This window comes from Arthrobacter sp. 01N444, assembly GCF_056399305.1.
The window spans coordinates 56,279-113,038 of record NZ_JBFTRB010000010.1; the positions used below are offsets into that span (position 1 = coordinate 56,279).

52 protein-coding genes (2 of these 52 only partly in view) are annotated in these 56,760 nt (G+C 69.2%); 34 read left to right on the top strand and 18 right to left on the bottom strand.

The annotated features are described in order from the left end of the window. From AC1DKN_RS12945 to AC1DKN_RS13005, 13 genes are all read left to right on the top strand, one after another. On the top strand, positions 1-892 hold the 3' portion of the coding sequence (locus AC1DKN_RS12945; RefSeq protein ID WP_476858662.1) for an ABC transporter permease. It extends 62 nt beyond the left edge of the window; 892 of the gene's 954 nt are visible here — the last part of the coding sequence; its start codon lies beyond the left edge, outside the window; its stop codon occupies positions 890-892. Further along, positions 889-3,030, top strand: coding sequence for a dipeptide/oligopeptide/nickel ABC transporter permease/ATP-binding protein (locus tag AC1DKN_RS12950; protein WP_476871488.1), 2,142 nt, complete (start codon positions 889-891; stop codon positions 3,028-3,030). Before AC1DKN_RS12945 ends, AC1DKN_RS12950 begins: the two co-directional genes overlap by 4 nt. Next, the gene (locus AC1DKN_RS12955) at positions 3,027-4,034 is read left to right on the top strand and encodes an oligopeptide/dipeptide ABC transporter ATP-binding protein (RefSeq protein WP_476871489.1); all 1,008 of its coding nucleotides are present in this window, start codon (positions 3,027-3,029) and stop codon (positions 4,032-4,034) included. Before AC1DKN_RS12950 ends, AC1DKN_RS12955 begins: the two co-directional genes overlap by 4 nt. A gap of 92 nt (positions 4,035-4,126) precedes the next feature. Further along, positions 4,127-6,454 carry an alpha-L-rhamnosidase gene (locus AC1DKN_RS12960; RefSeq protein WP_476871490.1) on the top strand — a complete coding sequence of 776 codons (2,328 nt, stop codon included), beginning with the start codon at positions 4,127-4,129 and terminating at the stop codon, positions 6,452-6,454. Positions 6,455-6,558: 104 nt separating this feature from the next. Beyond that, positions 6,559-9,057 (top strand): beta-glucosidase, encoded by a 2,499-nt coding sequence (locus AC1DKN_RS12965; protein WP_476871491.1) that lies wholly within the window; start codon positions 6,559-6,561, stop codon positions 9,055-9,057. Positions 9,058-9,063: 6 nt separating this feature from the next. Continuing rightward, positions 9,064-11,751, top strand: coding sequence for a family 78 glycoside hydrolase catalytic domain (locus AC1DKN_RS12970; RefSeq protein WP_476871492.1), 2,688 nt, complete (start codon positions 9,064-9,066; stop codon positions 11,749-11,751). Then, entirely contained in the window at positions 11,748-12,767 is a 1,020-nt protein-coding gene (locus AC1DKN_RS12975) for an alpha/beta hydrolase fold domain-containing protein (protein WP_476871493.1), read from the top strand. Before AC1DKN_RS12970 ends, AC1DKN_RS12975 begins: the two co-directional genes overlap by 4 nt. Beyond that, positions 12,764-14,662 (top strand): glycoside hydrolase family 3 protein, encoded by a 1,899-nt coding sequence (locus tag AC1DKN_RS12980; protein ID WP_476871494.1) that lies wholly within the window; start codon positions 12,764-12,766, stop codon positions 14,660-14,662. The genes AC1DKN_RS12975 and AC1DKN_RS12980 overlap by 4 nt, the downstream gene beginning before the upstream one ends. Continuing rightward, positions 14,659-15,696: an alpha/beta hydrolase fold domain-containing protein gene (locus tag AC1DKN_RS12985; RefSeq protein ID WP_476871495.1), complete on the top strand. Its 1,038-nt coding sequence runs from the start codon at positions 14,659-14,661 to the stop codon at positions 15,694-15,696. The genes AC1DKN_RS12980 and AC1DKN_RS12985 overlap by 4 nt, the downstream gene beginning before the upstream one ends. Before the next feature lie 97 nt (positions 15,697-15,793). Next, the gene (locus AC1DKN_RS12990) at positions 15,794-16,657 is read left to right on the top strand and encodes an alpha/beta hydrolase fold domain-containing protein (protein WP_476871496.1); all 864 of its coding nucleotides are present in this window, start codon (positions 15,794-15,796) and stop codon (positions 16,655-16,657) included. 125 nt (positions 16,658-16,782) lie between these two features. After that, the gene (locus AC1DKN_RS12995) at positions 16,783-17,628 is read left to right on the top strand and encodes a fumarylacetoacetate hydrolase family protein (RefSeq protein WP_476871497.1); all 846 of its coding nucleotides are present in this window, start codon (positions 16,783-16,785) and stop codon (positions 17,626-17,628) included. Continuing rightward, positions 17,628-19,376 carry an FAD-dependent monooxygenase gene (locus tag AC1DKN_RS13000; protein WP_476858652.1) on the top strand — a complete coding sequence of 583 codons (1,749 nt, stop codon included), beginning with the start codon at positions 17,628-17,630 and terminating at the stop codon, positions 19,374-19,376. The genes AC1DKN_RS12995 and AC1DKN_RS13000 overlap by 1 nt, the downstream gene beginning before the upstream one ends. Continuing rightward, positions 19,354-20,595 (top strand): DUF3500 domain-containing protein, encoded by a 1,242-nt coding sequence (locus AC1DKN_RS13005; protein WP_476849553.1) that lies wholly within the window; start codon positions 19,354-19,356, stop codon positions 20,593-20,595. The genes AC1DKN_RS13000 and AC1DKN_RS13005 overlap by 23 nt, the downstream gene beginning before the upstream one ends. Before the next feature lie 117 nt (positions 20,596-20,712). Here the strand turns inward: AC1DKN_RS13005 and AC1DKN_RS13010 are convergent, their stop codons facing one another. Continuing rightward, the gene (locus tag AC1DKN_RS13010) at positions 20,713-21,780 is read right to left on the bottom strand and encodes a quercetin 2,3-dioxygenase (protein ID WP_476871498.1); all 1,068 of its coding nucleotides are present in this window, start codon (positions 21,778-21,780) and stop codon (positions 20,713-20,715) included. Positions 21,781-22,099: 319 nt separating this feature from the next. Between AC1DKN_RS13010 and AC1DKN_RS13015 the strand changes: the two genes are divergently transcribed. Beyond that, on the top strand, positions 22,100-22,255 hold the full coding sequence (locus AC1DKN_RS13015; protein WP_476871499.1) for a hypothetical protein: 156 nt from the start codon (positions 22,100-22,102) through the stop codon (positions 22,253-22,255). 263 nt (positions 22,256-22,518) lie between these two features. Then, a complete protein-coding gene (locus tag AC1DKN_RS13020) occupies positions 22,519-22,851 on the top strand; it encodes a YegP family protein (RefSeq protein ID WP_028276773.1) in 333 nt (110 codons plus the stop codon). Positions 22,852-22,907: 56 nt separating this feature from the next. On the opposite strand, the gene AC1DKN_RS13025 is transcribed toward AC1DKN_RS13020, so the two are convergent. The 3 genes from AC1DKN_RS13025 to AC1DKN_RS13035 all read right to left on the bottom strand — a co-directional run bounded on the left by AC1DKN_RS13025 (position 22,908) and on the right by AC1DKN_RS13035 (position 24,355). Then, positions 22,908-23,174, bottom strand: a complete 267-nt coding sequence (locus AC1DKN_RS13025) for a hypothetical protein (RefSeq protein WP_476871500.1) — start codon at positions 23,172-23,174, stop codon at positions 22,908-22,910. A 130-nt stretch (positions 23,175-23,304) separates the two neighbouring features. Beyond that, positions 23,305-23,976, bottom strand: coding sequence for a hypothetical protein (locus AC1DKN_RS13030; RefSeq protein WP_476871501.1), 672 nt, complete (start codon positions 23,974-23,976; stop codon positions 23,305-23,307). Continuing rightward, positions 23,927-24,355 (bottom strand): hypothetical protein, encoded by a 429-nt coding sequence (locus tag AC1DKN_RS13035; RefSeq protein WP_476871502.1) that lies wholly within the window; start codon positions 24,353-24,355, stop codon positions 23,927-23,929. The genes AC1DKN_RS13030 and AC1DKN_RS13035 overlap by 50 nt, the downstream gene beginning before the upstream one ends. Before the next feature lie 158 nt (positions 24,356-24,513). On the opposite strand from AC1DKN_RS13035, the gene AC1DKN_RS13040 reads away from it, so the two are divergent. The 4 genes from AC1DKN_RS13040 (at position 24,514) to AC1DKN_RS13055 (ending at position 29,914) form a co-directional block, all read left to right on the top strand. Beyond that, entirely contained in the window at positions 24,514-25,020 is a 507-nt protein-coding gene (locus AC1DKN_RS13040) for a sigma-70 family RNA polymerase sigma factor (RefSeq protein WP_230011359.1), read from the top strand. Continuing rightward, positions 25,017-25,733 carry an anti-sigma factor family protein gene (locus AC1DKN_RS13045; RefSeq protein ID WP_230011360.1) on the top strand — a complete coding sequence of 239 codons (717 nt, stop codon included), beginning with the start codon at positions 25,017-25,019 and terminating at the stop codon, positions 25,731-25,733. The genes AC1DKN_RS13040 and AC1DKN_RS13045 overlap by 4 nt, the downstream gene beginning before the upstream one ends. A gap of 63 nt (positions 25,734-25,796) precedes the next feature. Beyond that, positions 25,797-28,490 (top strand): ATP-dependent helicase HrpB, encoded by a 2,694-nt coding sequence (hrpB, locus tag AC1DKN_RS13050; protein WP_476871503.1) that lies wholly within the window; start codon positions 25,797-25,799, stop codon positions 28,488-28,490. A 200-nt stretch (positions 28,491-28,690) separates the two neighbouring features. Further along, the gene (locus AC1DKN_RS13055) at positions 28,691-29,914 is read left to right on the top strand and encodes a macrolide family glycosyltransferase (RefSeq protein WP_476871504.1); all 1,224 of its coding nucleotides are present in this window, start codon (positions 28,691-28,693) and stop codon (positions 29,912-29,914) included. A gap of 23 nt (positions 29,915-29,937) precedes the next feature. On the opposite strand, the gene AC1DKN_RS13060 is transcribed toward AC1DKN_RS13055, so the two are convergent. Continuing rightward, entirely contained in the window at positions 29,938-30,627 is a 690-nt protein-coding gene (locus tag AC1DKN_RS13060) for an alpha/beta hydrolase family protein (RefSeq protein WP_476871505.1), read from the bottom strand. A 70-nt stretch (positions 30,628-30,697) separates the two neighbouring features. On the opposite strand from AC1DKN_RS13060, the gene ligD reads away from it, so the two are divergent. After that, complete coding sequence (ligD, locus tag AC1DKN_RS13065; RefSeq protein WP_476871506.1) at positions 30,698-31,723, top strand: non-homologous end-joining DNA ligase; 1,026 nt, start codon at positions 30,698-30,700, stop codon at positions 31,721-31,723. Positions 31,724-31,790: 67 nt separating this feature from the next. Further along, positions 31,791-31,928: a hypothetical protein gene (locus AC1DKN_RS13070; RefSeq protein ID WP_164468558.1), complete on the top strand. Its 138-nt coding sequence runs from the start codon at positions 31,791-31,793 to the stop codon at positions 31,926-31,928. Here AC1DKN_RS13070 and AC1DKN_RS13075 read toward each other — a convergent pair. Both AC1DKN_RS13075 and AC1DKN_RS13080 read right to left on the bottom strand, forming a co-directional pair. After that, complete coding sequence (locus AC1DKN_RS13075) at positions 31,918-32,184, bottom strand: hypothetical protein (protein WP_476849564.1); 267 nt, start codon at positions 32,182-32,184, stop codon at positions 31,918-31,920. The two genes, AC1DKN_RS13070 and AC1DKN_RS13075, sit on opposite strands and share 11 nt — an antisense overlap. Before the next feature lie 210 nt (positions 32,185-32,394). Then, positions 32,395-32,742 (bottom strand): hypothetical protein, encoded by a 348-nt coding sequence (locus AC1DKN_RS13080; RefSeq protein WP_476871507.1) that lies wholly within the window; start codon positions 32,740-32,742, stop codon positions 32,395-32,397. 212 nt (positions 32,743-32,954) lie between these two features. Between AC1DKN_RS13080 and AC1DKN_RS13085 the strand changes: the two genes are divergently transcribed. The 3 genes from AC1DKN_RS13085 (at position 32,955) to AC1DKN_RS13095 (ending at position 35,792) form a co-directional block, all read left to right on the top strand. Further along, positions 32,955-34,238, top strand: coding sequence for a class I SAM-dependent methyltransferase (locus AC1DKN_RS13085; RefSeq protein WP_476871508.1), 1,284 nt, complete (start codon positions 32,955-32,957; stop codon positions 34,236-34,238). Positions 34,239-34,309: 71 nt separating this feature from the next. After that, a complete protein-coding gene (locus tag AC1DKN_RS13090; protein WP_476871509.1) occupies positions 34,310-35,347 on the top strand; it encodes a pirin family protein in 1,038 nt (345 codons plus the stop codon). A 97-nt stretch (positions 35,348-35,444) separates the two neighbouring features. Next, complete coding sequence (locus AC1DKN_RS13095; RefSeq protein ID WP_476871510.1) at positions 35,445-35,792, top strand: GNAT family N-acetyltransferase; 348 nt, start codon at positions 35,445-35,447, stop codon at positions 35,790-35,792. Positions 35,793-35,822: 30 nt separating this feature from the next. Here AC1DKN_RS13095 and AC1DKN_RS13100 read toward each other — a convergent pair whose 3' ends face one another. Both AC1DKN_RS13100 and AC1DKN_RS13105 read right to left on the bottom strand, forming a co-directional pair. Continuing rightward, positions 35,823-36,401: a TMEM175 family protein gene (locus tag AC1DKN_RS13100; protein ID WP_028276784.1), complete on the bottom strand. Its 579-nt coding sequence runs from the start codon at positions 36,399-36,401 to the stop codon at positions 35,823-35,825. 81 nt (positions 36,402-36,482) lie between these two features. Then, complete coding sequence (locus AC1DKN_RS13105) at positions 36,483-36,812, bottom strand: carboxymuconolactone decarboxylase (RefSeq protein ID WP_476849568.1); 330 nt, start codon at positions 36,810-36,812, stop codon at positions 36,483-36,485. A gap of 324 nt (positions 36,813-37,136) precedes the next feature. Between AC1DKN_RS13105 and AC1DKN_RS13110 the strand changes: the two genes are divergently transcribed. Together AC1DKN_RS13110 and AC1DKN_RS13115 are read left to right on the top strand one after the other, a co-directional pair. After that, positions 37,137-38,576 (top strand): DUF2252 domain-containing protein, encoded by a 1,440-nt coding sequence (locus AC1DKN_RS13110; RefSeq protein WP_476871511.1) that lies wholly within the window; start codon positions 37,137-37,139, stop codon positions 38,574-38,576. Between the two features lie 28 nt (positions 38,577-38,604). Further along, a complete protein-coding gene (locus AC1DKN_RS13115) occupies positions 38,605-40,107 on the top strand; it encodes an FAD-dependent oxidoreductase (RefSeq protein WP_476871512.1) in 1,503 nt (500 codons plus the stop codon). Here AC1DKN_RS13115 and AC1DKN_RS13120 read toward each other — a convergent pair. The 3 genes from AC1DKN_RS13120 to AC1DKN_RS13130 all read right to left on the bottom strand — a co-directional run bounded on the left by AC1DKN_RS13120 (position 40,104) and on the right by AC1DKN_RS13130 (position 41,875). Beyond that, positions 40,104-40,940 carry a CDP-alcohol phosphatidyltransferase family protein gene (locus AC1DKN_RS13120; RefSeq protein ID WP_476871513.1) on the bottom strand — a complete coding sequence of 279 codons (837 nt, stop codon included), beginning with the start codon at positions 40,938-40,940 and terminating at the stop codon, positions 40,104-40,106. The two genes, AC1DKN_RS13115 and AC1DKN_RS13120, sit on opposite strands and share 4 nt — an antisense overlap. A 114-nt stretch (positions 40,941-41,054) precedes the next feature. Then, a complete protein-coding gene (locus AC1DKN_RS13125) occupies positions 41,055-41,465 on the bottom strand; it encodes a hypothetical protein (RefSeq protein WP_476849572.1) in 411 nt (136 codons plus the stop codon). Positions 41,466-41,509: 44 nt separating this feature from the next. Next, positions 41,510-41,875 carry a cupredoxin domain-containing protein gene (locus tag AC1DKN_RS13130; RefSeq protein ID WP_476849573.1) on the bottom strand — a complete coding sequence of 122 codons (366 nt, stop codon included), beginning with the start codon at positions 41,873-41,875 and terminating at the stop codon, positions 41,510-41,512. 202 nt (positions 41,876-42,077) lie between these two features. Between AC1DKN_RS13130 and AC1DKN_RS13135 the strand changes: the two genes are divergently transcribed. Beyond that, a complete protein-coding gene (locus AC1DKN_RS13135; RefSeq protein WP_476871514.1) occupies positions 42,078-43,025 on the top strand; it encodes a cation diffusion facilitator family transporter in 948 nt (315 codons plus the stop codon). Between the two features lie 38 nt (positions 43,026-43,063). On the opposite strand, the gene AC1DKN_RS13140 is transcribed toward AC1DKN_RS13135, so the two are convergent. Together AC1DKN_RS13140 and AC1DKN_RS13145 are read right to left on the bottom strand one after the other, a co-directional pair. Further along, a complete protein-coding gene (locus AC1DKN_RS13140; RefSeq protein ID WP_476871515.1) occupies positions 43,064-45,355 on the bottom strand; it encodes a putative bifunctional diguanylate cyclase/phosphodiesterase in 2,292 nt (763 codons plus the stop codon). 219 nt (positions 45,356-45,574) lie between these two features. Further along, positions 45,575-45,877: a DUF4193 domain-containing protein gene (locus tag AC1DKN_RS13145; RefSeq protein ID WP_028276793.1), complete on the bottom strand. Its 303-nt coding sequence runs from the start codon at positions 45,875-45,877 to the stop codon at positions 45,575-45,577. A 307-nt stretch (positions 45,878-46,184) separates the two neighbouring features. On the opposite strand from AC1DKN_RS13145, the gene AC1DKN_RS13150 reads away from it, so the two are divergent. Beyond that, positions 46,185-46,430: a hypothetical protein gene (locus AC1DKN_RS13150; RefSeq protein ID WP_230008878.1), complete on the top strand. Its 246-nt coding sequence runs from the start codon at positions 46,185-46,187 to the stop codon at positions 46,428-46,430. Positions 46,431-46,525: 95 nt separating this feature from the next. Next, on the top strand, positions 46,526-47,236 hold the full coding sequence (locus AC1DKN_RS13155) for a response regulator transcription factor (protein ID WP_230008877.1): 711 nt from the start codon (positions 46,526-46,528) through the stop codon (positions 47,234-47,236). Here the strand turns inward: AC1DKN_RS13155 and AC1DKN_RS13160 are convergent. Both AC1DKN_RS13160 and AC1DKN_RS13165 read right to left on the bottom strand, forming a co-directional pair. Next, complete coding sequence (locus AC1DKN_RS13160) at positions 47,184-48,656, bottom strand: sensor histidine kinase (protein ID WP_476871516.1); 1,473 nt, start codon at positions 48,654-48,656, stop codon at positions 47,184-47,186. The genes AC1DKN_RS13155 and AC1DKN_RS13160 overlap by 53 nt on opposite strands. A 346-nt stretch (positions 48,657-49,002) precedes the next feature. Further along, entirely contained in the window at positions 49,003-50,928 is a 1,926-nt protein-coding gene (locus AC1DKN_RS13165) for an alpha-amylase family protein (RefSeq protein WP_476871517.1), read from the bottom strand. A 166-nt stretch (positions 50,929-51,094) separates the two neighbouring features. Between AC1DKN_RS13165 and AC1DKN_RS13170 the strand changes: the two genes are divergently transcribed. Continuing rightward, the gene (locus AC1DKN_RS13170) at positions 51,095-51,844 is read left to right on the top strand and encodes an ABC transporter permease (protein ID WP_459384844.1); all 750 of its coding nucleotides are present in this window, start codon (positions 51,095-51,097) and stop codon (positions 51,842-51,844) included. Positions 51,845-51,868: 24 nt separating this feature from the next. Here the strand turns inward: AC1DKN_RS13170 and AC1DKN_RS13175 are convergent, their stop codons facing one another. Then, positions 51,869-52,372, bottom strand: coding sequence for an HtaA domain-containing protein (locus AC1DKN_RS13175; protein ID WP_476871518.1), 504 nt, complete (start codon positions 52,370-52,372; stop codon positions 51,869-51,871). Between the two features lie 184 nt (positions 52,373-52,556). On the opposite strand from AC1DKN_RS13175, the gene AC1DKN_RS13180 reads away from it, so the two are divergent. The 3 genes from AC1DKN_RS13180 to AC1DKN_RS13190 all read left to right on the top strand — a co-directional run bounded on the left by AC1DKN_RS13180 (position 52,557) and on the right by AC1DKN_RS13190 (position 55,278). Further along, positions 52,557-53,540: a S1C family serine protease gene (locus tag AC1DKN_RS13180; protein WP_476871519.1), complete on the top strand. Its 984-nt coding sequence runs from the start codon at positions 52,557-52,559 to the stop codon at positions 53,538-53,540. A gap of 354 nt (positions 53,541-53,894) precedes the next feature. Further along, positions 53,895-54,833 (top strand): AfsR/SARP family transcriptional regulator, encoded by a 939-nt coding sequence (locus AC1DKN_RS13185; protein WP_476849580.1) that lies wholly within the window; start codon positions 53,895-53,897, stop codon positions 54,831-54,833. Positions 54,834-55,014: 181 nt separating this feature from the next. Next, the gene (locus tag AC1DKN_RS13190) at positions 55,015-55,278 is read left to right on the top strand and encodes a hypothetical protein (protein WP_476855967.1); all 264 of its coding nucleotides are present in this window, start codon (positions 55,015-55,017) and stop codon (positions 55,276-55,278) included. Between the two features lie 107 nt (positions 55,279-55,385). On the opposite strand, the gene AC1DKN_RS13195 is transcribed toward AC1DKN_RS13190, so the two are convergent. Then, complete coding sequence (locus AC1DKN_RS13195; protein ID WP_079549522.1) at positions 55,386-56,006, bottom strand: L-threonylcarbamoyladenylate synthase; 621 nt, start codon at positions 56,004-56,006, stop codon at positions 55,386-55,388. Between the two features lie 210 nt (positions 56,007-56,216). Here AC1DKN_RS13195 and AC1DKN_RS13200 point away from each other — a divergent pair, with 210 nt between their 5' ends. Further along, positions 56,217-56,760, top strand: the 5' portion of a protein-coding gene (locus AC1DKN_RS13200) for an SDR family NAD(P)-dependent oxidoreductase (protein WP_476871520.1). Its footprint extends 326 nt past the window's final position; 544 of the gene's 870 nt are visible here — the first part of the coding sequence; its start codon is at positions 56,217-56,219; the stop codon falls past the right edge of the window.

Here is a 56,760-nt window from a genome sequence, read left to right on the forward strand (position 1 = left end):
GGTGGTCGCGGTGCTGGCGTTCCTCTTGGTGCACGCAATGCCGGGCAGCCCCGGCGCCGTGTCCCTCGGCGCCGGCGCCACCCAGCAAGCCATTGACGAGGTCAACAGCCGGCTCGGCTGGTCCGATCCGCTCCCCGTCCAGTTCTTCCGCTGGCTCGGCAGCGCCGCGCAGGGAGACTTCGGGGTGTCCCTGATCGACGGCCGGTCCGTGAGCGCCGACCTGGCCAGCAGGCTGCCGGTGACGGCGGCCCTCGCGGCCGGGGCCACGGTCCTGAGCGCCGTACTAGGCATCGGTCTTGGCGTCACGGCAGCCGTCCGCGGCGGCCTGGTCGACCGGATCGTCGGAGCCGTCTGCGGCCTCGCCGTGGCGCTGCCGGCCTTCTGGATCGGCATCATCTTTGTGTACCTCTTCGCCGTCCAGTACTCGGTCTTTCCGGCCACCGGCTACGTCCCCTTCGAGGTCTCACCCCAGGACTGGGCCCTGTCCCTGGCCCTGCCGGTGATCACCCTCGCCGTCGGCGGTGCGGCGTTCATCGCCCGCCAGACCCGGGCATCCATGCTGGAGGCGCTGCAGCAGGAACATATCCGGACCCTGCGCGCAACGGCCACCCCCACCTGGAAGATCCTGTACGTCCACGCCCTGCGCTATGCCAGCCTGCCGATCGTGGCCGGGATCGCCCTGCAGTTCATCGGGCTGTTCGGCGGTTCGGTGATCGCGGAGCAGCTCTTCGCCATGCCGGGCCTTGGCCAGGCAGTCCAGACCTCCGTCAGCACCCACGACGCCCCGTCCGTGCAGGGCGTTGTGGTGGTCGCCACCGTTGTGGTGGTGGCCGTGAACCTCGTGCTGGAGCTCGCCACCAAGTTTCTCGACCCGAAGTTGCGTGCCTCATGATCCCTTCCGTTGCCCCCGCGCCCGTCCCCGCCACCGCGAATGCGGAAGATACAGGCACAGGCGGAGCCCCACCCGCGAACACCGCCACGGGCCGGCCCGGTCCCGGCCCCGGTCCCAAAACTGGCGTCGGCCGGAGGCCTGCCCACCGCCTGTTCGCGGCGCCCGGTGCCGTGGCCGGAGTGCTCTGGTTGGCGGTCCTGGTGGTTGCCTCCCTCACGGCGCCGTGGTGGCTGCCGTACAAGACCGAGGACCAGGACTTCGCCGCCATCCTGTCCGGCCCCACTGCCGCCCACTGGCTGGGCACCGACGAACTGGGGCGGGACCTGCTCAGCCGCATCTTCGCCGCGGCCGCCGGCACCCTGGGGACATCGCTCATCACGGTGATTGTCGGCGTCGGACTCGGCACCGTCCTGGCGATGGTCGCCGCCGCTGGACAACGGACCGAAGGGCCGATCAGCCGCGTCACCGAGGTCATGATGTCCTTGCCCGGTACGGTGATCATCCTGGCGGTCATCGGTGCCGTGGGCACGAACATTCCCGTCGTCATGGCGATTCTGGGCGTCCTCATCTCGGCCGGCATCTACCGCGTGATGCTGGGCCAGGCCACCGCGCTGCAGTCACAGCTCTATGTTGACGCCGCCAAGGTGGACGGCGTGAGCACGCTCGGCATCAGCCTGCGGCACGTGCTGCCCGGGTTGAACACCACGATCGTGGTGCAGTCCGCCCTCATCTTCGCGGTGGGCATGCTGATCCAGGCCGGTCTGGCGTTCATCGGATTTGGGCCGCCCATCCCGCAGCCCAGCTGGGGCGGCATGATCCAGGGCGCATCCCAGCACGTCTACGACGCCCCCTGGCTGATGGTCCCCACCGGTGCGGTCCTGGCGCTGACGGTCCTCGCGGCCAATGCCATCGGCAACGCCCTGGGGAAAAGCCCGAACGCGGCCGCCTCCCACCTGCCCTCCGCCGCTGACCGCCGACGCCGGGCCGCTGCGTCCGCGGCTGCGCCGTCCACCGATGCCGCCGCGCCGTCCACCGATGCCGCCGCGCCGGACGTCACGGCCGGCCGGCTGAGTGTCCGCGGGCTCTCGGTGGGCGTCGACGCCAGCACGCCGCTGGTCACGGAGGTCTCCTTCGACGTCGAACAGGGAACCGTGCTCGGGCTGGTGGGCGAATCCGGCTGCGGCAAAACCATGACGGCGTTGTCCCTGCTGGGCCTGTTGCCCTCTGGCGTATCCGTCACCGGAGGCCAGATCCTGTGGAACGGCCGGAACCTCGCGGCCGCCACGGAAAATGAGCTGGCAGGCGTCAGGGGACGGGAGATCGCGCTGATCTCGCAGGAACCCATGCGTGCCCTCGACCCCATGTTCACTGTCGGCTACCAGCTGGTCTCCGCCATCCGGCGCCTGCGGGGCATGGGCAAAGCCGAAGCACGCGCCGAAGCCCTGAGCCTGCTCGAAAAGGTGGGCATCGTGGACGCCGCGCGCATCCTCACCACCTACCCGCACCAGATCTCCGGCGGCATGGCCCAGCGCGTGGCCATCGCCCTGGCCCTGGCCGGCCGTCCCCGGCTGCTGGTCGCCGACGAACCCACCACGGCGCTGGACGTGACAGTACAGGCCGAAATCCTTTCGCTGCTGCGGGCACTGGTCAAGGACACCGGCATGTCCGTGGTGATGGTGACACACGACCTCGGCGTAGTGGCCGACATCTGCGACACCGTGGCCGTGATGTACGCCGGCCAGGTGGTGGAAAGCGGCCGGACCGCCAACATCCTGGACAACCCCCGCCACCCGTACACCCTGGCGTTGCTGGCCGCCGACCCGCACGCCAACACCGCCGAGGACATGCCCGAGCGGCTCGCCACCATCAACGGCCAGGTGCCGCAGCCCAAGGACTGGGCGGGCGGGTGCCGGTTCGTGGCGCGTTGCCAGTTCGCCGGCTCGGCCTGCGTGGCGCCGGTCCCGCTGGTTCCCTCGGGCTCGGACGACGGCGTGGTGCGCTGCGTCAAGGCCGACGAACTGGCCGTGGAAGGCCTGGCCTGGGTGGCCACCGAAGTACCCGCCCACCGTGTCCTCGACATTCTTGAGATGGACAGCACAGTTGAGATGAACAGCACAGTTGAAAAGGACAGGACATGAGCATCGAAACAGCGGTACGCCAGGGCGGAACAGCGCAGGCTCCCGAGCGGCCGCTCCTGGACGTGGTGGACCTCGTGGTCCGTTACGGCCGGGGCCGGAAGGCCGCCGCCAGGCCGGCCGCGGTGGACGGCGTGAGCTTCAGCATCCGGCCCGGGGAGACCGTGGGCCTGGTGGGGGAGTCCGGCTCCGGAAAGTCCACGATCGGCAAAGCCATCCTCGGCCTGGAAAAGAGCAGCGGGGGCTCGGTCAGCTACAACGGCACGGACATCACCCATGCCAGCCCCGCGCGGCGGCGTGAACTGGGCGGCGAACTCCGGGCCGTGTTCCAGGACCCGAACTCCTCACTCAACCCCCGGCAGAGCATCGGTACCTCACTGGCCGAACCGCTGCGGATCCGTGGCGTGGCCGGCCGGGAAGCCCGGCAGCGCGCCGAGGACATGCTGGCCAGGGTGGGACTCCCGCGCGAGGCCGTGGACCGCTTTCCCGGCCAGTTTTCCGGCGGCCAGCGGCAGCGGATCGCCGTCGCCCGGGCACTGATCTGCGAGCCGAAACTCGTGGTGTGCGACGAAGCGGTCAGCGCCCTTGACCTCTCAACGCAGGCCCAGGTCCTGAACCTCCTGGCCGACCTCCGGGACGAGCGGGGGCTGAGCTACCTGTTCATCGCCCACGATATCTCCGTGGTCCAGTTCCTCGCCCAGCGCGTCGTGGTGCTCTACCGCGGCCAGGTCATGGAAAGCGGCCCGGCGGCAGCCGTCACGGAGTCGCCCCAACACCCCTTCACCCAGGCGCTCGTGGCGGCCTCGCCCGTGCCCCGCCCGGCGGAGCAGGCCGAGCGGCGGCAAAAACGCGAAGCGCTGGGCGTGCGGACCGCGGCGGCCGCCGCTGCCGCTCCCGGCGGCTGCCCCTTCAGCCAGCGCTGCCCGCTGGCCACGGACTTGTGCCGGACCGAACGGCCGGCCCTGCGGAAGGTGGGCGCGTCCGACGTCGCCTGCCACTACGCCTGAACGGCACCGGTCCCGAACCTGATCCCGCGGCACCAGCGGTACCGACCAAATCCCACAGCATGGCAACTCCCCACAAGAATGGACGACACCACATGACCCCCGCACCCTGGTCCGCCACGATGATCGCGCCGGATCGAGACTTCGACGGCGCCCCGCTTCTGCGCAAGGAATTCCGGCTGGACGAAGGCCACGGACCCGTGAAGCGCGCGCTCCTGCGGGCCACGGCGTTCGGGATCTACGAGGCGCAGATCAACGGCGTCCCGGTCGGTGAGGACGTGCTGAGTCCGGGCTGGAGCTCGTACGAATGGCGCCTGCGCTACCGCAGTTACGATGTGACCGCGCTCGTGGGGCCGGCTACGGTGATCGGCGTCGCGCTCGGCAATGGCTGGTACCGCGGACGCCTGGCCTGGCACGGCAAGTCGGGCCTGTACGGCGATGAGCTCGGGTTCTTCGGGCAGCTGGACATCGAATTCGTCGACGGCCACGTCCAGTCGGTCGCCTCGGACATGTCCTGGCAGTCCGGGCCGTCGGGCACCACGGCCAACGATCTTTACGACGGACAGCGCATCGACGCGCGGCGGGAACCGGCAGGCTGGGCCCGGCCGGGCTTCGCCGCGGACGCAGCCGGTCCGGAGGCCTACGCTGCCGCTGTGGGGGCCGGCGCCTGGACTGGGGTCCATGCCCTGGAGTTCGACGCCGGCCGGCTGGCGGATCCCGTCGGGCCGCCGGTGGTGCGCAACGAGGTCATCAAACCGGTGGAGGTCTTCACCTCACCGGCCGGCAAGACGCTGGTGGATTTTGGCCAGAACCTGGTCGGCTGGCTGCGCTTCACCGTCCAGGGCGACGCCGGCGCCACCATCACCGTGCGCCACGCCGAAGTCCTCGAGGACGGTGAGCTGGGCACCCGGCCGCTGCGCTCGGCCGCCGCCACCGACACGTTCATCCTCTCCGGCGCCAAGGACTTCTTCGAACCCAGCAAGACCTTCCACGGGTTCCGCTACGCGGAAGTATCCGGCTGGCCCGGCGAGCTGACGGCGGAATCCCTCGAAGCCGTGGCGGTGCACTCCCGGCTTGAACGCACCGGCAGCTTCGAGTGCTCCAACCCGCTGGTGAACCAGCTGCACCGCAACATCGTCTGGGGCCTCAAGGGCAATTTCCTGGACCTCCCCACCGACTGCCCGCAGCGCGATGAGCGGCTCGGCTGGACCGGGGACATCGCCGTGTTCGCCCCCACGGCCGCCTTCCTCTACGACGTCAAGGGCTTCTTGCAGGACTGGCTCCTCGACCTCGCCGCGGAACAAAAGGCTGCCGGCGGACTCGTTCCCATCACCGTGCCGGACGCACTGAAGTACTGCCCCCAGCCGCCGGAATTCCCGGCACCGGAATCCTCTGCCATCTGGAGCGAGGCATCCGTGTGGGTTCCGTGGGCGCTGTGGGAGGCCTACGGCGACGACACCGTCTTGAAGGACCAGTACGACTCGATGGCCTCCCACACCCGCCGGGTAGAGGGACTGCTCTCGCCCGCCGGGCTCTGGGATGAAGGCTTCCAGTTCGGCGACTGGCTGGACCCGGACGCCGCGCCGGACCAGCCGTGGGCGGCCAAGGCGGACACCGGCGTCGTCGCCACAGCGTGCCTGTACCGCACGGCGTCCATCACCGCGCGGACGGCTGCGCTCCTGGGACACGACGCCGACGCCGACGCGTTCGGCCGCCTCGCCGAACGGGTCAAAGCGGCCTTCAACACCCACTACGTGGCCGCCGACGGAACCGTGCACAGCGACTGCACCACGGTCTACGCGCTGGCCATCGCCTTCGACATCCTGCAGACCGGCCGGCAGCGGGAGTTTGCCGGCAACCGCCTCGCCGAACTGGTACGGAACAACAACTACCGCGTCTCCACCGGGTTCGCCGGGACCCCCTTCATCACCGGCGCCCTGGCCGATACCGGTCACACTGACGCGGCGTACAGGCTCCTGCTCGAACAGGAATGCCCCTCATGGCTGTACCCGGTGACCATGGGGGCCACCACCGTCTGGGAACGGTGGGACTCCATGCTCCCGGACGGCACCATCAACCCCGGCGAAATGACCAGTTTCAACCACTACGCGCTCGGCGCCATTGCTGATTGGTTGCACAAGTACGTCGGTGGAATCCGGCCGCTCGCCCCGGGCTACTCCAGGGTGCTGATCGCGCCCCTGCCCGGCGAGGGCATCGATTGGGCCAAGACCAGCCTGCGCAGCCCGCACGGCACCATCGCCGTCGAGTGGCGGACCACCGGCGACGGGGTGCTGGAAGTCGAAGCAAAAATCCCCGACGGCGTGGAGGCGGAGATCAGGCTGCCGGGGCAGGACGGCCGAAGCGTGGGGGCGGGCACGCACCGCCTGACCGCCGCCGCCACCTCAGCAGCCGTCGCCTCCTAAATTCCACCCAGCGCCGTGTCAACCAATGAAACTGCGCTGTCCGGGCGCGCCGCCGCAAACCCATGCTGATAGCTGACGAAACCAACGATCAGGAGCACCAACGAATGACCTCCACGAGCTTTGACGCCGACGTCGAAGAAACGATCCGCACCCTGCCGGTGGCAGACAAAGTCCGGCTCCTGAGCGGCTCCGGCCTGTGGCACACCCAGGCCGAGCCGCGCCTGGGACTGCCGAAGATCACGGTTTCCGACGGGCCCGTCGGCGTCCGCGGCCACCGCGACACCGAGGCAGCCGGCTCGGTGAACCTGCCGTCCGCCACGTGCCTGGCCTCTTCCTGGGACCGGCGGCTGATGGCGCGGGTGGGGAAGCTGCTGGCGGCCGAGGCGCGCCGCCAGCAGGTGGACGTGGTGCTCGGCCCCACCATGAACCTGCACCGTTCACCGCTGGCGGGCCGGAACTTCGAGTGCCTGTCCGAGGACCCGCTCCTCACCGGTGAACTGGCGGCCGCGTACGTGGACGGCATCCAGGGCCAGGGCATCGGCGCCTGCCCCAAGCACTTCGTCGCCAACGAGGCCGAGACCGAGCGGACCACCGTCAACAACGTGCTCGACGAACGGACTTTGCATGAGGTGTACCTCGCACCGTTTGAACGCGTCGTCAGGCAGGCCCGGCCCTGGATGATCATGGCGGCCTACAACGGCGTGAACGGCAAGGCCATGACCGAAAATTCCCTCACGGCGAACCCGCTCAAGACCGAATGGGGATTCGAAGGCGCCGTGGTCTCGGACTGGCACGCGGTGTACTCCACCGTTGACTCCGCCCTTTCGGCCACGGACCTCGCCATGCCTGGACCGGAGAAGCTGTGGGGCGACGGGCTCGTCGAAGCCATCTCCGCCGGTCTGGTCCCCGAAGCCGTGATTGACGAGAAAGTGCGCCGGCTCGTCACCCTGGGCCGCCGGGTCGAGGAGGGCCGCCGGAACGAACCCGCGGCACCCGAAGCCGGCGCCGCCGTGGCCCGGGAGGCCGCGGCGGCAGGATTCGTGCTGCTGGAAAATCCGGCCGGCGTCCTTCCCCTCTCACCCGGGGACCTCAGCTCCATCGCCGTGGTGGGACCGGCGGCGCTGGATCCCCGGACCCAGGGCGGCGGCAGCGCCTCGGTGTTCCCGGCCTACACGGTTGCGCCCGCCGCGGGGCTGCGCGCACGGGCCGGCGACGGCGTCCGGCTCACCACCGTCCAGGGTGCCTGGCTCTCCGAGGGCCTTCGCGAACCCCGGAACGCGGAATGCCACGCCCCGGGCCAGGGGGAGGGAAGCGTCCGGCTGACCTGGCGGGGGCCCGCCGGCACAGTTGCGGAGGAATACGGTCCCCGGACCACGCTCACCCGGGGCCCGGGCTCCATCCCCGCCGGCGCCACCGCCGTCGACATCGAAACGATCTTCACGCCGGACGTCTCCGGCACCTGGAAGCTGGGATTCAAGGGCATCGGCCGCGCCAGCCTGGAGGTCGACGGCGACGCCGTGGCGGCCGCCGACTCGCGGGACCGCTACGCCGACGTTGAAGCCGTGCTGATCGGCGCGCCGGACGAATCAGCCGGCGTCGTCCTGTCCGCCGGAACCCCGGTGCGTCTGACCTTGCGCTACGCCTGGCATCCGGAGGCCACTCTGTTCCGCGTAGGGCTGGCCATCGACGAACCCCGGGAATCGGCGGACCGCGAGATCGCCAAGGCGGCTGCCGCGGCCGGCGCCGCCGACGTCGCCGTCGTCATGGTCGGGACCTCCGGTGCCGTCGAAAGCGAAGGCTTTGACCGGACCTCCCTGGCGCTGCCGGGCCGGCAGGACGACCTCGTCCGCGCCGTCACCGAAGCGAACCCACGCACCGTGGTGGTGGTCAACGCCGGCGCCCCGGTGGAAATGCCCTGGCGGAACGACGCCGCTGCGGTGCTCCTGGTCTGGTTCCCGGGCATGGAATTCGGAAACGCCCTGGCCGATGTGCTGTTCGGCGACGCCGAGCCCGGCGGCCACCTGCCAACCACCTGGCCGGCCGCCCTGGCCGATGCCCCCGTCCGCGACACGCACCCCCGGAACGGCCAGCTCGAGTACACGGAACGGCTGGATGTCGGCTACCGCGGCTGGGCAAGACAAGCCGCGCAAACCACGCAGGCTGCCGCTCCGGCGTATTGGCTCGGCCACGGACTGGGCTACACCACCTTCGCCGTGGAGGGGTTCGCGCAGCTGGAGGAAGCGGCACCCGGGGAGGACGTGCACACCGTCCTGACGGTCTGCAACACCGGGGCCCGGTCCGGAAAATACCTGGCGCAGATATACGCCGACGCCCCGGAAACGGACGTGGACCGGCCCGGGTTCTGGCTGGCAGGCTTCGAGACGGCCCTCATCCCCGCCGGGGAACGCCGCGACATCCGGGTCACACTGCCCGGGCGGTCTTTCCAGCACTGGGACGCCGGGCGCGGCTGGTGCGGGGAGGAGACAACCTTCAGGATCGCGCCCGCCGGGCACGCCGGCGACGCGCGCGACGCGCTCGCCGGACCCCTCGCGGCCTCCGTCCGGCCGGCGGCGTCAGTCCCCGCCCTCGACGGGACGAGGTAGGCAGCCGTGAACCAGCCCACACACCTGCGCGTTGAGCACCTCAGCGAGGCCTTCGGCATCACCACCACCCGTCCCCGGCTCAGCTGGATCCCGCCGGAGGGGACGGTGCGGCAGAGCGCCTACCAGATCACCGCCAGCAACGGCTGGGACACCGGCCGGGTGGAATCGGGAACCCACCGCCTGGTGCCCTACGGCGGCGCGGCGCTGGGCTCCCGGGACCACTTTGAATGGACCGTGCGGACCTGGGACCTTGCCGCGGACGGCAGCGAGTCAGCCTCAAGGTGGGCGGACCCGATGCCGGTCGAACTGGGCCTGCTGCACCCCGCCGACTGGGCCGCACAATGGATCGGCCCGCGCGAGGCCGCCATCCCCGCGGCCGGCGAGCGCCCGGGCTACGCACTGTCCACCACTTTCGAGCTGGACGCGGTCCCGGACTCGGCCCGGGCGTACGCCACCGCCCACGGGATCTACGAGCTCTTCATCAACGGCCACCGGGTAGGCGACCAGGAGCTCACCCCGGGCTCCACGAGCTACCACAGCACCCTGCAAGTCCAGACGTTCGACGTCGGAACGCTGCTGCAGACCGGCAGCAACACCGTCACGGGCGTCCTCACCGACGGCTGGTACCGCGGCACGTTCGGGTACACGCGCGACGCCGACATGTACGGAACCACGACGGCGCTGCTGGTACAGATCGAGCTGGCATCCGCGGCGGGTCGGACGGTGGTCGGGACCGATGACACCTGGCTGGTGGAGCCGTCCGAAATTGTCAGCGCGGACCTCATGGCCGGGCAGCGTGTCGACTTCCGTGCCGCAGGCGTTCGCTCCGGAAACCGTCGCGGGCACGCTGTGCTCCGTGACGGCAGCTTCGAAACCCTGACGGGTCCCGTCGCACCGCCCACCCGCGCCGTGGAGGACATCGCCCCGGTGTCCGTCACCGGGCTGGCCAGCGGCCACCAGGTGGTGGACCTGGGCCAGAACATCAACGGCTGGGTGCGCCTGACCCGGCTCGGCGCCCCGGGCCACGCCGTGACGCTGGTGTACGGCGAAGCCCTGGACGACGCGGGCGAGGTCACGCAGGAGCACCTGCGGCCGCACGATTTCCGCAACCCGGGCCAGTTCCTGTCCGCCGGGCAGATCGACTCCGTGGTGTCCTCCGGCGCGCCCGGCGAAATTTTCGAGCCGCGCCACACGACGCACGGCTTCCGGTACGTTTCGATCCGCGGGCTGGCGGACCCGCTGGAACCGGGGGATCTCGTGGGCCGGATGGTCCAGACCGACCTCGAACGCCTGGGCACGTTCAGCTGCAGCGATGACCGGCTCAACACGCTGCACGGGATCGTCGAGTGGAGCTTCCGAGGCAACGCCTGCGAGGTCCCCACGGACTGCCCGCAGCGGGAGAAAGCCGGCTGGACCGGGGACTGGCAGGTGTTCGTGCCCACCGCGGCCTACCTCTTCGACGTTGCCGGCTTCTCCCGGAAGTGGCTCAACGATGTCCGGGCTGATCAGTGGGACAACGGAGTGGTCGTCAACATTTCGCCGTCGCCGGGCCCGGACGCCACCGCGGCCGATCACATGGCCTTTGTCAACGGCTCGGCCGGCTGGGGAGACGCGATCGTCCTGGTGCCGTGGGAGATCTACCGGGCCACGGGTGACACGGCCATCCTGGAACAGAACTGGGAGGCCATGAACCGCTGGCTCGGGTTCATCCGCAGCACGGCCGTTCACGGCCGGCACCCGGCCCGGGCCGCCACCCGACCCACGCCGGAACCACACGAGCAGTTCCTCTGGGACACCGGCTTCCACTGGGGTGAATGGCTCGAACCCGACGGGCCGGAACCGGACCTGTTCGCGGCCAGGTCCGCCGACCACGGCATCGTGGCCACCGCCTACTACCGGCACTCCTCCGCCATCATGGCCGGGATCGCCGCCGTCCTGGGCAAGGACACGGAGGCCGCCGCCCTGGCAGAGCTGTCCGCCAATGTCCGCGACGCCTGGGCCCGCGAATACGTCAATGACACCGGGCAACTGTTCGACGCCAGCCAGGCAAACTGTGTCCGGGCACTCGCCTTCGGCCTTGTCGCCGACGAGCACCGGCCGGCGGTCGCGGCGCAACTGGCCGGCCTCATCCGGGACGCCGGCACCCACCTGGGCACCGGGTTCCTCGCCACCGCAGACCTGTTGCCGGTCCTTGCCGACAACGGCCACCTTGACCTGGCCTATGAGCTGCTCATGCAGGACACCGAACCGTCCTGGCTGGTGATGGTGGACCGCGGCGCGACCACCATGTGGGAAGCCTGGAACGGCATCGGCCCGGACGGCACAGCGCAGCAGTCCCTGAACCACTACAGCAAGGGCGCCGTGGTGTCCTTCCTGCACCGCTACACCGCCGGACTCCGGCAGGCGCCGGGGAGCGCGGCCTACGAACAAATCATCATCGAACCGCGCCCGGGCGCCGGCCTCTCATCCGCCAGCACATCCCACCGCGGCCCCCAGGGCCTGGTTGCGGCCAGCTGGCGGATCGACGACGGCGGGCTGACCCTGAACGCCGTCGTCCCGGCCGGCACCAGCGCCGAAGTCCGCCTGCCCGGCCGGGCGGGGGCCGTCGTCGGGCCCGGAACGCACACCTTCTCCGTCCCGTACGGCCCGGCCGTCCCGGCATCCCTGCCCCACCTCACCAGGAGCGCACCATGACCTTTATCGAATCCCCAACGACTGACACCGAGGCAAGCCCCGACGCCGCCGCAGGGAAGGACGGCCCGCCTTCTGGTCCAGCGTTACCGGCGTTCCCTGCCTTCGACGGCCCGGGCACGGCCGTGCAGGTATCTGAGGTCTCCGCGGTACACCGCGAAGTCAGCTACGCCCGGACCGTCGGGTTCCGGCCGCTGAGCATGGACATCTGGCTTCCGCGGACGGCCGGGGGTCCGGTGCCGCGGCCGGTTCCGCTGGTGCTGTGGGTCCACGGCGGCGCCTTCCAGCTGGGGGATCGCCGTGAGCTGCCGCCCACGTTCCCCGCGGACTCCGTCTTTTCCCGGCTCAACGCGGCGGGGATCGCCTGCGCCACCGTCGACTACCGGCTGGCCCTCGAAGCCGCCTTCCCGGCCCAGCTGCATGACCTGAAAGCGGCGGTCCGCTACCTCCGCGCGCACGCACAGGAGCTGCGGATCGATCCGGAACGCTTTGGCGCCTGGGGCGAATCGGCCGGCGGCCACCTGGCCGCGCTGCTGGGTCTGACCGGCAGCCGGGAAGACCTCGAGGGCGGACTCGGGGCGCAGGGACACTCCAGTGCCGTCAGCGCCGTCGTGGACTTCTACGGCGTGTCCTCGCTGCCCCTCATGCCCCCGATGCAGCTCCCGGCCGGCCTCCTCACCGGACCCATGGTGGCCGCCGTTCCGGCAGGCATGAGCATGGAACCGGGACCCATGCTCGTTGGCGGTTCCAGCGACCCGGACCGGCTGGCGGCCGCGAGTCCGCTCGGCCACGTCAGCGCCGGGGCGCCGCCGTTCCTGCTGATCCACGGCGACAGCGACGCCCTCGTGCCCCTGTCCCAGAGCGAGCTCCTCGCGCAGGCCCTCAGCGCCGCCGGCGTCCGCAACGACGTCGTCGTCATCGAGGGCGCCGACCACTGCTTCTTCGGCGCAGAAGACCGGATCGACAGCATCCTGGATACCGCCATCACCTTCCTCTCCAACGAATTGAGCCAGCCATGACCCCCGCCACCGCCCGGTACCCGTACCAGGACGCCACTTTGCCGGTCGGGCAACGCGTCCAGGACCTGCTCTCCCGGCTCTCGCTCGAGGACAAGGCGGGCCTGATGTTCCACGGCGCGCTGCCGTTCGCGCTCGGCACCGGCCCGGCCGTGGAGCTGATCGGCGGGCGCCGGATGAACCACTTCAACATCATCGGCGCCGCAACCCAGGCCAGGGAACTCGCCGAATGGCACAACAGCATCCAACGTCTCGCCCTGGACACCGGCTGGGGCATCCCCGTCACGCTCTCCACGGACCCGCGCCACGCCTACACGGACAACCCCGGCACCGGGGCCCTGGCCGGGCCGTTCTCGCAGTGGCCCGAGGCGCTCGGCTTCGCCGCCGTCGGAGACCCCGACGCCGTGGAAGAGTTCGCCGATATCGCCCGGCAGGAGTATCTCGCCGTCGGCATCCGGGCCGCCCTGCACCCGCAGGTGGACGTCTTCACCGAACCGCGCTGGTCCCGCGGCGCGGCCACGTTCGGTGAGAGCGCCGAGCTCGCGGCGGAGCTGGTGGGCGCCTACGTCCGCGGCTTCCAGGGCGACGCGTTCGGGACGGCGTCCGTGTCCACCATGACCAAGCATTTCCCCGGCGGCGGCCCCCAGCTCGACGGCGAGGACCCGCACTTCAGCTACGGCCGCGAACAGGTCTATCCCGGCGGCAACTTCGACTATCACCTGCTGCCCTTCCGGTCCGCCGTCGCCGCCGGCACACGGCAGGTCATGCCGTACTACGGCATGCCGGTCGGCACGGAATACGAGGAAGTGGGCTTCGCCTTCAACAAGCGCATCCTCACGGAACTCCTGCGCGAAGAACTCGGCTTCGGCGGGATCGTCTGCTCGGACTGGGGCATCCTCACCGACGGCGACATCTTTGGCAGGGTGTTCCCGGCCAGGGCCTGGGGAGTGGAACACCTGACACCGCAGGAACGGCTGCTCAAGGCGCTGGACGCCGGCGTGGACCAGATCGGCGGCGAAAGCTGCGTCGACCTCCTGACCGGCGCCGTCCGGGCGGGCAAGCTCAGCGAAGACCGGCTCGACGTCTCCGTCCGCAAACTGCTGGAGGAGAAGTTCCTCCTGGGGCTCTTCGAGAACCCCCTCGTGGACGCGGCCGCCTCCGACTCCGCAGTGGGGACTCCGCAGTTCCGCGCCGCGGGCCGGGCCATGCAGCGCCGCTCCTACACGCTCCTGGCCAACAAGGACGTCGACGGCGGCCCCGTCCTGCCGCTCGCCGCCGGCGCCAGGGTCTACCTCGAAGGCATCACGGCCGCGGACCTGGGGCCGGGCTTCATCCCGGTTCCGACGCCGGAGGCCGCGGACCTCGCCATCCTCCGGCTGCGGACCCCGTTCGAAGTCCGCGGCGAGGGCTTCGAATCCTTCTTCCACTGCGGCAACCTGGCCTTCGCGCCGGAGGAGATCGAACGCGTCACCGCCATCTGCCGGGCCGTCCCCACGGTCATCGACATCAACCTGGAACGGCCCGCCGTCCTGCCCGAACTCGCCGACCACGCCGCGGCCCTGCTGGCCAACTACGGATCCGACTCCGATGCCCTGGCGGACATCCTCACCGGGCGTGCCGTGCCGGAAGGCCGTCTGCCGTTCGACCTCCCGCGGTCCATGGCCGCCGTCGAAGCCTCCCGGGAAGACATGCCGTTCGACACCGAGGACCCCGTCTTCCGCTTTGGCCATGGACTGTCCCTGCCCCGGTCCGGACGCGCCGGCGCGGCCGGGGCCGCTGCCGGCACTGCCAACGCTGCCGGCACTGCCGACACTGCCGACTCTGCCGACACGGTTGACAGTGTCGACTTGGGGGCTCCGCTGGCCTGGGCACGGACCGCGACCGGGTCCCGGCCATGAGCCTGGACCCGGACCTGGCCGGCGCCCTGCACCACCTGGCCGGAGCGGGCTCGATCACTGACCTCCTGGGCCAGCCCGGCGGCCTGGACCGGCTCGAGGCCTTCAGCGGCGGTGCCGTGCCCTACCAGGCTCCAGCCGTCCGTTTCCGGGAAACCGGGGCGCGCGGTCCGAACGGGACCGTCCCTGTCAGGGTCTACGGCGGCGCCCCGGGCCATGACGGTCCCGCGCTCGTGTGGATGCACGGCGGGGGATTTGCCGGCGGCGGGCCGGAGATGCGCGAAGCGGACCAGCTCGCCCGGGAAGTCGCCGCCCGCAGCGGCGGCGTGGTGGTGTCCGTGGACTACCGGCTGGCCCGCGACGGCGTCCACTTCCCCGTCCCGCACGAGGACGTCCTGGCCGCCTGGCTCTGGACCGTGGAGCACGCCGCGGAGCTGGGCGCCGACCCCGACCGCGTGTGCCTGGGCGGCGCCAGCGCGGGCGGCAATCTCGCCGTCGGGGCCGCGCTCTTCCTCAAGGACGCCGGCCTGCCGCTGCCGGCCAAACTGCTGCTCGCGTACCCGTTCCTGCACGCCGACCTGCCAGCGCCCAGCACCGGATCCAACACCGGTTCCAGCACCGCTTCCAGTTCCGAATCCGGATCCGGCGCCGGGCCCGGTTCCGTCCCGGCGCCGGACGTAGCCGGCGTGCTCGAGGGGCTTCCGCGGCTGCTGCGCTTCACTGCCGATGACTGCCGCGCCCTTGTGGAGAACTACATCGGCGGTCCTGTCGCCATGGCGTCCTCCTATGCCATGCCCGGCAACGCGGACCCCTCCGGGCTGCCCCCCGCGGCGATCATCGCATGCGAATACGACGACCTGCGGCACTCGGCAGAGGCGTTCGCGGCAGAACTCCGGCGTGCCGGAACCGACGTCGACTTCCGCCTCGAAGCCGGTGCCGTCCACGGCTATCTCAACCATTCCGCGGGGCTTAGGATCGTGCAGGACGGCCTCGCCTTCCTGGCCCGGGCCCTGGTGGAGGCAAAGCCGTTCCAATGATTGAAATGCCCGGTGCCGGCACGGCCCGGTATCCGACACCCTTGATTCAGACGCCGGAACACCTCGAGAGGCCGGCCAGCAGCAGATGGAGCCGACGATGACAGCAGAACAGATCCTGGACGGGATCGAGTTCGCCTGCCCCGGGGGCGCCGAACCCCTGCTGCTGGACGTCTACCTCCCCGCCGCCGAAGAACACCCCGCCGAAGGGCCGTCCCCGAAACTGTTCCCCGCCATCGTGCACTTCCACGGCGGCGGCTGGCGGACGGGGGAGCGATCCTCCCTCGGCCCGGTCCTGGACGGCTTCGGCTTCAGCCCGTTCCGGCGGCTAACGGACGCAGGCTTCGTAGTGGTCTCCGCGGACTACCGGCTCAGTACGGCCGCCCAGTTCCCGGCGCAGCTGGAGGACGCGAAGGCCGCCGTGGACTGGCTTCGGAACCATGCGGCGGAGTTCCGCGTGGATCCTGACCGGATCTTCGCGTGGGGCGACTCCGCGGGCGGGCATCTCGCCAGCCTCGTGGGGCTCACCCCTGGCGACACCGGCGACGCCGCGGTCGCTGCCGTGGCAGCCTGGTACGCGCCCGCGGACCTGGCCACGATGGCCGAACAAAGCCTGCCCAACGCCGTCGCCCGTGCCGACGACCCCGCCTCACGCGAAGAACTGCTCATCGGAGCGGTGCTGGCTGAGGCCCCCGGCAAGGCCGCTGCCGCCAGCCCCATGGGCCATGTGACCCCGGCGGCGCCGCCCTTCCTCCTGGTCCACGGGACCGCCGACCGCTTCGTCCCGCCGGCCCAGTCGACGTCCCTCGCGGCGGCGCTGGAAGCCGTCGGTACCGACGTCGAACTGCTCCTGATCGAGGACGCGGACCACATGTGGGTACTGCCCGATCACAGCCAGGCGGCCGCGGAGAAGGCCATGGATGCCACCGTCGACTTCTTCCTCCGCCAGGCCCACCTCCCCTGACAGACCCGTCCCCGCGAAGCCAGTGCAGGCCTCGGCCTGACCAGGGCAGCTTTGCCGTGCCAATTTTCCACGATCACCACTTCCCTCACCGCGCCCGTCCGGGCGGAACCTGAAAGGCCCTTCACATGCAGTACATCGGCATCACCCACGACGGCGCGGCCTGGGTTGCGGCCCTGGCCGACAGCCGGGTCTACCCGCTGGCTCCGGTCCAGGATTTCTGGGCGGATGCCGCCGGCTGGCAGGAAAAGTCCCTGTCCCTGACGGCCGGCGGCGCGTCGCTGAACCGGGCGGACGTCACCGAAGTCCCGCTGGTCCCGCCCACCGCCCGCGTGATCTGCGTGGGATTGAACTACCGCGCCCACGCCGCTGAGGGTTCCTTCTCCGTGCCCGAATACCCCACGCTGTTCGGCCGGTGGACCGCGTCCCTTTCGGTCGGCAATGTCCCCGCGCCGGTGCCCGCGGGCGAGGCCGGGCTGGACTGGGAAGGCGAAGTCGCCGCCTACGTGGGCCGGCGGGTCGAATCCGCGGACGAGGCCACCGCCGCGGAAGCCGTCTTCGGCTACTCCGCCTTCAACGACCTCACCGCGCGGCGGGCCCAAAAGCTCACCGCCCAGTGGACCCTGGGAAAGAACGGCGACTTCAGCGGCCCCCTCGGCCCGCTGGTCAGCCGCGACGAGGCCGGGGACCTTCGCGAGGGATTGCAGGTCCGGACCCGTGTCAACGGCACCGAGGTCCAGAACGGCAACACCCGGGACATGATCTTCTCCGTCCCGGCCATCATCGCCCTGATCAGCCAGACGATGACCCTGCATCCCGGTGACGTCATTGCCACGGGAACCCCGGAGGGGGTCGGCTACGTCCGGACCCCGCCGTGGCTCCTGCAGCCCGGCGACACGGTCGAAGTGGAAATCGACACCCTGGGAACGCTCACCACGCCCGTGGGCGGCCCGTCACTGCGGGCACGGGCCTGATGACGGCCGTCAACAACGCGGCCCTCGGCGACCTGCCGGAGCGGGTGCCGGTGCTGATCGCCGGCGGAGGACCCAGCGGGCTGTTCCTGGCCCTGGACCTGGCGCACCGCGGCATCCACAGCCTCGTCATCGAGCCGAGGACCACCATTGACCAGGACCGGCCGCGCGCCAAGACCACGAACGCCCGCACCATGACGCACCTGCGCCGCCTCGGGCTTGCCGACAAACTCCGCGACGCCGCGCCGCTGCCGGTCTCCTACGCCCAGGACGTCATCTTCTGCTCCGCCCTCACCGGCCACGAAGTCACCCGGTTCCGCCAGGCCTTCCAGCTCGTCCCTGGCCGGTATGGTCCCCAGCCGGAATGCGGGCAGCAGGTCCCGCAGCCCGTCATGGAGGCCGTGCTGCGGGAGGCCGCCGCCGAATCCCCACTCATCACGCTGCTGACCGGCCTGAGCGTGGAAGACCTGGACATCAACCAGGGCGGCGGCACGCCGGGCCCGGGCCGGCCGCGCTTCGGCTCGCGCGTGGCGGTGTCCGACGCAACCGGGCGGCGCAAGGCCGTGGACTGCAGCTTCGTCGCCGCGGCCGACGGCGGTTCCTCCACCGTGCGCCGCCGGCTGAACATCCGCCTCGCCGGGGGCTCCGCCGAGCTCTCCAACATCAGTGTCCTGTTCCGTTCCGACACCCTCGCCGCCGCGATCACCCTGGACCCGGCCGTCCAATACTGGGTCCTGGGGCCCGAGGTTTCGGGCATGGTGGGGCGGCTGGACCTCGGCAGCACCTGGTGGGCCATCATCCAGGGCGTGGACGGCAGCGCATCACCCGACGCCGGACGCCTGGTCCGTTCGCTCGTCGGGGCCGACGTCGACGTCGAGGTCATCGCCACCGACCCCTGGACGGCCCGCATGCTGCTCGCCCCGGGATACGGGCACGACGGCGTGTTCCTGGTCGGGGACGCGGCGCACCTGAATCCGCCCTGGGGCGGGCACGGGTTCAACACGTGCATCGGCGACGCCGCCAACCTGGCCTGGAAGATCGCCGCCGCCCTGGCGGGCTGGGCCGGCCCGGCCCTGCCCGGCAGCTACGAGCTGGAGCGCCGGCCCGTCGCGGCCCGGACCATCCGCGACGCCGCCGCCAACGGGAAGTCGCTGGCCTACCACTTCGCGGACCCGGCCCTGGGTCGGGCGGATGCGGACGGCGAGGCAGCCCGGCGGGTCGCCAAGGAGGCGCTGGCCGTCAAACAAAGCGAGTTCGACTCGCTGGGACTGGTGCTGGGCTACACGTACGGCTCCTCGCCTCTGGTGGTCCCGGATGGACTGCCCGTCCCCGCCGAGGACCCCGTCAGCTACGTCCCCTCCGCCAGCCCGGGATCGCTGCTGCCGCACGCCTGGCTCGACGCGACAACGTCGCTCTATGACCTGCTGGACACCGGCTTCGCCCTCCTGGTGGACCGCGACAGCCTGGGCGGCGCGGCCGCCGGACAGGCCTACGCGGCGGTCCTGGCCGCCGCCGCGATCCACAAGATCCCGCTGTCCGTCGTCGACGTCGGACCCGATCAGCACGGAACCCCGATGACCACGCACTGGCAGGCCGCCGCGGTGCTGGTCCGCCCGGACCAGCACGTCGCCTGGCGGGGGACCGACCCCGCGGGGGCCGCCGCGGCCATTGGCGTTGCCGCCGGCTGGCCGCTGGCAACACCATCCGAAGACCCCGACAGGAGAACACGTGTCCGTGCCGTCCTTCCGTGACTATCTCTACCCGCCCGACCATCCGCGGGTGGCGCAGATCCGTGGCCTGGATGCCCGCGGCTATGCCGAGGCGGCAAAGACCGATCCCTTCGCGGGTCCCATGATCCAGGGCTGGGCCGCCCAATACCCCGAGCCTTTCACCGGGGTGACCAGCGACGGTGTCCACCGGGCCGGGCTGTACCCCCTTGAACCGGCACCGGCGGGGGAGGAGGCGCCGGCGGCCGCCATGACAGCCGCCGCCCGGGACCTGCTGGCACGACTCACGCCGGCCCAGGCCGAACAGCTCCGGTACGGGGTGGACGCGCACGAATGGCAGAGCTGGGCCAACCCGGAATTCCTGCAGCATGACACGGGCCTGCGCCTGGACGAGCTGGACCAGGGCGTGCGCGAACAGATCCTGGCTATCGTTGCGGCGAGCCTGAGTCCGGCCGGCTACGGGCTGGTCCGGAACCTGATGCGGATCAATGGATTCCTGGGCGGCCTGGTGGAGCTGCCGGAGCTGATGAACGAGTTCAGCTACAACTTCGCCCTCTACGGTGACCCGTCGGAGACGGCCCCGTGGGGCTGGCAGCTCTTCGGCCACCACGTGGCGCTCAACGTCCTGGTGGCCGGGACCCAGCTGGTGGTCTCGCCGGTGTTCCTCGGCGCCGAACCGGACGTCATCGACGCCGGCCCGCACCAGGGCGTGGCCGTTTTCAAGGAGCGGATCGCCCTGGCGCGGCGCCTGATGCAATCCCTGCCCGGGCCGCTGCGGGACGAGGCCACGCTTTTCGCGGACATGCAGGACCCGGCCATGCCGGAGGGCAGGCTGCACCCCGGGGACGAACGGCACCTGGCCGGCTGCTTCCAGGACAACCGCGTGATTCCCTACGAGGGCATCCCGGTCAACGCGATGCCCGCCGCGGCACGCGCGATCCTGGACGAGCTCGTGGCAGACTTCATCGCGTTCCTCCCCGACGGGCCGCGGACCGCCCGCCGGCGGGAGATCGCGGCCCACTGGGACGAAACCTGGTTCTGCTGGATCGGCGGATGGGAGGCGCAGGACGCCTTCTACTTCCGACTGCAAAGCCCCGTGCTGGTCATGGAACTGGACCACCACACAGGCGTCTTCCTCAGCAACGACACCCCGGCCCCGTTCCACATGCACACGGTGCTGCGCACCCCGAACGGCAACGACTACGGGCGCGAGCTGGTGCGCCAGGCTCTGCACGCATCATGAACCGCTGACAAGCCATCCACAGACGCGATTGGCCCGGAACCCTCCGCGGGGGGTTCCGGGCCATTCGCGTGGGACCTGCAGCCGGACCGGAAAACCGGGTCAGATGCCCCGGTCCGGCTAGATGTCCAGCGCAGCCCTGCGCTGCGGCGGGGGACCCACCACGGTCAGGTCCATCTCGGCCTGGGCCCGGCCGAAGCCCTCCATGTCCATGTAGGGCTCGCCGCCCTCGGTGTACATGTAGTCCTCCGTGGGCTTGTTGAAGTACTCGAAGAAGCCGTTGAAGACCGACGGCGTCAGGAACCCGACCATCTGGGTGTTGTGGGAATCGAAGGCGAAGGAGTGGATGGTCCCGGCCGGGGCGTGGAGGAAGTCGCCCTTGGTGAGCAGCACTTCGCGGCCGTTGGCGTAGATCCACATCCGGCCCTCGGTGCAGAGGAAGTTTTCCGTGTGCTGTTCGTGGAAGTGCAGCGGAATGTAGGGGGACTTGGCACCCTTGGTGTGGACGGCGAAGTAGTTCGATCCCGTGTTCGCCGGCCGGGACAGGTACGTGAACATGGTCTGGTAGCTGACCATCCGCTCGCCCTCGCCGGCACTGAGGAAGTACGGGCTCTGGGCCGCCGGCAGCCCGGCGTCCTGCCGGAAAGACGGTGCCACCCGTTCGACGTCGGGGAACGTCATGCCGAATTCGGCTCCTACCGCCGCGCACTCCTGCAGGCTGGGCTTCCGGCCCGGGGTGACAGGAGGGACGTGCGAATCGATGGGTGTGCCGACGCGTTCGTAGTAGGCCTCGGCGCCGCCCGGGGTCATCCAGTTCAGGAACCGGGTGTAGTGGCTTGCCATCCGGTACGCGTGCGGGGTTCCCGGCGGGATCACCACGGAATCCCCGGGAGTCAGGATGCGGCTTTCGCCCGGCAGCCAGACGTGCAGGATGCCGTCGAAGACATACAGCGTTTTGTGTTCCACCGCGTGGCTCGCAAACGGTGATTCGGCCCCCATGCCGCCGGAGATGTAGGCGGCGCTGAAAATGCCGCCGGTGTCCGCCGCCCGGGCGATCACCGTGACCAGCTGGCCGTTGATCTCATATCGGGCGCCTTCGCCCGACGCCATGTAGTACGGGACGGCGTCGCCCGGCAGCACATTCGCCAACGGGAGCTCTTTGTTCATTTCCTCAACGCTGAGGGACATCGCATCCTTCTTTCCTGTCTGTGGAGCGCGGGCTGCCCCCAAGACTGCCCCTGATTCTCCGCCGCGGCGACCTCCATTTCCAATGAATGAAACACTTCTGCCCGTCGCTCCGGGCTGTTGGGCGGCGGGAAGCCGTTGGCGGCGGCCTGCGGGCGGTCACGGGTAGGCGCCCGCGGCCTTTCGCCGATACGGTCCAAAGTCCCTGTTTTGGTGTCAGTGCTCCCGGTTAGTCTTGCGTGAGGCGCATGGCGGTCCGTAATGCGAGCCGGTGCGCCTCCAGCCAAGAACAATGGGGGGTACGTTGTCCAACGATTCAGCCATGACCTGGTTTCCCGGCGACGCAGGCCGCACGGCGGCAGCCGAGCCTTCAGAGCGGAGCGAGGCCGTCGCCCCCTCCTGGGACCGCGTCATCCCGCAAGGGTCTTCCGGCGCCAGCCGCGGTGGCTACTGCCGCGACCATTGGCCGCCCCTGTAGGCGTACCGCGGAGGCGCCAGTGTTCCTGCCCGCGGCGGACCCAGACGGCGGTTGCCCGCGCACGGCTGTTGGCTTTTATTTACCTGGGATTTACGTGACTTGCCTTGTGGGCGTTCCACGGCCGCAGCGAGACTTTAATGACGGGCTGACATCATCCGTTCAGCCTCAGGGACAAACCAAACCAGCGGGCAGCAGCGACGCTTTCCCCTTCACCCCGTGGCAATGATGTCCGGACGGGGAGCCCGCGAATCGGGAGGATCGCCATGGCCGGCACATTTGAACTCTTCGTTGACGCCGATGCCTGCTTCAGGTTTCGGCTCAGGGCACCGGACGGGGCAGTACTGGCCGTGTCAAAGGGCTTCGCGGACAAGCCTGCAGCGGTTGCCGGCATCACCGCGGTGCGCGAGTACGCCGGCATGGGGCTGATCAGTGATCTGTGCCCGGAGCCGCCGGCAAGTCCGGCGGCTCCGCGGCCGAGAAGCACTCCGACTCCGGTGCCCGGCGTCGACCGGCGGGTGCACGACAACGACCTCCGGATCCGCGCCCGCGCCCTCCGCCGCCCGGCGCACGGGCCGGGCGCGGTTGGCGTCGGCTGATCCGGCAGGGCCCGCGGCAAACGGCCCAGGCGGACGTTGGGTGGCCAGGGGCGCCGCTACGGGTCCATTCCGGCGTGCACCGGAACGAATTCGATCTTGTTCGCGGGCTGAACCGTTTTCCTGGGCGCCCGCGAGAACCCCTTGGCATCCAGGTGGTTCTGCGCCCGGTACTCTGCCAGGGCCTTGTCGTAGATGCCGTTGAGCCGGTGCCCGGAATAGACGTGTTCTGAGCCATCGGTGAACGTGATGCTGATGAGCGATTTTTCCGGGAAGTGCCGGTTCATGCGGATGAACCCCTCGGCGTCTTGCTTGAGATTGATCATGTGGTTCCCACTTTCGTGATCGAGTTGATCCAGTCTCCCGCCTTCGCTGTGACTAAACCAACCGGCCAGGACCAGCCGGCTTCCTTCGACGGTCCAGGCCACCCTGCTCGATGGGGATGGGGCCGTGCCCCTATTCGGGGGCATACGCGTCCACCGCTTGCTGCAGCACGGGGCTGAAGCGGTCCCAGGAATCGGCCGGCGTGGCCACAACCAGGACGCTGCTTCCCCGGGTTCCTGCAACGAGGCAGGCAATTTCACGGTATTTGTGGGCACCGATCCGCGTTACATAGGTGTCTTCCACGCAGGAACCGGTGCCTCCCCGGAACCCCATTCCGGCGCGGTACTGCAGCCGGCTCGCGGATGCGGCGTTCTCGCCCGTGAGATGGGCCAGCCGGAATTCGGGCCAATTAGCCAGCGACTCGTCGCCCTGCTGCGGCGTGGCGTTGAGATAGATCTGGAGGTCCCCGTCGGGGGCGGTGACGGTCGCGGACACGCTGCCGGGGTCGCCCGGCACGGGAGCGGCATCAGGTGGGATGGCCAGCACGGCTGTGGTGTCCGGAAGCTCCAGCGGCTGCCATCCTGCCGGGGCCGGTCCGGCACGGAACCACGCGAACGAGGTGGGGCCGGAGGCAGGCGCCGCCGTCTGGTTCCCGGCCGGACTGCCGCACGCGCTGAGGGCCAAAGCCGCTAGCGCCGCCGGCACCCCGAACAGGAGCCCCCTGCCGGGGCCCGGCCCAAGCGCCCCGTGGCTGCTACCTGTTGCCGTCACCGTCGTCCGGTCCTCCGTTGTTGTCGGCATCATGATCGTTTCCGGCAGGCACCCGGGCGGGCGGCGGAACCATGGGCCGCGGCGCCGGTGGAACGACGCGCCGCGGGGCGGGCGCCGGCGGCCGGATCATGGGTGCCGGGGCGGGCGGCGCAGCGTACCGTGGCGGAGCCGGCACAACGGGCGGGGCAACGGTCGACGGCGGAGCCAGCACAACGGGCGGGGCAACCGTCGACGGCGGAGCCGCGTTGCCGGCTGGGTCCTTGGGCGACGGCGTGGGGGTCCCCGTCGCAGGAACTGACGGGACTGTGTAGGGGGCCGGTGCCGGCGTCGCTGTGCGCCCGGCGAAGCAGGCCCCCAGCAGCAGGATGGCGCCCAACGCCGCGGCGGCAGTCGCCGGGCGAAGAATCTTCATTGTGCTCTCCTTTGGGATGGCCGGCCAGGGGCGGCCGGACCTGTCCCTACAACGGTTCCGGCAGCCTGCAGGTTCAACGCGGGCTGCGGCCATCGACCGCGCCGGGCGTAAGTGAACTGTTTGCCGCCCGGCGTCGTCCTACCTCCAAGGAGGCGGAAATGTCCGATCAGGAGGCCGAGTTACTGCGATCGCTGCAGGAGGCTTACGGCCCGGCGCTATGGCGGTTCGTCATGGGGATGACCCGTGACAGCGCCCTGGCGGATGACGTCGTGCAGGAGACGCTGATCCGCGCGTGGAAACACCCGGCGATTCTGCGGCGCCCGGAGACGGCGGTGCGGGCCTGGCTTTACACGGTTGCCCGCAACCTCGTCATTGATGACCGGCGCAGCGCCCGGCGCCGGCACGAAACGGGAACCGATCAGCTGCCTGAGATTCCGGAGGCGGACCGGGTCGACAGGATCCTGGACGGGTGGCTTGTCTCGGATGCGCTCGCCGGGCTGTCCGCCGAGCACCGGGCCGTCGTCATTCATTCGTACTATTTGCGGGAGACGACCGCCGAGATCGCGCAAAATCTTCAACTGGCCGAGGGAACAGTGAAGTCGCGCCTGCACTACGCGCTGAGGGCGATGCGGCTGGCCCTGCAGGAGGGAGGCGTGACGCCATGAACCAGAACGGAACCGATGAGTACCGCCGCTGGGATGCCGCGTACGTGCTGGGTTCCCTCATCTCCTCGGAGCGGCGCGAGTTCGAGGAGCACTTGTCCGGCTGCGCGGGCTGCAGGGCCGCCGTCGCCGACCTTGCCGGACTGCCGTCGCTGCTGGCAGCACTCTCACCCGAGGAAGCCCAGTCCCTCGGGCGGACGGACGGCGAACGGCGGACGCCGACGTTGCAGCCCGGGCTGGCGCATAAGGTCCAGCGCGGCCGCCGGCGCACCCGCCTGGCTGTCGCCGGGATCATGCTGGGCGCCGCTGCCGCCGCAGGCGCGGTTTACGTTGAGGTCACGGCCTCCCCGCCCCCGGCTGCCCAGATCCAGGCCGCATCCGCGACGGCCCTGGACTTCACGCCGGTCGCCGACAGCGCCATGGTGGCCACCGGATCCCTGACCACGCAGCCGTGGGGAACGCAGATCGACTGGCAGTGCACGTACACGCCGTCCCCGGCCGACTACGCTCTGCCGGGTGGTCTCCGCGCGCCGGAAGAGTACGGATTGGTGGTTGTCGACTCCCGCGGCGCCACGACCCAGGTGGCCACCTGGACGGCAACGCCGGGGACAGTGGCGACGCCGACGGCCACCACGGTTGTCCCGAGAGCCGATATCCGCAGCATTGAAATCCGCGCCGTCGCGAGCGGCAAGACGCTGCTGGCCGCGCGCCCGTAGCGCCGGCACAGCGGCGCGGCGCCGGATGGATGGCCAGGACTCCATTGCAGGGACAATGGAGGCGTGACTTCCGCGACCGCACCCCTGGACCCAGCCTGCGCGAAGGGCCTCTTCGACCTCGGCGCCATCGGGGCTGGCCTGGCCTTTGCGGAATCGCTGGGAGCCCTCGCGGCGGCATTGCAAGCCGGTGGTGCGGGGGCGTCCGCGGTGGTGCAGGCGCCTCCTGGGACAGGCAAGACGACACTGGTGCCGCCGCTGCTCGCCAACATCTCCGCCGGCGGGAGGGGCGGGCGCCCGCGGATCGTCGTCACCCAGCCGCGCCGCGTCGCTGCCCGTGCGGCCGCCCGGCGCCTGGCCGCCCTGGACGGCACCCGGCTCGGCGACCGCGTGGGCTACACGGTCCGCGGGGAACGCCAGACCGGCCCGGGTACCGTGATCGAGTTCGTTACCCCCGGCATCCTCTTGCGCCGCCTCCTCGCTGACCCGGGGCTCGAGGGCACGGACGCCGTGATCCTCGATGAGGTCCACGAACGCGGGCTGGAGACCGACCTCCTCGTTGGCATGCTCGCCGAAGTCCGCCAGTTGCGCGGCGACCTCGCCCTCGTCGCCATGTCGGCCACCCTCGATGCCCCCCGCTTCGCCGCCTTGATTGGAGACGCGCTGATCGGTGCGGCGGCGGACGGAAATGACGACGGCGGCGGGCCGGCACCGGTCATCGACTGTCCGTCCGTGCTGTTTCCGCTGGACGTGGAATGGGCCCCCGCGCCGGCGCCGCGGCTGGATGAGCGGGGCGTGGCCCGGGCCTTCCTGGACCATGTGGCCGACACGGCAGCGGCCGGGCACGCGGCCGCGTTGGCTGGCGGACGGGATCTGGACGCCCTGGTGTTTGTTCCCGGCGCCTGGGAGGTTTCCTACGTGGCTGCGCGGCTCCGCGGCCGGAGCCGCGCCGAGGTTCTGGAACTCCACGGCCAGGCCCCGCCGGCGGAGCAGGACCGCGCCGTCTCCGGGCGTGAGCCCGGCGGGGCTGCCCGGATCATCGTTTCCACCGCACTCGCCGAGTCCTCCCTCACTGTTCCGGGCGTCCGGCTGGTCATCGATTCCGGGCTTTCCCGCGAGCCGCGGCGCGACGCCGGCCGCGGAATGTCCGGACTCGTGACGGTGTCCTGCTCCCGGGCGTCCGCGGACCAGCGTGCCGGCCGTGCCGCACGCCAGGGCCCGGGAACGGTGATCCGCTGCTATGACCAGCGGGCCTTTGGCGCTGCGCCGGCGCACCCGACGCCGGAGATCGCGGCAGCTGACCTGACCGGCGCCGCCCTGGTCCTGGCCTGCTGGGGATCCCCCGGCGGCCGGGGACTGGCGCTGCCGGACGCGCCGCCCCGGGCCGCGATGGACGAGGCCGTCGAAGTGCTGCGGGAACTCGGCGCCGTCACCGCGGAGGGTCACGCAACCGAGGTGGGCAAGACCCTGGCCCGGGTCCCGACTGATCCCCGGCTGGCCCGCGCCCTGCTGGACGGCGCCGCGACGGTGGGCTACCGCACGGCGGCCGAGGCCGTTGCCCTGGTCTCGGGGGACCAGCGCGCACCGGGCGCAGACCTCACCAGGCTGCTTGCCGCGCTGCGGACGGGCCGGGATCCCGGATCCCGGCGCTGGTCGGAGGACGTCCGGCGGATGGAGTCAATCGCCCGGCAGGAATCCACCGGTGGCGGGCATCAGAAGCCATCCGGCGCCGCGCCGCTTGCATCTGCTGGGGCCGTTGGTGCCGCGGAGGCGGTCGGGTTCGTCGTCGCCCTGGCTTTCCCGGACCGGGTGGCGCGCCGCGTTCCGGGCCAGGGGCCGGCGCAATACCTGCTGACCTCCGGAACGCGGGCCGGGTTGCCGGCCGGCAGCGCCCTGTCCGGGCACGAATGGCTGGGAGTGGCCGAAGTGTCCCGCGCACAAGGGCGCGACGCCGCGGGGACCGGTGCCGTCATCCGCTCTGCGGCGCCGCTGACCGCGGACACCGCAGAGGCCGCCGCCGGCAACCTCCTGAGCGACACGCTGCAGGCGCGGTTTAGCCAGGGCCGGGTCTCGGCCCGGCGGGAGCGCCGCCTGGGCGCGATCGTGCTCTCGTCCACCCCGGTGCGGCCTCCTGCGGAGGAGGGCCGCGCAGCCGTGGCCCGCGCCCTGGCCAGCGAGGGGCTGGCCACCATCGGATGGTCGAACGCGGCGGACGGCTTGCGCCGCCGTCTTGCCCTGCTGCACCGGGAGCTGGGCGGGGCATGGCCCGACGTTTCCGAACCGGCGTTGCTGGCCCGGCTGCAGGACTGGCTGGCCCCGGAGCTCGCGGCGTTGGCCGGCGGGGCGTCGACGGGCGGGATCGACCTCGCCGGCCCGCTGAGCCGGCTGCTGCCGTGGCCCGAGGCGGCCCGGCTGGGCGAACTGGCACCCGAGTCGCTGGCGGTCCCCAGCGGATCCCGGATCCGGATCGACTACCCGGACGCGGCAGACGCCACCGGCCGGCCCGTAGTGGCCGTCAAGCTGCAGGAGTGCTTTGGCTGGGCCGAGACGCCGCGGCTGGCCGACGGGCACGTGCCGGTGCTGTTCCACCTGCTCTCGCCGGCCCGCCGGCCCCTGGCCGTGACAGACGATCTCGCATCCTTCTGGTCCGGGCCCTACGCCCAGGTCCGGGCCGAAATGCGCGGCCGCTATCCGCGGCACCCGTGGCCAGAAGACCCATGGACCGCACCCGCGACAGCCCGGACCAAGCCGCGGAACTGACGCCGGACCAGCAGCCCGGCGCTGCCAACTGACCACTCGCGCCGCCCGGGCAACAGGGGCATGATGAAGGAGCACGACACCGGCGGGCCTCCCGGCCCGCGGGACGCCGGGCAAACAGGCCGGTCAAACGGGCCGGTCAAACGGGCCCGTCAAACGGGCCCGTCAAACAAAAATCAGCCACGCGATGAAGAGTGATGGCCATGCACCTTGCGTTCGTCTCCATTCCCGCCTACGGACACGTGAACCCGACCCTGCCGCTGGTGGCGGAGCTCGTTGCCCGGGGGCACAGGGTCACATATTTCACGTCCGCCGACTTCGGACCGCTGATCCGCAAGGCCGGCGCGGACTTTCACGCGTCCGGCGGGAACTGGATGGCATCGCTGCCCGCCCTGGGGCCCGGGCAGCGGGCACAGGCGCACCTGATGCTGCCGATCATGCACCGCGTGTTCGAGGACCTCAGAACCAGCTTTCCGGCGTTGGTCGATCAACTCCGCCAGGACCCGCCGGACGCTATCTGCTTTGACGCGATGACGCTTAGCGGCAGCATGGCGGCGGAAAAGATCGGCGCCCCGGCCATTGCCCTCATGCCCACCTATGCCACCAACGAGCACTTCTCGCTGAGATCGCTGATGCCTGCCCCGCCACCGGACGGCGCCGATGAGATGGCCAAGGTTGCGCTGGCCATGGGCCGATTGCTTGCGGAGTTCGCGGCCGGGCAGGGCGTGCGGACACCGCGGATGTTCGATGGTCCGCCTGCGCCGTTCAACATCGTGTTCCTACCCCGCGAATTCCAGCCCATGGGGGCGACCTTCGATGACCGGTTCCGGTTTGTGGGTCCCAGCGTCGGCGGCCGGGATACCGACGGCGAATGGGAGCGTGAGGGAACGGGACCGCTGTTGTTCATTTCCCTGGGCACCACCCCGCTGAACCGCCGGCCGGACTTCTTCCGGATGTGCCTTGATGCCTTCGGCGGAAGCGAGTGGAACGTCGCGATGGCCGTTGGGGACCAGACCAGCCTGGCCGATCTCGGAACGATTGCGCCGAACGTCCGGGTCCGGCCGTTCTTCCCGCAATTGCAGGTACTGCGCCAAACCGCAGTCTTCATCACCCACGCCGGCATGAATTCGACCATGGAAGCGCTGTATTACGCCGTCCCAATGGTGGCCGTGCCCCAGCAGCCGGAACAGGCGGCCACCGCCCGCCGGCTGGAAGAACTGGGTCTGGGCAGGCGCCTTGCTCCGGAGGACGTCGGGTCCGACGCGCTCCGGGCCGCGGTCACCGCGGTCCATACGGACGAGCAGGTCCGGCGCAACCTGGCCGCGATGCGCGATGTTGTCCGCAGCGCGGGAGGGGCCGTGGCTGCCGCCGACGCCATCGAGGCGCGCGTGCAGCACGGGGCGGCCCGGTTCGGCGACGTCGGCTAGGCCGGGCCGTGACGCCAGACCGGTCAGGGGAGCGCGGCCGCGGGAATATCGCCGTGTGTCTTCAGGAAGTCGGCGACCGTCGCCGCCAGTGACGCCCCCGCCTCGTCGGCACTGCACTTCGCGCCGGCAACGGCAAAGGAGTGGTCCCCGCCCTCGCGCCACTCCACCGTCGCGGACGGCCCGATTTTGGCCGCCACGGCCTCCAGCAGTTCCGGGGTGGCGAACGTGTCCCGCGTGCCCTGCAGGAACAGCATCGGCAGCGTCAGCCCGTAGAGGTGCTCGTCGCGGAGCTTTTCCGGTTTCCCCGGCGGGTGCAGCGGGTAGCCCAGATAGACCAACCCGGCGGCAGGCATGCCTTCCGCGACGGCCATTGAGGCCATGCGTCCGCCGAACGATTTCCCGGCGGCCCACAACGGCCGGCCCGCGGAACGGGACGCGGCGGCGGCCATGGCCGCCCGCCAGGTGGCGATGGCAGCCGGCGGCCGGTCCGGGAATTTTCGTCCTGCCTCGCGGTAGGGGAAGTTGAAGCGCAGGGTGGCGACGCCGAGTTCGTTCAGGGCGCGGGTGAAGCCCACAAGGAACGGATGGTCCATTCCCGCCCCGGCGCCGTGGGCAACAACCAGGGTTGCGAAGGAGTCCTCGGGCCCGGCAAAGACGCCCGACACTGCGGCTTCGCCGGCTTCAAGGGTGATCGGGAACTCAGGCGTTGTCATGTGTCCATCATGCCGGGTGGACAACTGTTCCGCTCTTCAACTGTCCACGCCGCCGGGGTAGGTTGTCCCCATGGCCAAGGAAGAAGTCCACCTCACCGTCAGCGGTCCGCACGGCGACCGGGAGTTGAGGGTGTCCAGCCCGGCGAGGGTTCTCTGGCCCGGCCCGGGACTGACCAAGCTGGACCTGGCCCGGTACCTGGTGGACGTCGGGGACGCCTTCCTGGCCGCGAACGGGGACCGGCCGGTAACGCTCCAGCGGTTCAAGGACACGGTGGACGGCGAGCAATTCTTCTCCAAGAACCCGCCCAAGGGTGCCCCGGACTTCATCCGCGCGGTCGACGTCGTCTATCCAAGCGGACGCACGCATCCCCAGCTGGTCATTGACGAAATCGCCGCAGCGGTGTGGGCGGTGCAGATGAATACGGTGGTCTTCCACCCCTGGGCCTCCCGGGCCGGCAAACCGGATTATCCGGACGAGTTGCGGATCGACCTCGACCCGCAGCCCGGTACCGGGTTCGCCGAGGCCGTTCCGGTTGCACGCGAGTTGCGGCGCGTACTCGCGGAGGCCGGGCTGGAGGCCTTCATCAAGACCTCGGGCAACCGGGGGCTTCACGTCTTTGCCCCGATCGAGCCGACCCGGGAGTTCCTGGACGTGCGCCACGCCGTCATCGCGGCAGCCCGCGAACTCGAGCGTCGGATGCCCGCGCAAGTCACCACCGCGTGGTGGAAAGAGGAACGCGGCGCCCGCATCTTCGTCGACTTCAACCAGGCGAACCGCGACCGCACGATCGCGGGGGCCTACAGCCCGCGCGCACTCGCCAACGCGACGGTGTCGTGCCCGATCCGCTGGGAAGAGCTCGGGTCCGTCGACCCGGCTGACTTCACGATCGCCACCGTTCCGGAGCGGCTCAAAGTTTCCGGCGATCCGTGGGAGGGCATGCACGCAGGCGGCGCCGGCTCCGTCGATCTTTTGCTGGAATGGTGGAACAGAGACCTCGAAGCCGGGCTGGGGGAGCTGCCGTTCCCGCCGGACTTCCCGAAGATGCCGGGGGAACCGCCGCGGGTGCAGCCGAGCCGGGCGCGCAACAGCGGCTGAGGCTGCCCGCACGGACGGGCAACAACCGCCGGCCCATCCGTGGCCGCTCCTGCATCGAATTACCGGCATGAGCAAGTCGGAGAAGAAGAACCTGCGGTATTGCGACTACTACTGCTTCATGTCGCTGAAGGACTTCGCGGCCTGGGTCGACGCCGACGACGACCGGGAACCCGCCATGTCCTACGCCGGGACCCCTACCAGGTAAGTTCCTGGGCCTTTATTACGTAGTGGCCGTCCCGCTCGGTGAACGTGGCCCGGTACCCGCGTTTGACCCCGTTAACCACCATCTGGCAATCCGTATGCGTGTTGACCTTGATATCCGGGAAGTTCTTGCACTCCACTTCGGAAATCGTGACGCCAGGGTCCGTGGGTTTGGCGCGGGCCTTGATCCGCTCGGCCAGAACCTTGCCGCTGGTCTGCGGATCGAAGACCACCACCGACGGCGGGGCTGTCGCCGTCACCGTGGTTGTGGGGCCCGGTATGGCCGGGGGAGCGCCGCAACCCGTCATAAGGAGCGCCGCGCCCAGGCTTGCTGCACATGCTGTTCTGAATAAGTTCATCGTCGATCAAGTCCGTCCGACGCCCGACCACAGGGCTGCCCGAGACCCAGGCCGCCAGACCCAACGATGCCCGGACGGGCTTGGGGAATCCTTGGCCCTGCGGCCGCGGTGCTAGCGGTGGGAACGGACAGTGCGAAGAATGCCGCGGATCGAAACGCCAACGGCGCACACCAGAGGGGCCAGCGCCACCAGAAGGACGACGGTGTTGGGCCGGAACGTCATGCGGCCCGAGGAGCCCTTGGCGTAGACGCCCAGGGGCAAGACGAAGCCGCCGCCCCCGCCTCCACTTCCGCCGCTGCCGGGCTGGGAGTCTTCCGGGCTGCTGCCTCCGCCGAAGCCGAAGGACACCACCGCTACCGGGACGATCTCTTCTCCTGCGATGTTCACGGCGGGCCCGTAGGCCCGGGACACACCGACATTCTTGAACGTGTCCACGAGGGACGAGAAAGACTCAGACATAGGACACACCATAGGCAACAGCACACCCACGCGCCAGAGGCGTCCGCCGCTGATGCTTTGGGCAGGCGTGGTGTGCAGGGAAGACGGGAGGGGGCGGGGAAAGGAATCGGAACCAAAGCTCTGGTTGCCGGGCGTGTCATGCCCTTAGATTTGGAACTGGCGGGCTCAGCCCGCAGCACTGGAGACGAGGCACTGGAATTGAGGCACTGGACATGACGGCATCCACGAATGCGGCTTCACGGCTGGCTGACGCGCTGGCGATCATCCTTGGCACCGACGGCATCCCCCTGCGGCTTAAGGCCTGGGACGGCTCGGAAGCGGGACCGGAAGACGCTCCAGTCGTCGTTTTCCGGTCCCGGCGGGCACTTCGACGGATGCTGTGGTCCCCGGGACAGCTTGGACTGAGCCGCGCCTACGTGGCCGGCGATATCGAGGCACCCGGCGACATCTTCGCTGCCTTCGCGGCCATCAGTGCGGCGGGAAAGTTCGCCGAGCCCGGACCGTTCCGGCCGCCGACGCCCGGCGAGGTGTTCGCGCTGGTCAAAACAGCTGTCCGGCTCGGCGCGCTCGGAACGAACCCGGCGCCGCCGCCGGAGGAAGCGCGCGTGAGCCGGCACGGCCGGCGGCATTCCAAGGGGCGCGATGCCGCGGCCATTTCCCACCATTACGACGTCGGGAACGACTTTTACGCCCTCGTCCTGGGCCCTTCCATGGTGTACTCGTGCGCGGTCTGGGAATCGGAGGAGACCGGGCTAGACGCCGCCCAGAACGCCAAGCTCGATCTGGTCTGCCGCAAGTTGGGGCTCCAGCCGGGCATGCGGGTGCTGGATGTGGGATGCGGTTGGGGCAGCCTGGCGCTGCATGCCGCGCAACACTATGGGGCCGACGTCGTCGGGGTGACGCTCTCGGTCGAACAGGCGGCCCGGGCCCGCAAGCGGGCGGCCGACGCCGGACTCACGGACCGGGTGGACATCCGGGTGCAGGACTACCGCGACGTGGACGACGGGCCGTTCGACGCGATCAGCTCCATCGGCATGTCAGAGCATGTAGGGCGCGAGCAGATCCAGCACTATTCTTCCCACCTGCAGGGCCTGCTCCGCCCGGGAGGACGGCTGCTCAACCACGCGATTTCCTGGAACGCCGGCGCGACCCCGCCGGACCCTGACTCCTTCATTCCCCGTTATGTCTTTCCGGACGGCGAGATGCTCAGCCTCTCGGAGATGGTCGCTGCACTCGAATCGGCCGGCCTGGAGATCATGGACGTCGAGGCGTTGCGGCCCCACTATGCCCTGACGCTCAGGGCCTGGGTGCGGAACCTGGAGGAGCACTGGGACGAGGCCGTGCGCTTGGCCGGGCTGGGAAGGGCCCGGGTGTGGCGGCTCTACATGGCCGCGAGCGCACTCGGCTTCGAGGCTGGCATCACGGGCGTGAACCAGATCCTGGTCCAGCGCCCGGGCGGCGCGGAACCCCCATTGCGCCGTTCGGCCTGGATGTGAGGCCCGGTCCTGGAAGTCCATGCCGTGTGCCGAAGGCTGACCCGCGGACCGCACGAAGCTAGGCTGTCATCATGAGCAATACCGAAGTCGCGCCCCAGGAAATCCTCTGCGAAACGGACGGGACCTGCGCCGGCGTCGAACTCCTGGTTCCGCGGAAGGTCCCGCTGGGCGGCCCCCGCGCGATGGATGTGCGGCGCACCCTTCCGCAGCGCCAGCGCAGCCTCATCGGGGCGTGGTGCTTCCTGGACCACTACGGCCCGGACCAGGTCGGCGATTCCGGCGGCATGAAAGTCCCGCGCCACCCGCACACCGGGCTTCAAACCGTCAGCTGGCTGTTCACAGGCGAAATCGAACACCGGGATTCGGCCGGCTTCCACGCAGCGGTGCGGCCCGGTGAAGTGAACCTCATGACCGCCGGCCGCGGCATCAGCCATTCGGAATTTTCCACCCCGGACACCACCGTCCTGCACGGCGCGCAGCTGTGGGTGGCGCTGCCGGACACGGCACGCCACATGGCACCCACTTTTGAGCACTACCGTCCGGAGCCGGTCAGCGGAAACGGCTGGACCATGCGCGTCTTCCTGGGCGCACTCGCCGGGTCCGTCTCGCCCGTCACCACCCACACGCCCCTGCTCGGTGCCGAGCTCCTGCTCGAAGCGGGGACGGAGCTGACGCTTGCAACAGATGTGTCCTTCGAACACGGCCTGCTCGTGGACTCGGGCAACCTTGCCTTGGACGGGCAGCCGGTCCCGACGGACAACCTCGCGTACCTGCCCGTCGGCCACGGGTCCCTGACCCTGGTCGCGGGCAGCGAGGGAGCCCGCGTTCTCCTCATTGGCGGAGAGCCGCTGGGCGAAAAAATCGTGATGTGGTGGAACTTCGTCGGCCGCAGCCATGAGGAGATCGTCGCGTACAGGGACCAGTGGCAGTCCGAGATCGGCGCGGACGCCGGCCCTGCGGACTCCAGCGCGGGCGCCGGCACTGCGGACTCCGGCGCGGACGCCGGCGGGCGAGCATCCGACCTGCGGTTCGGCCCGTTCCCGCCCGGCGGCCCCGCCGCTCTCCCTGCCCCGGCCCTGCCGAATGCCCGCATCCGGCCCCGCGGCTGACCTGTTCATTCCGGCAGGCCCATACTGGCAAGCCCAGCCAGCCCTGCACCCGTAAGCCCGACTGCCGGGCCAATCCGGCCCGCTCAAGGAGACCATATTGACCACGATCACCATCAGTAACAACCCGCAGCGCAGCCGTTTCGAAGTGCTCGACGCCGGCACCGTGATCGGCCAGGCCGCTTACGTGGACGACGTCGGGGCGGGCCAGCGGATTTTCTACCACACGGAGATCAACGAGGAAAATGGCGGCCGCGGGCTGGCCGGGGTGCTGGCCGAGCAGGCACTCGATGAGACTATCGCCGCGGGCCTCACGATCGTTCCGGTGTGTCCCTACATCAAGAAGTACTTGGGCAAGCACCCGGGCTATGCGGCCCACGTGGTACCGCCGGCCCCGGCGCATCTGCGGTTCCTGAGCGCCTCGCTGGCCCAACGCGTCCGGCAGTAGCCGCTCCGGGACACACCTGCGCCTCTGGACTCACGTGTGTGCGATGAACCGCTCCACACGCCGGTCCGGGATGAGCCAGATCGCGGCGACCACCGAATAGGCGGCGATCCCCAAGAGCGGGTTCACCAGGCTGAGCCCCATCCCGGCGATGTAGAGCGCCGGCGATCCCTTGCCCTTCCAGTCCTGCCCCATGGCCCGGTCCAGCGCGCCGCCGCGTCCCTGCTGGCGGATCAGGGTTGTTTTCAGGATGTAGTAGGCAATGGCGGCGAACAGCAGGTCCAGCCCATAGACGAGGACGGGTACCTCCGCCAGGCCCGTGTCATTTATCCACCGGGTGGTGAAGGGGATGAGGGAGAGCCAGAACAGCAGATGCAGGTTTGCCCAGAGCACCCCACCGTTGATCCGCCCGGCCAGATGCAGCATGTGGTGGTGGTTGTTCCAGTAGATCCCGACATAGATGAAGCTCAGCAGGTAGCTGAGCAGCGTTGGAAGCTCGTGAAGCAGGGCCGGCCAGGTCGGTTCGGCGGGGACGTGAAGCTCCAGCACCATGATGGTGATGACGATCGCCAGCACGCCGTCGCTGAACGCCTCCAGCCGGTTCTTGTTCATGGGCCGCCTTTAGTCAGGGCATCGTGGCAGATGCAACGAGGAACTGCCGACGCCGTGACGTGCGGTTCGTAAGTAAGGGTACTAGTCCGGGGTCCCTGCTTCGAGTTCTTCCTCCGCCATTTCGAGGGCAAAGCCCAGCGCCTGGACGAGATTGGTGGTCGCCGCCACGATCCGGGGAGTGCCGACGATGGGTGCAACGGCGATCAGGATGCCCCGGACATCCTCCAAGGTGATGCCGACGTCTACGGCGGTACCGGCGTTGAACAGGTAGGAGGCGCCCGGGGCGTCGACTGCCGCGAGCGCCGCAATCCGGGCCAGCATCAGTTCGCGAGGCTCAAGGGTGGAGCGTTCGAGCGAAACGGCGGTGATGTCGGCGAGGACGGCGAGAACAGGTGCTTCTTCTTCGGCCATGGTTATGTCTCCATCTGGTTTCAGTGTTGTGCGCCGAGTGACGCGACGTGAGCGGATCGGCCCGACTCGTCATGAACGTAACCCGCCACGACCAGGGGTGGCATCACCCGAACCGCATGAATCGATGGGTCAGTCGCCCGGCTGCGGAACAGATGGCGTTTTGAGCCTGCGCTGCGGGATCCATCAGCGATGCGTTGACGATGGGCCGGTTCGGGGCCAGAATCGCAGTAGCTTGAGCCGAGACGCAGTGGCGCGCTCGGCGGGGACTGACCCAGGCAAGCAGTGCCGGTGGCGGTTCCGGACCTAACAGGGAGGTCGCCGATCATGGCCGAGACCAAAAAAGTCAAGCATCCGAGTGTCGAGGAGCGTGCTGCGAAGGGCAAGGGCCGCCGGGAAAAAACGCCCGTCTCCAGCCACACAGGCTGGGTTCCCGCGCCCGACCGCCCGGATCCGGTCGCGCTGCTCGAGGAACAGAACCTCACCCGCGAACAAGACCTCGTGCCGGTGCGGCACGGCCGGATGCTGGTCTCACCGTTCACGTTTTACCGGGGCGCCGCCAAGATCATGGCAACCGATCTGAAAGACACCCCCCGGGCCGGCCTGGTATCCCAACTGTGCGGCGACGCCCATCTTTCCAACTTTGGAGTCTTCGCCTCACCAGAGCGAACCCTGTTGTTCGATCTCAACGATTTCGACGAAACACTTCCCGGCCCATTTGAGTACGACGTCAAACGCATGGCCGCGAGCTTCACTATCGCGGCCCGCAACAACGCGTTCACCAAGGAAGAAACGCGCGACGCGACACTCACCGCCGTTCGGGCTTACCGCGAGGCGATGGCAGAGTTCGCACAGATGGGCACCCTGGACATCTGGTACGCCCGTCTGTCCGAGGAACAGCTGATGGAAACCATTGAGCTGGCCGTGGCAACCCAAAAGGGCAAGGCCCTCAAGAAGGCAGCCCACGGCATGGAAAAGACGGCGAAACAGAACGTCGCCAAGGCCCACACCCGCGACAGCCTGCAGGCACTCTCCAAGCTCGCCGAGCGGGTGGACGGGGAGTACCGGATCGTCAGCCAGCCGCCGATCGTCATTCCCTCACGGGAGCTGGGGGAATCATTCGGCATGTCTGCGGATGGGATTCAGAAAGCGGTTCGTGAGCAGCTCCGTTCCTACCGGGCCACGCTGCCAGACGACCGACGAATCTTGCTGGAGCGCTTCGAGGTCATCGATGTCGCCCGCAAGGTGGTGGGCGTCGGCAGCGTCGGCACACGGGCGTTCATCGCCTTGCTCCAGGGCCGCGATGAGCAGGATCCGCTGTTTCTGCAGGTCAAGGAGGCCACAAGGTCAGTGCTCGAGGACCACCTGCCGAAGAGCAAGTTCAAGCAGCCGGGCGAGCGCGTGGTGCAGGGCCAGCGGATGATGCAGGCCGCGAGCGACATCTTCCTGGGGTGGACCAAGGGCGTGCAGGACAACCGGTACCTCTACTGGCGCCAACTGCGTGACATGAAGGGCTCAGCCATTGTGGAAGGCATGAAACCGCTCGGCATGGGTTTCTACGCCAACGCCTGCGGCTGGACCCTCGCCCGTGCCCACGCCCGGTCAGGGGACCCGATCGCAATCGCCACTTACTTGGGTAAGAGCGACAAGTTCGAACGCTCCATCAGCGATTTTTCCGAGCGGTACGCGGACCAGAACGAAAAGGACTACCAGGCCTTCGCCGAGGCGGTTCGCTCGGGGCGGCTGGAAGCTACTGAGGGCCTCTGATCGCGGATGTTCAGCAGAAGGCGCCGCCGTGGGTGAACGGCTCGAAGGACGGCAGGTTTCGCTCTGGATCGCCACAACCGGTACCACCCGCTATCCCTCCCTGGACACGGATCTTGAGGTCGACGTCGCCGTCGTCGGGGGAGGGATCGCCGGCCTGACGGCGGCGCTGGCCCTCAAGCGCGCCGGCAGCACCGTCGCGGTCCTGGAGGCAGCCCGCATTGGCACCGGCGTCACTGGGCACACCACCGGCAAGGTCACCTCCCTGCACCGGCTGGCCTACACCGAACTCGCGGACCGGCACGGACCGGACGTGGCTGGCACGTACGGGCAGGCCAACCAGGCCGCCATCGAGCACATTGCGCGTGTCGTCGCGGAGGAGGGCATCGACTGCGACTTCCGCAGGGTATCCAATTACACCTACGCAGAATCCGACGACGCCCTCGCCCGGGTCCGCGGCGAGGCGGCCCTGGCCGGGCGGCTCGGCCTGCCAGCCGTCTTTACCTCCGAGGTGCCGCTGCCGTTCGGTGCCCGGGGCGCAGTCCGGTTCGACGGCCAGGCGCAACTCCACGCGGTCAAGTACCTCCAAGGCCTCGCCCGCGCCGTGGACGGGAGCGGAAGCCACGTACTGGAGGACTCGCGCGTCACCTCGGTCCAAGACGGGGTGCCCGCCGCCGTCGGGACCGGGAGCGGCACCGTCCGGGCGCGCGAGGTGATCATTGCCACCAACGTCCCCGTTGGCGACGCCGGCCTGTTTGCCGAGCGCTGCTACCTGCACCGTTCCTACGTCGTTGCCAGCCTGGCGCCCGCCGTGCCCCTGGAGGGGACCTTCATCAGCGTCGACGAGCCGATGCGCTCCATCCTGGCGATCGACATTGAGGGTTCCCGATTCGTTCTCACCGGCGGCGAGGGGCACCGTGCCGCCGAGGCCAGCGATGCCGCCGAGCGGTACCGCCGCCTCGCGGCTTTCTCCCGGGAACGCCTCGGCACCGGGGAGACCAGCTTCCGCTGGTCCACGCAGGACAACATGCCCGTCGACGGGTTGCCCTACGCCGGGACTTTGACTCCGACGGCGGCGCACCTTCATGTGATCACCGGCCTGCGCAAATGGGGCCTGACCAACGGCACCGCGGCCGCCCTGATCCTGGCCGACACCCTGTCGGGCCGTCACAACCCCTGGGCCGCGGTATTCGATACCAACCGCCCTTCCGCCGGCCAGGCCGGCGGGGTGCGGCAGCAACCGGACCAGCCGCCCCCACGCCGGCTGCCGGATCAACCGGCCGTCGCCGGGCTGCGACCCGGCGAAGGCACCGTCGTGGAGATCGACGGCGAAATGACCGCCGTCTACGCTGGCGCTGCCGGGGGGATCCTCGCCGTCTCGGCCATCTGCACGCATCTGGGTTGCACGGTCGCGTTCAACGCGGACGATTCGACGTGGGACTGCCCCTGCCACGGCTCGCGGTTTTCCGCCGACGGCGCCGTCATCCAGGGCCCGGCGACGATGGACCTGGCGCCGAGACCCGCACCGCGTTAGGTTCCTGCCGGTGTTCCGGCCCGTATGGCGGGGGAGCCGGCGGCCGAAGCGCGGCTTGCCCGGAGCCGTTCCAGCTTGACCACGTCCCGCCCGAATGAAAAGGCCAGCAGCCCAAGCGCCGGCCCGAGCACCATGGCTCCCAGCGGCGGAGGCACCCCCGGCAACAGGGCGAACAGCAGGGCGGCCGGCTGGACGGCTCCGATGACCCTGCGGACGGTGCTGAACGGCAGCGGGTTCTTCAGGAACGGCCGGAACCGGGCCGCTGCGAGGAACGCGTAGTACATCAGGCCGATGCCCAGGGGCCACAGGCCCAACTTTCCCGCCGCCGCGCAGGACAGCACCAGGACCAGCGCGGCGTCCGTATCCGAATCCAGGCGTGAACCCTCGGCCGTGGCACAACCCGTGAACCGGGCCACCCGTCCGTCGACGGCATCGAGCAGGAATGCGGCCGCGCCCAGGACCACCACCAGAAGGCTTGGTCCGGTTCCGGCTCCGGCGATCAACCCCACCACCGTTTCGGCGGCACAGCAGGCCACGATGCCGGCCCTGCCGAGGGTGACGCGGTCCGCGGGGGTGGAAAAACGGGGTTTCCGCCGCAGAACGGAGCTGGCGGCCCGGGAGATCACCGCGGCCCCCGCCGCCAGGGCCAGGAGCCAGGGAACAGGATCCGTGAGGACCGCCGCGCCGAGCCAGGCCCACACCACGAGATAGGCGCCGACGGCGGTGCCGGCATCCGCCACGGCACGGCGGGCGGCTGCCGATCCCGGCCCGGTCTGCCCTGGCGCCGGGGAAGCGGTGCCCCTCGTCGGTTCTGCAGGCCGGATTCCAGGCACGTTTGCCGACCCCGTGCCTGTAGACGCCGTGTCCTCTTGTTTCGTGCCTTCTGCAAACGACTTCAGCCTGAACCACCCCGCCCACATGCTAGCAAGTCCGCGGCCCGGGGTTGGTCAATGCTTGGACTGGGTGCCCTGCCCGTTCGTCCGCCGTCCGGCCCGGACGAAACCGATGGCTGCCAGGACGGCTCCGGCGCCTTCAGCCACGGCGCTGACAGACTTTTCGAAGAACCAGATGGGCTCGTACATGGCCGGGAAAGGCCCGAACGCGGGAATATTCACATAACGGTATGCCACCACGGCCATGAAGGCGCTCAGCGCGACGACGAATGCGACGGCGAAGGCCGCCCTGCTGCCGCGCAGCAGCACGTACAACCCGGCCAGCACAGCGGCAGCTGATTCCAGCAGGAACAGGTTCCCTTGGCCGATTCCCGCGGAGTTGCCCGCCTGGTAGCCCGGGGCCAGGTGGATGTGGACGGCGGCGTCAATGAACAGGGCAACGGCCGTGAGGATTCGCAGTGTCATGCCGGCCGTATGGACCCGCACGGCCCGTCCGGGGCTCTGGGCGCTCATTTGACCACCAGCGTCCCGTGCATGCCCGGATGGTAGGTGCAGTGATACGCGTAGGATCCGGGCTTCGTCGGCGCGGTGAAGGTGGCAGTGCCGCCGCCCTTGACCTGGGCATCGAACGCTGAGCCTTCGTCAGCCGTGACCGTGTGCGCCGCGGCATCCATGTTGGTTACGGTGACCGCCGCGCCGGGGGCCACGGTGAGCGGGTCGCCGTAGGCGAAGTCCTTGATGGTGATGGTGGTGGCGGCGGCGGTGCCCGCCGTCGGGCCAGCCCCGTAGGCGGGGCCGGGTGGGGGCGCCGACGTCGACGCCGGCGATCCGCTGCCGCCGGCGCACCCGCCGGCGCCCAGCAAGATCAGGAGCAACCATAGCGATGACAGCTTCCGACGAGCATTCATTGCGCACCACCCCGAGCGGCTTGAGGAAACGAGCGGATGAACGTACTAGCTATATTGTGCGCCTGACCGGCACGAATGGAACCAGTCTGCGTCGAACGCCGGTCCGGGACAGCCCGGGGAGATAGCGTAGTCCCTGGCATGCATCCTGCAGCCGAGGGAGGAAAATGGCGTGAAGCGTAAGAAGTCCTGGTCCGCATCGCTCACGGTGCTGATTGCCTTTGCAGCGAACGTCCTTGTCGCGGCAGCCAAGACAGTGGCCGCTCTTGTCTCTGGCTCGGCGTCCATGACTGCCGAGGCGGCCCACTCCTGGGCCGATACCGGCAACCAGGTCTTCCTGCTCATCGCCGAACGGAAAGCCGCGCGGAAACGCGACAAAGCCCACCCCATGGGTTACGGGCGCGAGGCCTACGTATGGTCAATGATCGCCGCCTTTGGCTTGTTTACGGCCGGCGCGGTGGTGTCGGTGATGCACGGCATCCAGCAGCTGATCACCCCGGAACCGCCAGGTGACTATGGGATCGCCTACCTGGTGCTGACCATCGCGTTCGTCCTTGAAGGCGTGTCCTTCATCCAGGCGTTCCGGCAAAACCGGAAGGCGGCGCGAGAGCTGGACCGGAACACCCTGGAGCAGGTCCTCAAGGGCTCCGACCCCACGCTGCGCGCCGTCTTCGCCGAGGATGGGGCAGCGCTTGTTGGCCTGCTCATCGCCTTCGCCGGGATATTCCTGCACCAGGTCACGGGGTCCTCCGTGCCGGACGCCGTGGGGTCCATTCTGGTGGGCATCCTCCTGGCCGTGGTTGCCGTCGTGCTGATCGACCGGAACCGGCGCTTCCTGGTGGGGCAAGCCGTGACCGGCGATATCGAGGGCACCATGGCCCGCCGCCTCCTCGAGCACCCAGCGATCGAACGCATCACGTACCTGCATCTCGAATACGTCGGCCCGCGCAAGCTTTACGTCGTGGCGGCCGTGGACCTACAGGGGGACCTCCGGGAACACGACGTCGCCGCGGCCCTACGCCGCGTTGAACGCGAACTTGAGGACCACGAAACGGTGGAAGAGGCCGTCCTGACACTGGCCACCGCGGACGAGCCCTCGTTGGTCTTCCCCGCCGTTTGAGCACAACGCCGACCTCCGGGTCCGGTCCTTCGGCTGGCTCAGGCGCCGGCCGCCGTCGCGTCCATGCCGGCCGGTGGCTGCAGGCGGGCCCCGGAGGCCAGCAGCGCCTCGAGAACGGGGGACGGGCTGGGATTGGCCAGAAAGAAGCCCTGGCCCATGTCGCAGCCGAGCGAGCGCAGGAGATCCAGCTGCCCGGTGTGCTCGATGCCCTCGGCGATGACGGCCAGGTCCAGTTTCCGGGCCACTTCCAGAATGCCCTCGAGCATCGCCGCGGCCGGGGCGTCCCCAGGCAGCCCGGACAGGAAGGCACGGTCGATCTTGAGAATGTCCGCGGGCAGCGCAGCGAGCGTGCTGAGCGAGGAGAAGCCGGTCCCGAAGTCGTCGATTGCGATGCGGACGCCGAAGCTCTTCAGCCGGTTCAGGGCAGCGACCCCGCCGTCGGCGCTCGTGGCCAGGGCCGATTCGGTGACCTCGAGGATCACCTTGTCGGCCTGCGAGGCGGGGTGGGCCAGGATGCGCTCCAGGGCGGCCAGGTTCCGGTCACTCGATAGCTGAAGAGTGGAAAGATTGACCGAGACCCAGAAGTCTTCGGCAGTGCCGGGGGACCGGCGCCAGCCGGCGACGTGACGGCTTGCGGTGTCCAGGACCCAGCAGCCGATGGGCCCTATCTCGCCGGTTTCCTCGGCCAAGGGGATGAAGTCGGCCGGTCCCAGCCGGCCCAGGGTCGGGTGCTCCCAGCGGACCAGGGCCTCCACCCCGGCGATCTCGCCGGTGCCGAGATTCACGACGGGCTGGTAGTCGAGGCGCAACTGCCCGGCCTGCACGGCTGTGGCGAGGTCCGCCCGGAGAGCGGCCCGGTAGGTCATTTCGTCATATCCCCGGGCATCGAAGAGCTGGTAGCGGCCTTTGCCGCCGTGCTTGGCCATGTACATGGCGAAGTCCGCCTGCCGCATCAACTCGGCCGGATCTGCAGTGCCGGCGTTGCGCTGGGCGGCGCCCATGCTGACGGTTACCTTCAGCCGGACGTCATCGATGCAGAAAGGGTCCCGCAGTGTGTCCTGGATGCGCCGTGCGACGTCGTCTGTCGCCGTGCCGCCCTCATCCGTCACGACGATCGCGAATTCGTCGCCGCCCAGCCGGGCGACGAGGTCATGTCCGCGCACGCAGCCCCGCAGCCGTTGGGCCAGCTGGATGAGCAACGCGTCGCCGCCCTCATGGCCCAGCGAGTCGTTGACATCTTTGAAGTCGTCGACGTCGATGACGAGCAGGCCTTCACGCCCGTCGCAGACCTCGGCGCCAGCTGTTTCCGGGTTCTTTGCCCCGGGGTCGAACGCGGCGGTGAGGCGTTCGGTGAGGACTGCCCGGTTGGCCAGTCCCGTGAGCGGGTCGTGGGTGGCGCGGAAGGTCAGCTCCAGGTGGTTGTCGTGCACGGTTGCGGCCATGGAATTGAAGGCCTCGGCCAGCTGACCAAGTTCGTCATTGCGGACAACGCTGATCCGGTGGCTGTAATCACCGGACTGCAGCTTCACGACCCCGCGGTACAGACCCTCCACAGGGCGCATCAGGTACTTGGTCATCCGCCGGCGGAAAAAGAACACCCCGCCCGCGGCCAGGGCAAAGAGGGCCGTGCGGACGGTCGATACCATCTGCTGAAGCCCGGCCCCACGGGCGACGCCGTCGTCAAGCGCGTCGAGCGAAGCGCGACGGACGTCGGCGAGCAGGGCGCGGGCCTTGGCGCTGGATTCGGCGAACGCCGGCGCCTCCGCCACTCGGTTGCCGTGGAGAGTGGCCACCTGGCTTCCCCAGAGATTGTGCGCGGACAGTCCCTCCTGCCAGGCGGCCCGGGCCCCGCGGACTGTGGCCCGCATGCCGTACGCCTCCGGCAGGATCCGGGCGGTGGCATCGAAGTGGGCGGAGAGGTCCTTTTGTTGCAGCAAAAAGGCGGCCGGATTTGCGGGTCCTGCGGACAACAGCTGGAGTCCGGCTTGTTCGTGGGTCTCGATGCCGGTCCGGAGCTCGGAGATGGCCTCCGACTCGACGCGGTGCTGTGCGGCGGCGTGCTGGATCTGGTCCGTGACAAAACGGACGCCGACCAGAGTTACCGCGGCCCCTGCGAGCAGGGCAAGGATCACCAGGATGAATGCCCTGGACCATTCGCGCTGCAGGCTCCCTGCGCGGGCGGGTTTGCCGGTGCGGGGGGTACGGGTGCCCGCCGGCCCTTCAAACGGCATGGCCGGCCCGTCGGATCGTTCGGGTCCACTGGCGTCGTTGGCGGCGGCCGACGGCGGCACAGCAGCAGGGTCAGCCAAGCTGCTGGTGGATTTACGCATGATCAGCCTCCGGCCGTGTGCCGGCAATCGCCGCATCGTCAAACAGGAGCGTAGCCGAACGTGCCCCGGCTGGTCATGTCCGGCCGCCTCCCGACACTATTGTGAAGCATGTGACAGAAGTGTATTCGACGGGTGGCCCGGCGGGTAGTGTCCGGTGCCGGAACCACACCTGCCGCGCTGAACGTCCCAGGACCGGCTGAGCCGGTCCTGCCGGGGGCTCTAGCTGAGGCAGTCTGCGCAGTAGGCGTGGCCGGCCTTCTCCTTGGCCAGCTGGGACCGGTGCCGCACCAGGAAACAGGAATAGCAGGTGAATTCGTCCTCCTTTTGCGGGATGACCGTGACGGTCAGTTCCTCGCCGGACAGGTCTGCCCCCGGCAGTTCCACGCCTTCGGAGGTATCCGCCTCGTCGAGTTCGCGGACAACGCTTCGCGCGTCAGGCGCATTCGCCGAACGGAGCGCCTCCAGGGAAGCGTTGCGGGATTCCGCGACGTCGGAGCGTACTTCGTCATAATCGGTTGCCACCTGGTGATACTCATTTCAGTTGCTGGGCGTGTGATTCGGAGTCTCTCCGGATCTACTTATCTCTGTATCTCCGGATCTCCGGGATTGAACCGTACAGCATGACGCCGTGTAAATGCTGGGGACCGGGGCAGTCGCGGCAGTGACGCTCATGACACCCGGAGGCGGACGCCCCCGACGCCGGCCTTCCTGCTTTGTTCGCCACTGGTCACCGGGGCGTCACGCGCCGTTAATTTGGGTGCCCTAGCCTGATTCTTTAGGCACCATCCACCTTGGGCACCATCCGCACCATCCGTCGGGAGGATTCACCATGGCCGATATTGCTGCAGTGCTGGGACGGCTCACGCAGGACGAACTCAATGAACTGCGGTCCCTGGGCCCCAGCGGGCACCTGACCCGGCGCCTGACCGACGCCATCGACCGCGCAGCCGGCGGCCCCGGAGCCGGGCGCGGCTACTACGTCCCCAACGGGAGCGTCAGTTCCACCGGCGGACCGCACGTGGTCCTGCGCAGCGACGTTTCGGGGTGGCTGTTCGGTCCTCCCCAACAGGCCTGACCGAACAGCGACGGGCATCCCTCCCACTGGACCCGCCAGGTTCCTTCCAGCACGGCCCCGGAAGGGCCATACTGGCCCAAAGAGAGGGGGCTGGATTGCGGATCCTGATGGTGGAGGATGAGCATGCCCTGGCGGAAACAGTCCGCCGCGGGCTGAAGAACGAGGGGTTCGTCGTCGACGTCGCCCACGACGGCGTGCGGGGACTCGCGGCGGCGCTGGAGAACGCGTACGATGCCATCCTGCTGGACCTCATGCTGCCGCGGATGAACGGCTACGACGTCTTGAAGGAATTGCGGCAACGCAAGGTGTGGACTCCGGTGCTGATGCTCACGGCCAAGGACGGCGAATACGACCAGACCGATGCCTTCGACCTGGGCGCTGATGACTACCTCACCAAGCCGTTCAGCTTCCTGGTGCTGGTGGCCCGGATCAGGGCGTTGATCCGGCGCGGAGCGCCCGCCAGGCCTGTCATCATGACACTTGGCACGCTGTCCCTGGACCCCGTCAGCCACAGTGTGCGCCGCGGCGACACCCTCATCAGCCTCACGGCCAGGGAGTACGGGCTCCTGCATTATCTGATGCGCCGGCATGACCAGATCGTTTCAAAGGCGGAAATCCTGCAAAACGTCTGGGATCCGGCTTTCGAGGGCGCGAACAATGTGGTGGAGGTGTACATCGGCTACCTTCGGCGCAAGATTGATGTCCCGTTCGGGATCCACAGCCTGACCACGGTGCGCGGCATGGGCTATCTGCTCAGCGCCGACCCGACCCCTGAACCCCGTGCCGCCGGGAGTTCCGAGGAGTGACGTCGGCCGGCTCCACAGGTTCCGGAAGGGGAAATGTGATCTCAAAGCGGCAGTGACCCGCCGGTCCGTCCGTCGGACGGATGCTCCCATGGTGGGCGGCCACAATTCCAGCCGCGATGGCCAGGCCCAGTCCGCTGCCGCCGCCTTCCCGGGAACGGCTGCCATCGAGCCGGACAAACCGTTCGAAGATCCGTTCCCGGTCCGCCTCCGGGATGGGGTCGCCGTCGTTGTCGACAGTGAGGATGACCCGGTCCCCGGCCGTGTGCAGGTCCACGGCGATCCGGGACAGGGCGTGGCGGTCCGCGTTGTCCAGGACATTCCGCAGGACCTGCGCCAGCCGCCGGGCGTCGCCGCGGATCCGGGTCGGAACGAGCTTCACCGAGATCTGGTGCCGGCTGGTGGACCGCAGCCGGCGGATCTCCTGGTCCAGCACGTCGTCAAGATCGACGTCCTTCTGCTCCACGCGCAGGCCGCCGTCGTTGGCCTTGGCCAGTGTCAGCAGGTCCTCCACGAGGAAGCTCATGCGGGCCGTCTCCTCGGAGAGGACATCCTTCATCTGAAGCCACATCGCCCCGGTCGGGTCCGCCGCCGCGATCTCGATCCCGGCCCTCAGCGTGGCCAGCGGGCTGCGCAGCTCGTGGCTGGCGTCCGAGACGAATCTGCGCTGTTCGGTGTCCGAGGCCTGCAGCCGGTCCAGCATGGTGTTCATGGTCAGCGCCAGGGCGTGGATTTCGTCGTTGGTGGGCGGGACGTCGACGCGCCCGTCCAGCCGCTCGGCCTTGATCCGGGCCACCTGGCCACGGATCCGCTCAACCTGGCGGAGGGAACGCCCCACCAGGAGCCATACGGCCACGGCCACGGTCCCGAGCAGCAGCGGCGTGGCTCCCAGCATGAACCACGCAACGGTGGAAATGGTGTCCGCCTGTATCTGTGAGGCCTGGGCCACCACCACGGTATAGCTCAACGTGCCGGTCCGTGCTCCCACGGTGACGATGTGGTAGTCGTCGGTGTCCCCGATGCTCGGAAGGCTCGAGACGTCCTGGGCCATGGTCTGGCCCGGGCTGGGCCGCTGGGCTGACAGCGGGGCGTTGGCGACCTCGGGGTCCGAGCTGGCCAGGACGTACCCTTCGGCATCCAGCACCTGGACGAACTGGCCCGCATGCGCGGTGTCAATGATGTAGGCGCGGGCATCCTCGATGTCCATGTCCTCCATCTCGGCAACCACGTCCAGGGCCTTCTGCTGGGCTGCGGCGTCACTCGACCGCGCCAGGGACGCCTGCAGCAGGACCAGAAGGACGACGCCGCCGAGCAGCAGCGCCACGGCTACGACGCCGACGGCGACCGCCGTCGAGCGCTTCCGCACGCCCCATCGAATCTCGCCCGTGCCGGGGCCGGAGGGGGCCCGTTTGCCCAGTGCCATGCTCCAAGAATGCGTCAATGCGCGGTTCGGGACAACCACCGCGGCCGCATTGCCGGCGCCGCCCGCCCCGGCCGGCACCCCCGGCGGTGGCCGGAGCGCTCCTGCATGCGCGCACGTCCCCAGGGAGAGGCTGCTCTCAGTCTCTTCTCAGCGGGATGGGGGAGAGTGGAAATAGGCCGCATAAGACCGGCCGCCGGCCGCCACGGGGCCGTTCGTCCACAGATTCCGGCCGCACGCTCTCCTCAACCAGTGTGCGGCCGGACACGGCACCCGGGCGAAGCGGCGCAGCAGGCGCCGACAACAGCCGCTACCGGTATTCCATGCCGATAAGCCGCGGGCCAGCGCCTCAGGGCCGGGGCGTCACCCGGAGCCAGACGAACTGCCGGCCGTCCAGGACCAGTCCCGCGTCGAGGCACACGTGGGCGCCGGTCAGGACGTCGACGGCGCCGGCCGCGAAGCCGGAGAGCGTCAACGCCGTTACCTCCTCGGGGCCGTCGCTGAAGTTGGCCAGGGCGAGGATCAGCGTTCCATTTCCGGGACGCTGGTACCCCAGGACACCCGGGTTGTTCGTGGCGAACCCGACCAGCCGGGTCCCGGCCAGTTCCGGCGTCGCGGACCGTACGGACACCATCCGGCGCAGCCCGGCAAAGACCGCCCCGGCGGGGGTTTCCGGCTCCGCGCGCCGCGCGTACCCTGCGGCCGGGTAGTGCGGCCGGTGCACCCAGCGGCTGTCCGTTCCGTGGCCTTCCTCGGCGGCGTACCCGTAGTCGTTGAACTGGCCGACCTCGTCACCGAGATACAGCAGCGGGATGCCCCCGGTGCTGAAGGCCACCGAGTGGGCCAGCAGGATCCGGTCCACCGCCGCAGCGGTTCCGCCCTCGAGCCCGCAGAGCGACGCCGTTGTGCCGGAAATCCGGCAGTCGCCGGTGCGGGGGTTGTCCTGAAAAGGCACGCCGCGGGCGAAGCTGCCAGGGAAACGGTTGACGAAGAAGGAATTGAGGAACCGCCGGTGCTCGAAGGCATTGATGCCAAGCTCGGCGGCGTCCTCATCCGCAAACGTCCAGCCGATGTCGTCATGGCTGCGGACATAGTTCACCCACGCCGTGCCGTCCGGAATATTGTGGCGCCGCTCCAGGGCCTGGGTGAGCAGGGACACGTCGCGGGTGGCCAGCGCCTCCCAGGTCAGCGCCATCTGCAGGGGGTTGTAGGAGAGCTGGCACTCGGCGGGGTCAATGTAGCGGGCCACCTCGTCGGGGTGGACGATCGCCTCGGACTTGAACAGCAGCGACGGCGCCGCCAGCCGGCACACGGCGTTGAACGCCTGCAGCAGCGTGTGGGCTTCGGGAAGGTTCTCACAGGGCGTGCCGAGCTGCTTCCAAATGAAGGCGACGGCGTCCATCCGGAGAATGTCCACGCCCTGGTTGGCCAGGAACAGCATCTCGCCCGCCATGGCCCGGAACACGTCCGGGTTGGAGTAGTTCAGGTCCCACTGGAAGGTGTGGAACGTGGTCCAGACCCACCGTCCGTCCGGCAAATCCACAAATGAGCCGGGATGGTCGTCCGGGAAGATTTCGCGCACGGTTTGCTCGAACGCGTCCGGCATGGACCTGTCCGGGAAGATCCAGTAGTAGTCGCTGTAGGCCGGCTCGCCCGCGGCCGCCTTCCGGGCCCATTCGTGCTCGTCGGAGGTGTGGTTGAAGATGAAGTCGACCACGAGGCTGATGCCGTTCGCCCGCAGCTCGGCGGCGAGGTCACGCAGCTGCTCCATGGTGCCCAGCCCGGGATTGACGTCCCGGTAACTGGAAACGGCGTAGCCGCCGTCGGAGTGCGGTTCGGGGGCCAGGAACAGCGGCATCAGGTGCAGGTAGGTCAGGCCCAGTTCCTTGAAATAGGGGATCCGGGCGCGGACGCCTTCGAGGTCCCTGGCGTATCTGTCGACGTAGCAAACGCCGCCGAGCATGGTGTTGGACTGGAACCAGCCGCTGTTGTGTTCCCGTTCGGCGTCGAGGCCCTTGAGCGCGGCAGGCCTCTCGGCCCACGAGCGGGCAGACTGCATCACAAGGTCGGTGAGCTGCTCCAGCCAATCCGGCCGTGCGCCGTAGAGATCGTGGAACAGCCGGAACAAGGCCGGGAAATGACGGTCGAAGCGCTCTTCGAAGACGGCCCGGTCCGCGCCGTCCCACCCGACGCCCGTGCCCGCCGCCAAGGCCCGGAGCACATGCCGGCGGGCCTCGCTGTCGACGCCGTCGGCTACGAGGGCGGGTTCAACCATGGAGCATCTCCTTTGACCAGTTTCAGTCCCCGACGGCGCGACGACCGTTCACATCCTTGCAGACGGACGCGCGGGTGCCCAGCACGGCAGCCGTGTCCGGCGAGGGAAGGCAGCCGACAGCCGATGCCGCCCATGGTGCTGCCGGGAAGGTCTATAGGCTGGCGTGATGACCGCCCTGACTGATCTCCTGCCCACGCTGCTGGGCGTCGGGCTCCTGATGCTGGTCACCGTGGGGTTGCTTGCGGTTTTCCGGATCCCGCACCGAACGGCGCCGGCGCTGGCCATCCTGCGCGGGGCTGTCCAACTGGCTGTCATCAGCCTCATACTGGGCACTGTCATCACCAGTCCGGTCTGGGTCGGCGCCGCACTTCTCGTGATGTTTTCGGTGGCCGCAGTGACGGCCGCGCGTCGCCTGGGGTGGAGTTGGGGCCGCCTGGCGGTAGTGGGCGGCTCGATGGCGGCCGGCATCCTGGTGACCCTGGCGATCGTTTTCGGCACGGGCGCGATAGCCCTGACGCCCCGCTACGCGCTGGCAATTGGGGGGATTGTGATCGGCAATGCTATGACCATCGCCACCCTGGCCGGCCGGCACTTTGCCGAGTCGGTGAATGAACGTTGGGATGAGGTTGAAGCGTGGCTGGCTTTGGGGGCGACCCGGCGTCAGTCGACGTTGGAGCTGGCCCGGCGCGCCGTCTATTCAGCCCTCATCCCTTCGACCGACCAGACTAAGACGACGGGACTCGTCACCCTGCCCGGGGCGTTTGTGGGTGCGATCTTCGGCGGCCTTTCACCCTTGGAAGCGGGCCGCTTCCAGATCGTCGTCCTCGCCTCGATCATGGCGGCAGGTTCCATGACCGCCGTGGCCCTGATCGGGATCATCGCGCCGGTGAGGGTGCGTCCGGTGCGTCCACGCTAGCGTCCGCGCCGTGGCCCGTCCTGACTACGCCGGCACCCGGATGACGAGGGGGTCCATCGCCTGGCCGTCGGCGTACTGGCCGTCGAACAGTTCCGAACCGGCCTGGGAGATGGCGACCTCGACGCGCTCCCAGACGAGAAACCCTTCCATGTTGCGGGGCGCGGCAGTGCGCAGGGTGCCGACATCCGAGCGGTCGGTCCCGCCGCCGTCGCCCGTGCTGATGGACAGGACCCCGTGCCCGGCCGCGAACTCGACCCATGGATCCAGCAGCCGGACGAACATCATTCCGTGGTGCCCGGCGACGCGGACATCGCCGCGGAACCGCAGCACCCCGGTGCCACTGGCGGGATCGTACTCGGAACCGGCGGGAGCGAAACAGAACTCTCCGGACGCAGTGACCGTGGCGCCGTCGGCCGCGGAAACAGCACCGTCCGGGAGTCCCGAAATGTAATCCATAAAGCTGCGCTTGATGCCCCAGGTCAGACCCGGCAGGGGCAGCGGGGCGGGGGAGGCGGACGTTGGTGTCACGTAGGTTCTCCTGGGCTGTCGGGCGGATCTACGTCCGAGCCTAGCCGCGGATCCGCGCCGGGCTGAACTGTTGCACCGCCGCCGCTTCATCCTGCGTATTTCTCTGACGGCGTATGCCCGCCAGGACTACTCCCGGGACGGCGGTGGTTGACTTGGATGAGTACCGTTCAGCAGGAGGTGCACCGTGGCCGCGTCAATCAGCAGGGTATCCGGATCCGATGTGTCCGAAGACCCGCTGGATTCCTATTCCGCAACGGTCATCCGCGTGGCCGAGGCTGTCACCCAGCACGTCGCCGCGCTCGAGATGACCGGCAACGGGCGCAACGGCAGGTTGAGGGTCGGTGCGGGGTCGGCCGTGCTGTTCACCACGGACGGATATCTGCTGACGAACGCCCACGTAGTGGGAGGCGCCCAGTCCGGCCACGCAGTCTTCGCCGACGGCACCAGCACGGCTGTTGACGTGGTGGGCGCCGACCCGCTCTCCGATCTTGCCGTGGTCCACGGCAGGGCACCCACCGCTGCACCGGCTGAACTCGGCGATGCCGAGTCCCTTCGGGTCGGCCAGCTGGTCATTGCCGTGGGCAATCCGCTCGGGCTTGCCGGCTCCGTCACCGCCGGGGTGGTCAGCGGGCTGGGCCGTTCGATCCCGGTCTGGTCCGGGCGGAGCCGGCGCGTGATCGAGGACGTCATCCAGACCGACGCGGCCCTCAACCCCGGCAGCTCCGGCGGGGCGCTGGCAGACGCCCGCGGGCGGATCGTCGGCATCAATACGGCCGTGGCCGGTGTTGGGCTCGGCCTGGCCGTTCCCATCAACGCGACGTCCCGGCGGATCATCGCTTCGCTGCTCAAGGACGGCCGCGTCCGCCGGGCCTACCTGGGCCTGGTCAACACACCCATCCAGTTGCAGCCGAGCGCCGTCGTCCGGACGGGCCGCAGGGAGGGCCTGCTCGTGGTCGAAGTCCTTCCGGATTCCCCCGCCGAGCGGGCCGGGCTACGGGCCGGCGACATCCTCCTGAAGGTTGGACACATGTATGTGTCCAACGCCGAGAGCCTGCAGAAACTGCTGTTCGCCGAAGCGATCGGGGAGCCGCTGGACCTTGCCGTGCTCCGGGACGGCGCGGACCTGCGACTGGTGGCTGTGCCCGCCGAGATGACCGATAACCAGTAGGGAACCCGGTCCGGACCCGCGGTTCAACGTGCTGGAATTTGGCCGCCGGGGGCCAATTCCTTGCCCGCCTAAACTACTTGGGTCCGCATGGCGGCGGCCCGCGGAATTACTTGGTTGGCGCCGCAATCACCTGCCCTCCGCTCCGCCCGCTTACTCAGCGGTACTGACCCCTGTACGCGTCTTTCTTTGGGCGAAAGATCGGGTAGCGGCATGCCTTGTTGCGCCCCGCCGGGCGTGTCACGGTGTCATTGGAAAGCCGGAGGGAACAGAGCCTCAGTACGGCCTGGTTTCAATGTTGATCCGGCTCTCCATAGACGATTGAGTTCGTTTTACCTGGGGAAATCGGAGAACATCGTGGATAGCCCAAAGGAAACAGCACCTTCCATTTCGGTCCGCCTCTTCGGATCATTCGAAGTGCGCCGGGACGGCGTGGCGCTCACCGCCGCCGACATGGGCGGATGCAAGCCCCGGCACATACTGGAAATCCTTCTCCTGAACCTTGGCACGCCCGTGTCCAAGACCCGCCTGATCGATCTTCTCTGGGGAGCAGGAGCCAGTGACGGCTCCGTAGCGACCCTCGAGAGCTATATCAGCGGTATCCGCCGTGCCATCCAGCCGGGGCAGACTAAGACCGGCCCGCTCCGCACGGCCAACAGTGGCTACGTGCTGGACCCTACGCTCGTGGACCTCGATCTGTTCCGGTTCCGTGACCTGGTCCGCGACGCGGGTGAGCTGCCTCCGGCGGAGGCCTACCCCCTGATGCTCGAGGCCCTGGAGATTTCCGCGGAGCCGCTGCTCGGGTTCGAACTTGCCTCCGATTGGGCCGAAGAGGCGCGCGCACGTCATACAGCCGAAAAGGTGGCGCTGCAGATCCTCGCGGCAGAAACGGCGGCTCTGCTGGACAAACCAGACGATGCCGTCAACCTGGTCCAGGCTGCCATTCGCGCGGAGCCCCTGAACGAGCGGGCCTGGACGGTGCTGGTGACGGCCTATGAACAGGCAGGCCTGCCGGCGGAGGGCCTCTCGGCCTATGACCGCTGCCGGCGGCTCTTCGACCGCGACCTTGGCTGCAGCCCCGGTCCGGCCCTCCAGGAAGCTCATCTGCGGCTCCTGCGGCAGCGTGCGGAAAGCAACTCCGAACTCTCCGAGGTACTGGCGGCGCTGCTCTATCTGGGCGAGCGATTGAACGGGCCCAAGAGCCGGCAGCTGCCGGCGGCCGAGTCCCGGCGCATGCATGAGAACGCCGGGCGGGTGCTTGATTCCTTCCTCCAGCGCGTCCGGGCCGCCGTCTGACCCCCGCGGGGCCGCCACCGGTGGACCGGCGGCGCCCAATTGATGACCGGGATGGCCGCCAACCGGACGCGGGCGTTAGCTTCGTCACGTGGCCGGGATTCTCGGGGAATTCCGCCGCGCCGGGCCCCATACTGGGAATATCCCCGGCGGGCAGTCCCACCGCCAGGTGTGAGGAGGGCCCATGGAAACCTTGAAGAAAGTCGTCACGAACGAGTACTTCCCCGCAGCCGCTGTGCTGTCCGGAGTCATCCTGTTCTGGGTCCTGGGCCTCTTCGGCGGACTGTCCCTCCTGAGCACCCGCCAAAGCCCGGTGACCACCCTGACGTGGATGATGTTCGTCTACGCCGCAGCGGTGCTCTCGCCCCTGGCCGGGCTTGTCGCCGCCATCGACCTCGTGCGCCGGTGGCTGCGGAACCGGCAGGCGGCCACGGCGGAATCCGCCTAGTCCGCCCCGCCTGGTCCGCCCCGCCTGGTCCGCCCCGCCTGGTCCGCCCCGGCGCCCGGCCGGCGCCATGCCGTTGCCGGCGTCGTCTGTTAACCGAAGCGCGACTGTTACTCGAAGCGCGACGGATCACCCATGCCGCGCCGGACGATTTCCGCGACGCCGCTGGAGTAGTCGATCACCGTGGTTGGCTCGGCACCACAGTCGCCGGAGTCGATCACGGCGTCCACCACGTGGTCCAGGCGTTCCTTGATCTCCCACCCCTGAGTGAGTGGCTCTTCCTCATCGGGAAGCAGCAAAGTGCTCGACAGCAGCGGCTCGCCGAGCTCAGCGAGCAGCGCCTGCACGACGTGGTTGTCCGGGATGCGCACGCCAACGGTCTTTTTCTTCGGGTGCAGCAGACGTTTCGGGACCTCCCTGGTCGCCGGCAGGATGAAGGTATAGCTGCCGGGCGTGACGGCCTTGATGCTGCGGAACACATCGTTGTCGATCTGGACGAACTGGCCCAACTGGGCGAAGTCCTTGCAGACGAGGGTGAAATGATGCTTGCCGTCCAACTGCCGGATGGTCCGGATCCGGTCCAGGGCCTCCCGGTTGCCCAGCTGAGCGCCCAGCGCATAGCAGGAATCCGTGGGGTAAGCGATCAGGCCGCCTGAGCGCACGATGTCCACCGCCTGGAGGATCGAACGGTGCTGGGGGTTCTCGGGGTGCACATCGAAGTATCTCGCCATGCCAAGAGCATACGCCCGGCGGCCGCCCGGACGGCCACTGCGGAGCCCGTCAGCCGACCCGAACGCCCCGCGGTGGAGCAGGGCCGGCCGCTGCTTGTGCACAGACAGTTCTGTCTGATACCTTCGTTCCCGATGTAGACAAACCTGTCTACACCCCACTCATGCAGCTTTGCGGCAACGAACACCGAGAGCGAGAACCGAATGCTGTCAATGGCAGGAAAGACAGTTCTGATCACCGGAGGCACCGGCGGGATCGGCAAGGCCACGGCTCTGGGTCTGGCCGCCCTGGGTGCGCGGGTTGCCATCACCGGCCGCAACGCTGACAGGGCATCTCGGGCAGCTGAGGAGATCCGCGCTGTGGCGTCGGCCCCCGTCGAGGTGTTCACCGCCGATCTCTCCTCCCAGCGGGAAGTCCGCAGGCTGGCCGAGGAGGTGCTGAATACCTTGGACCGCCTCGATGTGCTGGTCAACAATGCGGGCGGATTCTGGAACACCCGCCGCGTCACCGTGGATGGACTTGAGTACACCTTCGCCCTTAACCACCTTGCTCCTTTCCTGCTCACCAACCTGCTCCTTGAACGGTTGAAGGAGAGCGGACCGGCGCGGATCGTAACGGTCTCGTCCGGCGCCCAGGCCATGGCCCGGATGGACTTCGCGGACCTGCTGGCCGAACGGTCCTACTCGGGGCAGCGGGCGTACAACCAGTCGAAACTGGCCAACGTCTTGTTCACTTACGGACTCGCCGCACGTCTCT

Coding starts and splice junctions, on each gene's coding strand:
- AC1DKN_RS12950 (WP_476871488.1), top strand. CDS start 889: ATGATCCCTTCCGTTGCCCCCGCGCCCGTCCCCGCCACCGCGAATGCG.
- AC1DKN_RS12955 (WP_476871489.1), top strand. CDS start 3,027: ATGAGCATCGAAACAGCGGTACGCCAGGGCGGAACAGCGCAGGCTCCC.
- AC1DKN_RS12960 (WP_476871490.1), top strand. CDS start 4,127: ATGACCCCCGCACCCTGGTCCGCCACGATGATCGCGCCGGATCGAGAC.
- AC1DKN_RS12965 (WP_476871491.1), top strand. CDS start 6,559: ATGACCTCCACGAGCTTTGACGCCGACGTCGAAGAAACGATCCGCACC.
- AC1DKN_RS12975 (WP_476871493.1), top strand. CDS start 11,748: ATGACCTTTATCGAATCCCCAACGACTGACACCGAGGCAAGCCCCGAC.
- AC1DKN_RS12980 (WP_476871494.1), top strand. CDS start 12,764: ATGACCCCCGCCACCGCCCGGTACCCGTACCAGGACGCCACTTTGCCG.
- AC1DKN_RS12985 (WP_476871495.1), top strand. CDS start 14,659: ATGAGCCTGGACCCGGACCTGGCCGGCGCCCTGCACCACCTGGCCGGA.
- AC1DKN_RS12990 (WP_476871496.1), top strand. CDS start 15,794: ATGACAGCAGAACAGATCCTGGACGGGATCGAGTTCGCCTGCCCCGGG.
- AC1DKN_RS12995 (WP_476871497.1), top strand. CDS start 16,783: ATGCAGTACATCGGCATCACCCACGACGGCGCGGCCTGGGTTGCGGCC.
- AC1DKN_RS13000 (WP_476858652.1), top strand. CDS start 17,628: ATGACGGCCGTCAACAACGCGGCCCTCGGCGACCTGCCGGAGCGGGTG.
- AC1DKN_RS13010 (WP_476871498.1), bottom strand. CDS start 21,780: ATGTCCCTCAGCGTTGAGGAAATGAACAAAGAGCTCCCGTTGGCGAAT.
- AC1DKN_RS13015 (WP_476871499.1), top strand. CDS start 22,100: ATGACCTGGTTTCCCGGCGACGCAGGCCGCACGGCGGCAGCCGAGCCT.
- AC1DKN_RS13020 (WP_028276773.1), top strand. CDS start 22,519: ATGGCCGGCACATTTGAACTCTTCGTTGACGCCGATGCCTGCTTCAGG.
- AC1DKN_RS13025 (WP_476871500.1), bottom strand. CDS start 23,174: ATGATCAATCTCAAGCAAGACGCCGAGGGGTTCATCCGCATGAACCGG.
- AC1DKN_RS13030 (WP_476871501.1), bottom strand. CDS start 23,976: ATGATGCCGACAACAACGGAGGACCGGACGACGGTGACGGCAACAGGT.
- AC1DKN_RS13035 (WP_476871502.1), bottom strand. CDS start 24,355: ATGAAGATTCTTCGCCCGGCGACTGCCGCCGCGGCGTTGGGCGCCATC.
- AC1DKN_RS13040 (WP_230011359.1), top strand. CDS start 24,514: ATGTCCGATCAGGAGGCCGAGTTACTGCGATCGCTGCAGGAGGCTTAC.
- AC1DKN_RS13045 (WP_230011360.1), top strand. CDS start 25,017: ATGAACCAGAACGGAACCGATGAGTACCGCCGCTGGGATGCCGCGTAC.
- AC1DKN_RS13055 (WP_476871504.1), top strand. CDS start 28,691: ATGCACCTTGCGTTCGTCTCCATTCCCGCCTACGGACACGTGAACCCG.
- AC1DKN_RS13060 (WP_476871505.1), bottom strand. CDS start 30,627: ATGACAACGCCTGAGTTCCCGATCACCCTTGAAGCCGGCGAAGCCGCA.
- ligD (WP_476871506.1), top strand. CDS start 30,698: ATGGCCAAGGAAGAAGTCCACCTCACCGTCAGCGGTCCGCACGGCGAC.
- AC1DKN_RS13070 (WP_164468558.1), top strand. CDS start 31,791: ATGAGCAAGTCGGAGAAGAAGAACCTGCGGTATTGCGACTACTACTGC.
- AC1DKN_RS13080 (WP_476871507.1), bottom strand. CDS start 32,742: ATGTCTGAGTCTTTCTCGTCCCTCGTGGACACGTTCAAGAATGTCGGT.
- AC1DKN_RS13085 (WP_476871508.1), top strand. CDS start 32,955: ATGACGGCATCCACGAATGCGGCTTCACGGCTGGCTGACGCGCTGGCG.
- AC1DKN_RS13090 (WP_476871509.1), top strand. CDS start 34,310: ATGAGCAATACCGAAGTCGCGCCCCAGGAAATCCTCTGCGAAACGGAC.
- AC1DKN_RS13100 (WP_028276784.1), bottom strand. CDS start 36,401: ATGAACAAGAACCGGCTGGAGGCGTTCAGCGACGGCGTGCTGGCGATC.
- AC1DKN_RS13105 (WP_476849568.1), bottom strand. CDS start 36,812: ATGGCCGAAGAAGAAGCACCTGTTCTCGCCGTCCTCGCCGACATCACC.
- AC1DKN_RS13110 (WP_476871511.1), top strand. CDS start 37,137: ATGGCCGAGACCAAAAAAGTCAAGCATCCGAGTGTCGAGGAGCGTGCT.
- AC1DKN_RS13125 (WP_476849572.1), bottom strand. CDS start 41,465: ATGACACTGCGAATCCTCACGGCCGTTGCCCTGTTCATTGACGCCGCC.
- AC1DKN_RS13140 (WP_476871515.1), bottom strand. CDS start 45,355: ATGCGTAAATCCACCAGCAGCTTGGCTGACCCTGCTGCTGTGCCGCCG.
- AC1DKN_RS13150 (WP_230008878.1), top strand. CDS start 46,185: ATGGCCGATATTGCTGCAGTGCTGGGACGGCTCACGCAGGACGAACTC.
- AC1DKN_RS13160 (WP_476871516.1), bottom strand. CDS start 48,656: ATGGCACTGGGCAAACGGGCCCCCTCCGGCCCCGGCACGGGCGAGATT.
- AC1DKN_RS13165 (WP_476871517.1), bottom strand. CDS start 50,928: ATGGTTGAACCCGCCCTCGTAGCCGACGGCGTCGACAGCGAGGCCCGC.
- AC1DKN_RS13170 (WP_459384844.1), top strand. CDS start 51,095: ATGACCGCCCTGACTGATCTCCTGCCCACGCTGCTGGGCGTCGGGCTC.
- AC1DKN_RS13190 (WP_476855967.1), top strand. CDS start 55,015: ATGGAAACCTTGAAGAAAGTCGTCACGAACGAGTACTTCCCCGCAGCC.
- AC1DKN_RS13195 (WP_079549522.1), bottom strand. CDS start 56,006: ATGGCGAGATACTTCGATGTGCACCCCGAGAACCCCCAGCACCGTTCG.